Raw genomic sequence first — 57230 nt, 5'->3', positions numbered from 1 at the left:
CCAGTAATTGGGCCTGTGTCCCCATTTTTTTCCTCTTTATTTTTCGTTCAATGCGATTCGCGCGGCACTGCGGAGCCGCGGCAGCCGACGAGAAAGTCCAGGTCCGCGCCTTCGTCAGCCTGCGTCACGTGCTTAATGTACATCGACTGGTAGCCGCCTTTCATGGCCTGCTGCGGCGCCGTCCACTGCGCGCGGCGGCGCGCCAGTTCCGCCTCGTCGACGTCCAGGTGCAAACGCCGGCCTTCCACGTCCAGTTCGATCATGTCGCCGTCGCGCACCAGGGCCAGCGGCCCGCCCACGGCCGCTTCCGGCGCCACGTGCAGCACCACGGTGCCGTATGCCGTGCCGCTCATGCGCGCATCCGAGATGCGCACCATGTCGCGCACGCCCTGCTCCAGCAGTTTTTTCGGCAGTCCCATGTTGCCCACTTCCGCCATACCGGGATAACCTTGCGGGCCGCAGTTTTGCAGCACCATTACGCAGCTGGCGTCGATATCGAGCGCCGGATCGTCGATGCGTTTTTTATAGTGCTCGATGCTGTTGAAGACGACGGCGCGGCCCCGGTGCTGCATCAGGGCGGGCGTGGCGGCCGACGGCTTGATGACGGCGCCGCGCGGCGCCAGGTTGCCGTGCAGGACGGCGATGCCGCCCTCTTCCTTGAATGGCTGCGCCAGCGGCGTGATTACCTGCGGGTTGAAGTTTTCCGCTTCCGCCACGTTGACGGCCAGGGTGGCGCCCGTCACCGTCAAGGCCTCGCCATGCAGCTTGCCCAGCAAGTCGCGCAGGATGACGGGCAAGCCGCCCGCATAATAAAAGTCTTCCATCAGGTACTGCCCCGACGGCATCAGGTTCAGCAGGCACGGAATGTCGCGCCCCAGGCGGTCCCAGTCGCCCAGGCGCATGTCCACGCCGATGCGCCCGGCGATGGCCAGCAGGTGGATCACCGCATTGGTCGAGCCGCCGATGGCGCCATTGACCATGATGGCGTTTTCAAACGCTGCCCGGGTCAGTATCTGCGACAATTTCAGGTCTTCATGCACCATGCCGACGATGCGCCGGCCCGTCAATTGCGCCTGCAGCTTGCGGCGCGCATCGACGGCGGGAATGGCCGCGTTGCCTGGCAAGGTCACGCCCAGCGCTTCGACCATGCTGGCCATGGTGGACGCCGTGCCCATGGTCATGCAGTGGCCGGCGGAACGCGACATGCACGATTCGGCCTGCTTGAATTCGTTTGAGGTCATGCGGCCGGCACGCACGTCCTCGGAAAACTTCCACACATCCGTGCCCGAGCCGATGGGCTGGCCGCGGTAATTTCCATTCAGCATGGGGCCGCCGGACAGCACGATGGTGGGCAAGTCCACGCTGGCCGCGCCCATCAGCAGCGCCGGCGTCGTCTTGTCGCAACCCGTCAGCAGCACCACGCCGTCGATGGGGTTGGCGCGGATCGATTCTTCCACGTCCATGCTGGCCAGGTTACGGAAGAGCATGGCCGTGGGCCGCAGATTCGTTTCGCCCAGCGACATCACGGGAAACTCGACGGGAAAGCCGCCCGCTTCCAGCACGCCGCGCTTGACCATCTCGGCCAGGTCGCGGAAATGGCCATTGCAGGGCGTCAGCTCGGACCAGGTATTGCAGATGCCGATGACGGGACGGCCATCGAAGGCGTCGCTGGGATAACCCTGGTTTTTCATCCAGCTGCGGTGGATGAAACTGTCCTTGTCATCGCCGCCGAACCACGCCTGCGAGCGCAAGGGACGCTTAGCTTTCAATTCGCTCATGCTGCCTCCTGGCGGGGAATCAGGCCGCGTGCGGCGGCGATCAGCAGCGCGCCATGGCCCGCCAGATACTCCTGCTGGCGGTCGTCGACAACGATGCGCTTGCCGTAAAAGAAACCCTGCTCCTCGATCAGCAGCGACAGCGCCTGGCGCAGCATCGGCTTGCCGGCGATGACGAGCGGCGTATCGGGGCGCATCTGGATGGCCGTGCTGTTGCGCAGCGCCAGCAAGTCGCCACTGAGCACGGCGCCCATCAGGAAATTGGCCCGTTCATTGCAGTCGACGGCGCTGAACTGGCCTAGCGTGCGCACGCTGAAGCAGGCGCGCGCCAGTCCCGTTTTTTGCGCGGCGGCGGCGCCTGCCAGCAGCATTTTCGGCACCAGGGTCTGCGCAAAGCCGCCCTCGACCGATTGCTTGATCAGCGTATGCTGCGAAATCGCCTGCAGCAGTTCGCCGGCGATGGTGGTGCTGCAACCGAGGATGCGGCGCTGCTCGTCCACACTGATCAGTTTCGTGTGCGAACCGGGCACGATGATGGTGGCCGCACCATGCAGCTGCAGCCGCTCCAGCAAGCCGATGACTTCCGTCTCTTCGCCGCGCATCATGTCCATCGCTTCGACGTTATGCAGGCCGATGGCGCCGTGCTGGTTGCGCACGCCGGGAATCAGCCACAGGGGCTGCGCCAGCACATCGGGCATGACCACCGCCTGCATGCCTTGCGCCAGCTGCGCCAGGCCGGCCGGCGCCGGCAAATGCGGCACTTCCTGCAAGCCCATGGGTGAACTGATCATGCCCGACGCCAGCGCCAAGTGCACGTCCGCCGGCGCGATACCGGCATTGGCCAGCACGGCGGCGATGGTCTCGCGCAGCGCCTGTTTCAGCGCGCCGTTATGGCCATCGATGGCCGTATTGCGCACGCCCGTTTCCTGCTGCGCCTGGGCCAGCACGGCGCCGTCCCGCCATAAGAGGGTACGCGTGTTGGTGGTGCCGGCATCGATGGTGACTATATTCATGGGCAGGTTCGCAGCGTCGGTAAGAAAGAAAAAAAGGGGAAAAACTACCTCATGGTAGAACTGCCCCGCATATCTGACCAATCACTTATTTAACATCATTGATACCGGTTCGGATATGTCAAAATCATCGATATCCTGCACGCCCAAACGGTAGCTCAACGCCAGCCGCGCACACTGGCCGGGCAGCAGTTCCAGGGCCTGCGCGGCACAGCAAAAACCGCCCGCATCGGAGCGCAAGTGCAAGCCGTTCTGCGTGGTGGAAACACGCAAGACCCGGCCCGATGCCGGATCGGCGACGCGCGCCGCCTCCGTGCCTGCCTCGCGTGACGGACCGCCATCGGCGCAGTAAAAATCGTGGTCGAAACCGGCCGCCCCCGCCAGCGACGGCCATCCCAGACGGGTGCCCATGGGCGCGGGCTGGCGAAAATCCAGGGCGCTTCCCGCCACATCGCATGGCTCCTCCGTCAACCGCCCTGCGGGACGGCAGCGGCCGGCCACCAGACGCAGTACATGGTCGGCCACGTTCGTGTTCCGGCCGTGCAGATTGAACCACGGTGCGGGAAGCTGCAGCCGCGACACGGCATCGGCCGTGGCCTCGCAAGCGAGGTGCAGGCTGCCATCGTCGCCAAGGCGGTACAGCAGGCGCGCCGACAAGCCATCGCGCGACCAGTGCAGCAACAAGCTGCCTTCGTCCGGCATCTGCCCCTGCCAGCCCGCCAGCGATGGCGCGAGGGGTGCGGTGACTGCCAGCACGTCGGCCATGCGGCCATAGCGGTCGGGCGCCCACCAGGCTTGCAGGCTGGCGTCATGGCTATCGATCACCACGCGCATGCCGCGCGCGTTGTACAAGGTAAAAGTCGTCATGGGGGCGGGCGGCTGCGCTGCTGGAATTCGCGCGGCGTGCAACCGAGTTCGCGCTTGAAGACAGCATGCATGTACTGCACCGTCGTAAAGCCGCAGCGCACGGCCACGTCGGCCACCTGGCCCGGTTCGCGCACCAGCAGGGTCTTGGCCGCATCAAGCTTGAAATGCAGGATTTCGTCGTGCACGCTGCGTCCCAGTTCGTGGCGGAAGTGCGCTTCCAGCGAGGAGCGCGACACGCCCACGTAATCGGCCACCTGCTCCGTCTTGATGCCCTGGCAGGCGTACTGGCGGATGAAATGGCGCGCCTGCATCACCTGCGGATGCTGGAAGGGCTGGTGGCGCGTGGAGGCGAGCACGTTCAGGCCGGCCGGCGGCACGAGGATGCGCGTGCCGGACAGGCGCGCGCCATTGAGCATCTGGTGCAGCAGATGCGCCGCCGTGCGGCCCATTTCCTCCGTGCCCTGGATGACGGAACTCAGGGGTATGCGCGTGAGCATGCGCGCCAGCGGGTCGTTGTCGATGCCGATCAGGGCCACTTGCTCCGGCACGGCGATCCCCGCGTGCATGCAGGCCTGCAGCAGCTGACGCGCGCGCGCATCGCTGACGGCGATGATGCCGACGGGTTTTTCCAGGCTGTTGAGCCAGGCGATCTGCTGCTCCACCGCCTCGTCCCACGAGGGCGCGCTGGTGGCGACGCCGCGGTACACGTCGGCAGGCAGGTGGTCGCGCTGCATCAGCGCGCAAAACGCCGTTTCGCGCTCCTGCGCCCAGCGGTTGACATCCGCCTCGGGCAAGCTGAAACAGGCAAAGCGTGTCAGGCCCGCCTCCACCAGGTGGTCGTAGGCCAGCTTGACGATCTTGAAATTATCCGTGGCCACGTAGGGAATGCCGGCCGGGTAGGCGTCTTCGCGCGCATACGAGCCGCCCACGGCGACCACGGGCACGCGGCTGTGCGCCAGCGCCGCGCACACGGCGGGATCGTCGAAGTCGGCAATGATGCCGTCACCCTGCCAGCGCTCGATGCCGGGCAGGCGACAGCGAAAATCCTCTTCTAGGAACAGATCCCACGACACGCGCGTGGTGTTCAGGTAGGCGGCGACGCCCGCGATGATGTCGCGGTCATAGATCTTGTTCCCGTTGAACAGCAGCGCGATGCGATGCGCGGTCGGTAACTTCATGCTGGTGTCTCCTCCATGTGGCGGCCGGGACGTATATTCATCCCTGGCTGCCGGTCACGCATCGGTCTTACCTGCGTCCCGCTCTGGTGCTGACATCCACCCAGACGGCAAGGGTCAGAATACTGCCTTTCACGATCATCTGCCAGTAGGTATCCACGTCCAGCATGGACATGCCGTTATCCAGGCTGGCCATCACCAGCGCGCCGATCAGCGCCCCGTACACGGTGCCCGAGCCGCCGCGCATCGACGTGCCGCCGATGAAACAGGCGGCGATCGCATCGAGTTCGCTGAAGGTGCCGGCCGAGGGCGAACCGGCCGCCAGCCGGCCCGTGTTGATTAAGCCAGCCAGGGCGCACATCAGGCCCATGATGCCGAAGATCCACAGCTTGACGGCTTTCACGTTGATGCCGGACAGGCGCGTCGCCTCCATATTGCTGCCGACGGCGTAGATACGCCGGCCAAACACGGTCTGGCTGGTGATGTAGCTGAACAGGCCCAGCAACGCCAGCAACAGCAGCACGGGCAGCGGGATGCCTTCATAGCCGTTCAGGGTCTGCACGAAGGCATACAGCACGGCACCGATGACGATCACGCGCAGGCCATCGAGCCAAGCGGCCGTCTGCGGCAAGCCATGCTGCGCGCGGCTGGCGCGCGCGCGCCATGTGAGGAAGGCGGCCAGCAGGAACAGGCCGATGCCCAGCGCGATGCCGGGCAGCGCGGGCAGGTAACCCTGCCCCAGGTAGACCAGCGGCTCGGAGACGGGCGCGATGGTGATGCCGCCCGTGATGCCCAGCAAAATGCCCCGGTAGGCCAGCATGCCGCCCAGGCCGACGATGAAGGACGGAATGCCCCGGTACGCCGTCAGGTAGCCATTCAAGAGGCCGATCACCAGGCCGCAGCCCAGCACGGCCGCCAGGTTCAGCGCCAGCGGCCAGTGCTGCGTCACGTCCAGCACGGCGGCGATGCCGCCCAATAGCCCCAGCAGCGAGCCGATGGACAGGTCGATCTCGCCGGCGATAATCACCAGCACCATGCCGCAGGCGAGGATGCCCGTCACGGACATCTGGCGCAACAGATTCGACAGGTTGCGCGGCGTGAGGAAACTGCCCTCCGTCTTCCACGAAAAGAAGGCCCAGATCAGCGCCACGGCGATCAGGAGGGCCAGCATTTTATACTGGGTAAATAACTGTTTCACGCTAGGGGTGTTCATGCGACGGGTTCCTTGTGTGCGGTGGTGGCGGCAGGCACCGGATGCTGGGACAGCGCCGCCGCCAGCACGGTTTCCTGGCTCAGGCCATCGTTGATGAAGTCGCCGCGCAGCCGGCCTTCGCCCATCACCAGCACGCGGTCGGACACGCCCAGCACTTCGGCCAGTTCCGACGAGACCATGATGATGGCCACGCCCCGGTCGGCCAGCGCCAGCATCAATTTGTAGATTTCGTATTTGGCACCCACGTCCACGCCGCGCGTGGGTTCGTCGAGGATCAGCACGCGCGGGCGCGTCAGCAGCATCTTGGCCAGCACGGCCTTTTGCTGGTTGCCGCCCGACAGGCTCGTGATCGGCAGCGACGGGCTGGCCGTCTTCAGCTCCAGCTGGGCGATCTCGCCGCGCACGGCAGTCAATTCCGCTTCGCCATCGATGCGCGTGGCGCGCGCAAACTCCGCCAGCACGGCCAGGGTAATGTTCTGCCCCACATCCAAGTCGGGCACGATGCCGTGGTGCTTGCGGTCTTCCGGCACCATGGCCAGGCCCATGGCGATGGCCTTTTGCGGCGTGCCGGTATCGATGCGGCGGCCGTCGAGCCACACCTCGGCCTGGCACGGCCCCTGGTAGGCGCCGAACAGGGCGGAGACGAGCTCCGTGCGCCCCGCCCCCACCAGGCCGGCGATGCCGAGGATCTCCCCCTTGCGCAGGGTGAACGACACATCGTCGACCCGCTTGCGCTGCGGGTTGTCCGCGTCGATGCACGTCACGTGGCGCGCCTCGAACAGCACCTCGCCGATGGCCGCCGACGCATTGTTTCCCGCTGCGCGCTGCGGATACAGCTGGCTCATTTCGCGGCCCACCATCTGCGCGATGATGCGCTCCACGTTCATCTGCGCCATCGGCGTGGTGGCGATATGCTTGCCATCGCGGATGACGACGATGGTGTCGCAGATGGCGGCCACTTCATCGAGCTTGTGCGAAATGTAGATGCAGGTGACACCGCGCGCCTTCAGCGCGCGCAGGATGTCGAGCAGCACGGCGATTTCCGACGCCGTCAGGGACGACGAGGGTTCGTCGAGGATCAGCAGGCGCGCATTCTTGTTGAGCGCCTTGGCGATTTCCACCAGCTGCTGGTGGCCGCCGCCGTAATTCATCACGGGCAGCGCCACGTTCAGCTGCGGAATCTTCAATTCTCGCAGCAATTCGTCGGCGCGCTGGTACATGGCGGTATAGTGCATGCGCCCGCCGGGCAAGGTGATCTCGCGGCCCATGAAGATATTCTCGGCCACGGACAGCTGCGGCACCAGCATCAGTTCCTGGTGGATGATGATGATGCCCGCATCCTCCGTATCGCGGATGGACTGGGCGCGCAAGGGCTGGCCTTCCCACAAAATCTCGCCTTCCCAGCTGCCATGCGGGTAGACGCCGGACAGCACCTTCATCAGGGTCGATTTGCCGGCGCCATTTTCGCCGCACAGGCCGATGCACTCGCCGGCCCGCACCTGCAGGTCGATGCCATCGAGCGCGCGCACACCGCCAAACTGTTTGACGATGCCTTTCATTTCAAGCAGATAGTCGGACATTCTTGCTCTCGTTGCGGTAGTTGCTGATCAACAGAAATCAGGGGTCAGTCCCTGCGGGATCGGAGTACGTCCCATTGGGGCGTACTCCCCCGGCGGGTCTGACCCCAGCTCTTAATTGCCCAGCTGCGCCTTGGTATAGAAACCGTCATCGACGAGAATGTTGACATTCGCCTTGGTCAAGGGCGTTGGTTTGAGCAGCACGGTGCTGACCTTTTTCAGGCCGTTGTCATAGCTGGAGTTGTAGGCCGGCTTTTCATTGCGCGCCAGTTGCACCGCCAGCCTGGCCGCTTCGGCAGCGATGGTTTTCAGCGGCTTGTAGACGGTCATCGCCTGCGTGCCGGCGATCACGCGTTTCACTGCCGCCAGGTCGGCGTCCTGGCCCGAAACGGGCACCTTGCCCGCCAGCTTTTGCGCGGCCAGTGCCTGAATGGCGCCGCCGGCCGTGCCGTCGTTCGAGGCGACGATGGCGTCGATCTTGTTGTTATTCGCCGTCAGCGCATTTTCCACGATGGACAGGGCTTCCGTGGCGCTCCAGTCCTTCACCCACTGCTGGCCGACGACCTTGATGTCGCCCTTGTCGATGTACGGCTTCAATACCTTCATCTGGCCTTCGCGCAGCATCTTCGCGTTGTTGTCCGTCGGCGCGCCGCCCAGCAGGTAGTAATTGCCCTTCGGCTGCAGCTTGACGACGCCTTCGGCCTGCATCTCGCCCACTTTTTCGTTGTCGAACGAGATGTAGGCGTCGATATCGGCGCCCAGGATCAAACGGTCATACGACAGCACCTTGATGCCGGCCTTTTTCGCTTCCTTGATGGTGTTGTTGAGGACCGTCGCATTGAACGGCACGATCACCAGCACGTCCACGCCGCGCGAAATCAGGTTTTCGATCTGCGAAATCTGGCGCTGCTCGCTGGCGTCCGCCGATTGCACGAAGACCTTGGCGCCCTGCTTTTCGGCCGCGGCGATGAAGAAATCGCGGTCGCGCGTCCAGCGCTCCACGCGCAAATCGTCGATGGAAAAACCGATCTTCGGGTTCTTCGCGTCGGCCAGGGCGGCGCTGCTGGTCAGCGCCAGCATGGCGGTCATGATGGCTGCACTGATGATCTTGTTCATTACGTGTCTCCTTGTTGGATTTTATTAACGACGTTTTCTAACTGCGGGTACAACGGACAACAAATAAACTAGTGATTGTGGCGCGGCAGGGTCTGCCCCACGGCCCGGTATTTCAGCGCCAGCTCCATGCAGGCGCCCGTCTCCAGCTGGCCCACGCTGGCGCGGTAGATCTCCTGCCACGGCGTAGAACTCTCATTGACGGGGGGCGGCAGTTCCTGCGCGCGGCGCGCCAGCTCAACGCTGTCGACCAGCATGTCGCAGCGGCCGCCGTTCAAGTCCACGCGGATGATGTCGCCCGTGCGCAGCAGGGCCAGGCCGCCGCCGACGGCGCTTTCCGGCGACGCGTTCAGGATCGACGGGCTGTCCGAGGTGCCCGACTGGCGCCCGTCGCCCAGGGTGGGCAGGTTCAGGATGCCGGCCTTGAGCAAGGCGTCGGGTGGCTGCATGTTGACCACTTCGGCCGAGCCGGGCCAGCCCACGGGTCCCACGCCGCGCATCACCAGCATGCAGCCGTCGTCGATCTGCAGGGCGGGATCGTTGATGCGCGCGTGGTAGTCGGCCGAGCCATCGAACACAATGGCGCGCGCCTCGAACACGCCCTCATAGCCGGGACGCGACAGGTAGCGCTCGCGGAAGGCGGGCGAGATCACGCTGGTCTTCATGATGGCAAAGTCGAACAGATTGCCCTGCAGGGCCAGGAAACCCGCCTTGTCCTTCAATGGCGCGGCAAACGGAAGGATCATCTCGCGGTCCGCGCTTTCGCGGCCTTGCAGGTTGGCTGCCATGCTCAGTCCCGTGACTGTCAGGCGGTCCGTGTGCAGCAAGCCCGCTTCTTGTAGCTCCCACATGACGGCCGGCACACCGCCGGCGCGGTGGAAGCGCTCGCCCAGGTATTTCCCGGCCGGCTGCATGTTCAGCAGCAGCGGCACGTCGTAGCCATGTGCCATCCAGTCACTGGAGTGCAGGTCCACACCCGCGTGGCGCGCCATGGCCATCAGATGCGGCTGCGCATTGGTCGAGCCGCCGATGGCCGCGTTGACGATGATCGCGTCCAGAAACGCCTCGCGCGTGAGGATGCTGGACGGGCGCATATCCTCATGCGCCATGCCGACGATGCGCTGTCCCGTGGCGTAGGCGATCTGCCCACGTTCCCGGTAGGGTGCGGGAATCGCCGAGCAGCCCGTCAGGGACATGCCCAGCGCCTCGGCCAGCGCATTCATGGTCGACGCCGTGCCCATGGTGTTGCAGTGGCCGGCCGACGGCGCCGAGGCGGCGGCGATCTGCAGGAATTTATCGTTGTCGATGGCGCCGGCGGCCAGCTGGCGGCGGCCTTTCCAGATGGCCGCACCGGAACCCACCAGTTCGCCGTCCATCCAGCCGTCGAGCATGGGGCCGCCCGACAGCACGATGGCGGGAATGTCCACCGTGGCGGCGGCCATCAATTGGGCCGGCGTCGTCTTGTCACAGCCCGTCGTCAGCACCACGGCGTCGATCGGGTAGCCGTGCAGGATCTCCACCAGGCCCAAATAGGCCAGGTTGCGGTCCAGCGCGGCAGTGGGACGGCGACAGTTCTCGAAGATCGGATGCAGCGGGAATTCCATCGGGATGCCGCCCGCGTCGCGGATGCCGTCGCGCACGCGCTGGGCCAGTTCCAGGTGGATGCGGTTGCACGGGCTGATGTCGCTGCCGCTTTGCGCGATGCCGATGATGGGCCGGCCCGAACGCAGTTCCTCGGCCGTGATGCCGTAGTTCATGAAGCGCTCCAGGTACAGCGCCGTCATGTCGATGTGCTCAGGATTGTCGAACCAGTCCTGAGAGCGGAAACGCCGCGCCGGTGTCGTCGTGCCGCTCATGCGCCGTACCATCCCGCGTCGACGAAATATTCGCGGCCCGTGCACTTGGCCGCGTTGTCGGACGCCAGGAACAGCGCCAGCGCCGCCACGTCATCCGGTTCCACGCGCACCTGCAGGCACTGGCCCTGCAGGATGATGGCTTCCGCTTCCGGCGTATGCCACAGACGCTCCTGACGCGGCGTGCGCACGGCGCCGGGAATGATGCAATTGACGCGGATGCCATCGCCGCCCAAGTCGCGCGCCAGGCCATGCGTCAAACCTTCGATGCCCGCCTTGGCCGTCATGTAGATCGACAGGTTGGCCTGCGCCAGGTGCCAGGAAATCGAGCCCAGGTTGAGGATCACGCCGCTGCCCAGCGCGCGCATGGACGGCGCCACAGCCTGGGCGCAGAAATACTGGTGGCGCAGGTTGACGGCGATGCGTTCGTCCCAGTAGGCTGGCGTGACATCCTGCAGCTGGTGGCGGTCGTCGTTGGCCGCGTTGTTGACGAGGATATCGGTGGCGCCACCGCTGCTGCCGATGTCGGCAAAGGTGGCGGCCAGTGCATCGAGATCCGTCAGGTCGCAGTAGCGGAAAACGGGCGGCTGCGGCAGGTGCGCCAGCTTTTCCTGCAGCGCCAGCGACGCCTCGCGGGCGATGTCGAGAAAAGTGACGTGGGCGCCCTGGCGCGCGAATGCCTCGACGATGGCCACGCCGATGCCGGTGCCGCCGCCCGTGATGACGACGCGCTTGTTGGCCAGGCTGGGGTAAGTTGCATGCTGCATGGTGTCTCTCGTTATGGGAATGAGGAAATCAGATCAGGCCGCGCTGCGCCAGGTTCTGGTACAGGGCGCGCACGCCAAAGGTCCAGGGCGGGATCGCATCGCAGCGCTGCACTTCATTGACCAGCGCGCCCAGCGCGGCGCTGGCGATGGTGACGCGGTCGCCCAGGTGGTGCGTAAATCCGCCGCCCTGCGCGCCGCGGTCTTTCACGGGCGAGAACATGGTGCCGAGGAAGAGCATGAAGCCGTCCGGATACTGGTGGTATGCGCCGGCCGTCTGACGCACCAGATCCAGCGGATCGCGGCTGATCTCGCGCATGAAGCTGGCGCCTTCCAGTACAAAACCGTCGTCCGCGCCCTCGATCAGCAGCGATACTTCCGCCTGGCGCACGGTGTCGAGCGTGAAGCCCTCGTCAAACAGGCGGATGAAGGGGCCGATGGCGCAGGAACCGTTGTTGTCCTTGGCCTTGCCCAACAACAGCGCGCTGCGCCCTTCGATGTCGCGCAGGTTGACGTCGTTGCCCAGAGAAGCCCCCAGCACCTGCCCGCGGCTGTTGACGGCCAGGACGATCTCGGGCTCCGGGTTGTTCCAGGCGGACGACGGCAGCAGGCCCACCTGCGCACCGCAGCCGACGGAAGACATGGCTTGCGCCTTGGTGAACACTTCCGCATCGGGACCGATGCCCACCTCCATGTACTGCGACCAGGCGCCCCGCTGCTGCAACTGCTGCTTCAGGCGCTGCGCCGCCTCCGAGCCGGGACGCAGGGCCGACAGGTCGCTGCCCAAAGTATCTTGCAGCGCGCTGCGCAAGCTGGCGGCACGCGCCGCGTCGCCGCCCGCCTGCTCCTCGATCACGCGCTCGAGCAGGCTGACGGCAAACGTCACGCCGCAGGCCTTGATTGCCTGCAGATCGCATGGCGCCAGCAGCAGCGGCCGATCCGCCGGCGCCTTCAACGCTTGCGCCATCAGCGCCTGCACTGGACCGAGCGCGGTGCCCGGCGCATGGCGGGCGATGCCCAGCGCATCGTCGCTCTCGAACAGCTCGGCCACGGTGGCGACCGTTTCTGTGATGTCGACGACTTCACCGCCGCGCACGGCGGCGACGCAAGGGCCATCGCGCCAGATGCGGCCAATCAGGGTGGCCTGCGCCAGGTCGACGGGTAGCAGGGAAGCGGGAGAAATCGGCAACATGGCAGCTTTCAGAAAAATCGTCATCGGGTGGCTAACTTCAAGTCCGGACCGATTCTGCGCGCCGCCATGGGCCACCGCAATTACGAAAATCACCAAATTGCATGATGATTATTGGTATTGCAACGCACCAAAAAATGCCTGGACAAAGCCCTGTGCAGGCTTCCCTTCTCGCGCCTGGGGCGGGCCTTTTTGCGCATCGCATCAATCGCGCCAGCGATACCGTTTTGGATATCGACAATGCGAAAAAAGTGATTGGTGGGGCCGGTATGGACAAACTAGTATCAGCCGTGGCCCACATGCGGCCATCGGCACGGAGCCGGCCCACAGAGACCGCGACGCCGGCACATTCACACTCAAAAGACGGTGGAGACCTGAAATGAAAACAACAATGAAAATGCTGGCCGCAAGCCTGGTGCTGGCGACGTCCGGTATGGCAGTCACTCCCATGGCGAATGCCGCGGACAAGGGCGCCATCGGCATCTCGATGCCGACCAAATCCTCGATGCGCTGGATCGCCGACGGCGACAATATGGTCAAGGTATTCAAGGAGCGCGGCTACAAGACGGATCTGCAGTTTGCCGACGACGATATCCCCAACCAGCTGGCGCAGGTGGAAAACATGATCACCAAGGGCGCCAAGGTGCTGGTGATCGCCGCCATCGATGGCACCACCCTGTCGAACGTGCTGCAAAAGGCGGCCGACAAGGGCATCAAGGTCATCTCATATGACCGTCTGATCCGCGGCACGAAGAATATCGATTACTACGCCACCTTCGACAACTTCCAGGTGGGCGTGCTGCAGGCTGGCTATATCGAATCGGCGCTGAAGCTCAAGGAGGGCAAGGGGCCGTTCAATATCGAACTGTTCGGCGGCTCGGCCGACGACAACAACGCGCACTTCTTCTACAACGGCGCGCTGTCGGTGCTCAAACCCTACATCGACAGCGGCAAGCTGGTGGTGCGCTCGAAGCAGATGGGCATGGACAAGGTAGCCACCCTGCGCTGGGACGGCGCCGTGGCGCAGGCACGCATGGACAACCTGCTCAGCGCCTACTATGGCAATGCACGCGTCGATGCCGTGCTGTCGCCCTATGATGGCCTGAGCATCGGCATCCTGTCGTCGCTCAAAGGCGTCGGTTACGGCACGCCGAAGCAGCCCTTCCCCGTCGTCACGGGCCAGGATGCGGAAATCCCATCCGTCAAATCCATCATCCGCGGCGAGCAGTCATCGACCGTGTTCAAGGACACGCGCGAGCTGGCCAAGGTGACGGCCAATATGGTCGACGCGATGATGAGCGGCAAGACGCCGGCCGTCAACGATACCAAGACCTACAACAACGGCATCAAGGTGGTGCCGTCCTATCTGCTCAAGCCCGTCACCGTCGACAAGGCGAACTGGAAGCAGGTACTGGTCACGGGCAGCGGCTATTACACCGAAGCGCAAGTGAAGTAAGACGCACGCGGTACGCAAGGCCCGGCCTGGCCGGGCCCAGAGAGGCTATATGACGAACACGATCCTGGAAATGCGCGCGATACGCAAGACCTTCCCGGGCGTCGTTGCGCTCGACAATGTGAACCTGCGGGTGCGCAGCGGCGAGATCCACGCCATCGTGGGGGAAAACGGCGCCGGCAAATCCACCCTGATGAAGGTGCTGAGCGGCGTCTACGACCATGGCAGCTACACGGGCGATATCGATTACCAAGGCCAGACGCGGCATTTCCGCGGCATCAAGGACAGCGAGGAAATCGGCATCATCATCATTCACCAGGAACTGGCGCTGGTGCCGTTGCTGTCGATCGCCGAGAATATCTTCCTCGGCAACGAGCCGGCAAAAATGGGGGTCATCGACTGGGAATACGCGCAAGGCAGGACGCGCGAGCTGCTGCAGAAGGTCGGCCTGAAGGAGTCGCCCGATACCCTGGTCACCAACCTGGGCGTGGGCAAGCAGCAGCTGATCGAAATCGCCAAGGCGCTGTGCAAGGACGTCAAGCTCCTGATCCTCGACGAACCCACGGCCAGCCTGAACGAAAGCGACAGCGCGGCCCTGCTCGACCTGCTGCTGGAGCTGAAACGCCAGGGCATCGCCTCGATCCTGATCTCGCACAAGCTCAATGAAATCTCGCGCGTCGCCGATGCCATCACGGTGCTGCGCGACGGGAACACGGTCGGCAGCTTCGACTGCCGCGTGGAGCCCGTCAGCGAAGACCGCATCATCGAAAAAATGGTCGGGCGCGAGATGGCCGACCGCTATCCGCCGCGGCGGCCTTCCATCGGCGAAACCATCTTCGAGGTGCGCGACTGGCGCGTGTTCCACCCTGAGCATGCCGAGCGTCCCGTCATCAAGGGCATCAACCTGCACGCCAGGAAGGGCGAGATCATCGGCATCGCCGGCTTGATGGGTTCCGGACGCACGGAACTGGCGATGAGCATCTTTGGCCGCGCCTACGGCCAGCGCATCAGCGGCACGGTGCTCAAGAACGGCCGGGAGATCGACGTCAGCACCATCGGCAAGGCCATCGCCCATGGCCTGGCATATGTAACGGAAGACCGCAAGGGCCTGGGCCTGATCCTCGAGGAGGACATCAAGAAAAACACCAGCCTGGCCAACCTGGACGCCGTGGCGAAGCACATGGTGATCGACGAGGCACGCGAATTCGGCGTGGCCGACGATTTCCGCCGCAGGCTGAAGATCCGCTGTTCCAGCATCCTGCAAAAGGTGGTCAACCTGTCCGGCGGCAACCAGCAGAAAGTGGTGCTGGCGAAGTGGCTGTTTTCGCGTCCGGACATTCTGATCCTCGATGAACCGAGCCGGGGCATCGACGTGGGCGCCAAGTACGAGATCTACAGCATCATCAGCGAGCTGGCCGCCGAAGGCAAATGCATCATCATGATTTCCTCGGAAATGCCTGAATTGCTGGGCATGTGCGACCGGATCTACGTCATGAACGAAGGCCGCTTCGCGGCCGAATTAAGCGCAGCAGAGGCGTCGCAGGAGAGAATCATGCGCGCCATCGTCACACACGGAGACAAGCATGGAGAATAAACTGACTGCGGATGCGGCAGCGGCGACAGGCAGCCCCCCTGGCACGGTACCGGCCGCCAAAAGCTACGCCGGCTTCCTGAAAAATAATATGCGCGACTACGGCATGCTGCTGTCGCTGATCGTCATCATGGGCTTCTTCCAGTACATGACGGACGGCACCCTGATGCAGCCGCTGAACCTGACCAATCTGGTGCTGCAGAACAGTTACATCGTCATCATGGCGCTGGGCATGCTGATGGTGATCGTGGCCGGCCATATCGATTTATCCGTCGGCTCGGTGGTGGGCTTCGTCGGCGCGCTGGCGGCCGTCCTGATCGTCAATTACCACATGCACTTTATCGCTGCCAGCATCCTGTGCCTGATCGCCGGCGCCGTCATCGGCGGTGCCCAAGGCTATTTTGTCGCTTTTTTCAAGATCCCCTCCTTCATCGTCACCCTGGCCGGCATGCTGGTGTTCAAGGGCCTGACCCTGGCGCTGCTGGCGGGCCAGTCGGTCGGCCCCTTCCCCGAAGGCTTCCAGATGCTCAGCTCGGGCTTCCTGCCCGACCCATTTGGCGGCGAGAACCTGCGCGGCTTCTCGCTGCTGCTGGGGGTGATCGCTGCCGCCGCACTGATTGTCACCTCGCTGCGCAGCCGCGCCAGGCAGCTCAGGCACGGCATGGAAAACGAGCCGCGTACCTTCTTCCTGCTGAAAAACGGCATCTTTGCCGCCGTGATGGTGTATTTCAGCTATCTGCTGGCATCGTACCGCGGCTTTCCCAACGTGCTGGCCGTGATGTCGGTGCTGATCGTCGCCTACACCTTCATTACCAACCGCACCGTGCTGGGACGCCGCGTCTACGCCGTGGGCGGCAACGAAAAGGCGGCGCGCCTGTCCGGCATCAAGACGGAACGGGTCAGCTTCTACACCTTCGTCAACATGGGCATGCTGGCCGCGCTGGCGGGCTTGATCTTCGCGGCACGCCTGAACACGGCCACGCCAAAGGCGGGCACGGGCTTCGAACTGGACGTAATCGCCGCCTGCTTCATCGGCGGCGCCTCCGCCTCGGGTGGCGTGGGCAAGGTGATGGGCGCCGTCATCGGCGCCTTCATCATGGGTGTCATGAACAACGGCATGTCCATCATGGGCATCGGCATCGACTACCAGCAGGTGATTAAGGGACTGGTGCTGCTGGCGGCCGTGTTCATCGACGTGATCAACAAGAACAAGTAGACCGGTTCGAGCCTTAGGGGGCTCTGGCCGGCGTCCGCGCCGGCCTTTTTCATTGTATTGCCAGCCGCGCCGCCCGATCCCCCCACCACGCCGCTTCCTCGAACACGGAAAAGCCCGACAAATCGGCATGCGCGAACAGGATGGCACCGTCGTGCTCGCGCAGCGCTTTCAAGCCCGCATTGCTGCGAAATCCCGGCAAGGGAGCGGCCATGGCGTGGCCGCGCACGGTGATGTCGACACGTTCGACGCAGTTGGCAAAATCGCGCCCGTACGACGTTTTCAGGTCGACACTGGCCAGCGCCAGCAATTCCTCGGGCGTGGCCGTGTCAAGCCATTTGCGGGCCTGCTGTGGCGTGCGGTCGGACAGGGCCACGTAAGCGCTGAAGACGGTTTTTTCGGGTGGACGCACGCGGATATCCTGGTGCGTGGCGACGACATAACCGAGACCAGGCTCCTGGTACACCACGTTGTCCCAGCACAGGGGCGCGTGCGGCAGTTCGTCGGGAAAGCGCTTGAGCAGGAAGTTGGCTACCATCCAGGGCGCATACGCGGGCGTATCGCGTTTGAGGTCGAAACCATAGTCGGCGATATTGCTCACCACGCGCGCAGCCACATACAAGGGCATGGCACAGATGGCCTTGCGCGCCTTGACCAGGTAGGTACGCGGCTGACCATCGACCAGTTCCAGGCACAGCGCCTCGACGCCGTTGCTCGTCGTCGTGAGGGAAACCACCGTGCCCGCATGACGTTTGACACCTGAGGCTTGCTCCATGGCCGTGGCGACCGGTTGCATGCCGCCCGGCCAGGTCAGCCAGGCGCCATTGCCGGCATTCGCTGCCTGGCCCCAGCGGCTGCAGTAGTAATGCAGGCCGGCCCAGGCCGACACCTGATCGTAGCGCGTGCCGTAGTCGTCGCGGCAGCAGTAGTTCAAATACCAGTGCAGGGTGGGCGAGGTATAGCCTTCGCGCTCCAGCCACTGCTTCAAGGTGATGTCATCGAGCGCCTGCCAGGCCGGGTCCTGCGACGACTCCACGGTGGGGAAGACGAAGACGCGCTTGCCATCGTTGCCATGCGTCTGGCGCAGGCGCCGTACCTCGGCAAAGAAGCGCTCGTGCTGCGCCAGTTCCGCCGGCGGCACGCCCTCCGTGGGAATGAAGCCGTCCTGCCACTGGCCGTTGAACAGCAGGCGTTCCTCGGGCGCGTGCAGGATGTAGCGCTCGTCATAGGTCGGCTTTTCCGCCATCGGATCGCGTTGGATGATGCCCAGGTCAAACAGGATTTCGCGCACGTGCGTCGATTCGGGCGACGGCAGCGGCAGATAGTGGCCGCCCGTAGGATAGGCCAGGTCGCCGAACTGCCCGCCAGCAGCATTGCCATACGGCTGCGGCCCATCGATCATGAGGAAATCCCGGTGCCCCAGCTTGTTCAGGCGCCAGGCGGCCGTCAGGCCCGCGATGCCGGAACCGAAGATGGCCACGTCGGTACTGATGGTTTCCGCAGGCGGCGGCAAGGTCTTGTGCTCGCGCAGCAGCTCGCGCAAATAGTGGCCTTCCGTGCGGCCCGGATACAGCACCCTGGGCGTGATTTCCTGCCAGCGCAGATACGCGGCGATGCTGCCGGTGCCGGCCAACGCTGCCGCGGTCCCGCCGGCAGCCCACAGCATGAAGGAACGGCGCCGCATCAGCGGATCACCCGGTTCCAGTCCTGCTCGAATTCATGCACGAGTGACTGGGTATTCAGGCGGTTCGGCGCCATGGGCAGGGGCTGCATGTCGGGCGGGAAGAGGAACATCTCGCGCGTGGTGTCCGCATTCAGGTAGCGCATGGGCAGGCGGTATGTCGCCGGCGGCTGGTAGTCGAGCTGCGGCGAGGCGAGTATAAAACCCCATTCGCCGAACGAGGGCACGTAGGCATGGTAGGGCCAGGTGCGCATGCCCACTTCACGCAGGGTGGCATCGATGGTCCAGTAGGCGTGCGGTGCGAAGAACGGCGACGTCGACTGCACCACCATCAGGCCCTTGGCGGCCAGGTGCTTTTTCACCAGGTCGTAGAACGGCACGGAATACAGTTTGCCAAGCGCGAAACTGGACGGATCCGGGAAGTCGACGATGGCCGCGTCGAACATGTCGCCATTATTGCGCAGCCAGACGGCGGCATCGGCATTGACGACGGTGACGCGCTTGTCAGAGAACGAGCCGTTGTTCAACTTGGCCAGTTCCGGGCGCGTGGTAAACGCTGCCGTCATGGCGGGGTCCAGGTCCACCAGCGTGACGTGCTCGATATTCGGATAACGCAGGATTTCGCGCAGCGCCAGGCCGTCGCCGCCCCCCAGCACCAGCACGCGGCGCGCCCAGGGCAGCGCTTCCAGCACGGGATGCACGAGCGCTTCATGGTAGCGGTACTCGTCGCGTGAGGAAAATTGCAGGTTACCATTGATGTACAGGCGTGTATCGTCCTTCCAGCGGGTGATCACGAGGCGCTGGTAAGGCGTGGTAGTGGAATACACGATCTCGTCGCCGAACAGGCCGTGTTCGCCCCAGGCCACCATGCGATCGGACATGGCAAAGCCGGCGACGAGCAGCAGCATCACGGCACAGGCGCGCAGGAAACGTCCGGTCAGGTTCTTCAGCTCCGCGCGAAACACATGGATCGTCCACAGGCCCACGCCCACATTCAGCATGCCGAACAGGAAACCCGTGCGTACCAGGCCCAGGTAGGGCGACAGCACCAGCGGGAACAGCAGGGAGACGGCCAGTGCGCCCAGGTAGTCAAAGGTCAGCACGCGGCTGACCAACTCGGAAAATTCCGTCTGGCGCGAGTTCAGGGCGCGCATCACCAGCGGCACTTCCATGCCGACCAGTGCGCCGATGAGGAAAACCATCACATACAATAAGGCGCGGAATGGCGCCGCCATCCACGAGAATGTCATGAAGAGGATGGCGGCCGACAGGCCACCGATCAGGCCCACGGCCAGTTCGATGTCGACGAAGCGCGAGAGCACGTCGTCATCCCGCACATACTTGGAAAAGTGAGCACCCACACCCATGGCAAACAGGTAGCAGCCGATGATGGTGGAAAACTGCAGGATGGAGTCGCCGAGCAGGTAGCTGGACATGGCGCCGGCGATCAGCTCATAGGCGAGGCCGCAGGAGGCGACCACGAAGACGGACAAGATCAGAATCTTTTTGTTCATGGGGCTTTTTTTGTTCTAATATGCTGTGACGTTATTAACTTGATCATTCGTTGCTCATCTCGGCCTCGTCTTGCCGCGAGCCGGACGCGCGATCACTACGAGGAATGCCGTGCCCGACATCCTAAACTATCTGATCCATCTTTTACTGGCCGCCGCGCTGCTGATTGTATTTTTTATCATCTATACGCGCGTCACGCCCTACGACGAAGTGCTGCTGATCCGCCAGGGCAACCAGGCGGCGGCCCTGTCGCTGGGCGGCGCCATGCTGGGCTTTTCCGCCACCGTTGCCTCGTCGCTGATGCACACGGCCGACTATCAGCAGTTCTTCGCCTGGGCCTTCGGCGCCATGCTGGTGCAACTGCTGGCGTACGTGGTCACCACGCGCCTGCTGCGCATGTCGAAGGACCAGATCGAATCGAACAACAGCGCTTTCGGCGGCCTGCTGGCCGCCATTTCCCTGTCGATCGGCGCCATCAACGCCGCCTGCATTTCCTGACACCGCTTCATCTTATTCAAGGATATCCATCATGAGCCTCGGCAGCTTCATCAAGAAACAGTTTATCGACGTACTGCAGTGGAACGAAGAGACGGACGGCGTGCTGGCCTGGCGCTTCCCCATGCAGGATTTCGAGATCCAGAACGGCGCCATCCTGAATGTGCGCGAATCGCAGGTGGCCGTCTTCGTCAACGAAGGCAAGATCGCCGACGTCTTCGGTCCCGGCACGCACAAGCTGACGACGCAAACCCTGCCGCTGCTGACCAACCTGAAAAACTGGGACAAGCTGTTCGATTCACCGTTCAAGTCGGACGTGTATTACTTCAGCACGCGCGTACAGACGGGCCGCAAGTGGGGCACGCCGCAGCCGATCACCATCCGCGACAAGGATTTCGACATGATCCGCGTGCGCGCCTTCGGCATGTACTCGTACCGCATCGCCGACGCCCGTACCTTCTTCACCGAAATCAGCGGCACGCGCGAGGTCTACACGCGCGACGAGGTGGAAGATCAACTGCGCGGCATTTTGATGTCGAGCATGGCCAGCTCGCTGGGCGGCGCCAACGTGCCCTTCCTCGACATGGCGGCCAACCAGGCGCTGATGGCGCAGGAAGTCAAGGATGGCCTGGCGCAGGCTTTCGCCCGCTATGGCGTGGGCCTCAATGAATTCAACGTGGCCAGCATCAGCCTGCCCGAGGAATTGCAGGCGGCGCTGGACGAGCGCATCTCGGCCGGCATGAAGGGCGGCCTGGGCGCCGACAAGATGAGCGGCTACACCAAATTCCAGGTGGCCAATGCGATCCCGCTGGCGGCGCAGAACGAGGGCGGCATGGCCGGCATCGGCGCGGGCCTCGGTGCCGGGCTGTCGATCGGCCAGGTGATGGCGCAAAGCATGGGCGGCGCGCTGCAGCAACCCGCTCTGGCACCTGCGGCGCCACCGGCGCCCGCGGAAGAGCCGATCGAGGCGCGCCTGGAAAAGCTCAAGGGCCTGCTCGACAAGGGTCTCATCTCGCCAGCCGACTACGACGGCGCCAAGGCTGAACTGCTGAAAAAACTGATCGGCTAAGCGCGACTGCATGCAAACTGTTTCCTGTCCCAGCTGCGGCGCGGAAGTTCACTTCCGCTCGCATGCTTCCGTGCTCGCCGTGTGCGAGTACTGCCACAGCACCATTCTGAAGGACGCCGATTCCGTCAAGGACGTGGGCAAGATGTCGGCCGTCCTGGAAGACTATTCACCGATCCAGATCGGCACGGCCGGCGTCTACGATGGCCGACACTTCACAGTCGTCGGGCGCATCCAGCAGCGCTATAGCGCCGGCACGTGGAATGAGTGGTATGTGCTGTTCGACGACACGAGCACGGCCTGGCTGGGCGACTCGTCCGGCCTGTACACCATGACGCGCGAACGCGCCACGCAAGACGCCCTGCCCGCCTTTGGCGAGCTGGCACCGGGCAAACGCTATACGATCTGCGGTGAACCCTACACGGCTGCCGAGATCCGCAACGCCGAATGCATCGCCGGCCAGGGAGAATTGCCGTTCAAGGTGGGCGCCGGCTGGCGCATCCAGGTGGCGGACTTCCGCAACTACGCCAGTTTTGTCACGCTCGACTACACGGATGGACCGCACCCCGTCGTCTACCAGGGCGTGGCCGTCACGCTGGCAGGCCTGCAGTGCCAGCTGCTGCGCGACGACGATACCATCGCCAAAAGCGCCGGCAAGTACCGTGGCAAGCTCGATGCGCTCGACTGCCCTTCCTGCGGCAGCGGCATCAAGTACATCCCGGGCGCGGCGGCGCAGCTGGTCTGCCCCGCCTGCCACGCCCAGCTTGACGCCAGCGGTCCGGAAGCACAGGTGCTGGCCATCGCCAAGCAGGTGCACGACAACGTCGACATCACCCTGGAGCTGGGCGCCAGCGCGAAGATCAACAATGCCGACTTCACCGTCATTGGCATGATGCGCCGCGCGGACGATGAGGGCAGCGAGTGGAATGAATACCTGCTGTACGGCGCGCGCGCCGGCTTCTTCTGGCTGGTGGAGACGGACGACGGCTGGTCGCGCTCCAACGTGCTGCCGAACTGGCCCACCTGGCCGTCCATGGATGCCGACCGGTGCGCGCTCGACGGCACCACCTATGCCAAGCTGTATGACTACGGTTCGCAGGTGGTGTATGCGGCGGGCGCCTTCAACTGGAAGGTGACGGTCGGCGACAGCACACGCGTCTATGAATTCGAACAGGGGCAGACCAAACTGGCGGCGGAAATCACCGAAGAGGAGATGACCTGGTCACGCTCCGTGCCCGTCGCCTACGACCAGATGAGCGCCTGGTTCGGCGCCGCCTTCCATGGCGTGGCCGCTGGCCGCAACATCAAGCTCAGTCATACGCAAACCGCCAGGATCTTCATCGCCATCGTGCTGGTCCTGAACGCGATCCCGATGTTTGTCTCGTTTTCCAGCACCCTGCTATGGAGTGTGCTGGGCTGCCTGGCGCTGTTCCTGCCGGCCGTTTTCCTCGACAAGAATGCAAAGAATTCCCCATGAGTAAATATGTGATCTACGCGCTGATGGTGACCTTCACCGTCACGACCACCAACTGGGTGCGCATGTTCATGCTGACCAGCAGCACCATGCGCAGTACCAGCACGAACACTGGCGGCAGCAGCTGGAGTTCGCGCACGGGCACGGGCGGCGGCAGCTACGGTGGCGGCTACGGCGGAGGCTCGGGCGGCGGCGGCGGGAGCCACAAATAAGCATGGCATCCATAGCGCATCTGCCCCTGGGCACCCATCTTCTGGCCGACCTGTCTGGCATTCTTGCTGAGCGCCTGCGCGACTGCGACGCACTCGAACGCCTGCTGCGCGAAGCCGCCGTCGCGGCTGGCGCACAGGTGCTGCACGGCCATTTCCACAGCTTTGGGCCGGGCCAGGGCATCACGGGCGTGCTGCTGCTGGCCGAATCGCACATTTCCATCCACACCTGGCCGGAATGCAACTTTGCCGCCGTGGATATCTTCATGTGCGGTGCGGCCCAGCCGCAACGGGCGCTGGACATCGTCAAGGATGCGCTGCAGGCGACCCAGTGCCAGTTGCAATCCGTGCGGCGCGCACCGCCCTCATCGCCTTCCCCCAACTGAAAGCCCCCATGCAAGACGCCTTGATCACCACCGCCTTCACCCTGCCCGGCCAGCGCATCGTCAGCAACCTTGGTGTCGTGCGCGGCATTACCGTGCGCTCACGCTCCATCGTCGGCAATTTCTTTGGCGGCATCCAGTCTCTGTTCGGCGGCAATATCACCATCTATACAAGCTTGTGCGAACGGGCGCGCGCCGACGCGTATCAGCTCATGTGCGACCACGCGCGCGCCATGGGAGCCAACGCCATCATCGGCATGCGCTACGACGCCACGGACGTCATGGCCGGCATCACCGAAGTGTTGTGCTATGGCACGGCCGTCATCGTCGAAGCGGAAGCCTGAGGTCACTGGTGGATCAGGTGGGGATCGCTTACACTGTCGGCTCATTCTCCAACCGTGATTCCCATGCGCCGCTCCGCCCTTCTTGCCCTGCCCCTGCTGCTGCTGGTCTCCGCCTGCAATGACTACACGGCACCCAGCCTGTACCAGGCGACCACGCCCGAGTGCAAGACGTGGACGGAAGGTTCGCGCTTCGAGCTGCCGCGCGGCATCAGCGTATATGCCACGCCCCCCGTCACCCTGAAGGAAGGCGGCACGGAACTGGCGCTGATCTTCACCTTGCCTATCGGTACCCAGGCCAGCTTCACGCGCCTGTCCTTCCTGCTGGAAGAACCGCACAAGGAACCGTTCGCCGAGGCCAAGGTGCTGACCATCTATCAACGCGGCATGAACCGCAAGGCGGAAATCGTCGACGTCATCGAAACGTTGCCCATCATGTTTTCCGCCGTGGGTTCCAGCGCCGAGACCCAGTGGCGGCTGCGCCTGCAACTGCCGCGCCAGTTGCCGCAGCGCTTTGATTTGTCGATGCCCGACATGCTCATCGGCGGCAAGCGCTACCCCGTACGCACGTTTACCTACCGCTATTTCCCCGAGCGCAGCGCGTACGGCATGTGCAGCTGATGTTGACGGCGGCGCACGCCGCTGGCACACTGGCGCTTTCCATCACACAACAGGAGTAGACAACATGCGCCATTCGGATACTGCCGTGCTGTCGGCTGCCTGATCACTACCGTTCCAGTCTGCATTCATATTGCATTGATCCTGTTGTTCCCTTGCGCGTGATCGCGTAGCCGACTTCCCCTTCTTTCGTGCCAGTCATGCCGATTGGCGGTGCCTGCACGCGCAGGCGACATGTCCGCACGCGGACGACAGAATACGGAATCACGCTACCATGATCGCATTCGATTTTGCGCAACTACGCCCCATCGGACTGCAGCAGGCCACCGCCAGCGCAGCCGCCCAACTCGACTTCCCTTGTTCCACCGCACAGCTGATGCGCGTGAGCGCCGTGCACCGCGACAGCATCGTCGTGCACGACGGCAGCCAGGAACACCCGGCGCATATCCTGCCGCGCCTGCTGCATGACTTGCAGGCACAGGACACCGTGCTTGCCGTCGGCGACTGGGTCGCCACCGAAGCCGATGCGCACGGCGCGCTGTGGATAACGGCGCATTTATCCCCATTCACGCAAATCGCCCGGCGCGGCAATGACGGCCGGCGCCAGGTGCTCGCGAACAATGTCGACACCGCCCTGCTGGTGATGGGGCTGGACGCGGACTTCAACCCGCGCCGGCTGGAACGCTATCTGGCCATCGTGCTGGCTGCCCGGGTCAGCCCCGTGGTGGTACTCAGCAAGGCCGACGTGGCCGACGACGTGGCGGGCAAGCTCAGCCTGCTCAAACAGCGCCTGCCATCCCACGTGCCCCTGTTTGCCGTCGATACGCGCCATGCGTATGACGTGGCCATCCTGGAACCCTGGCTGGATGCGGGCCAGACCCTGGTGCTGCTCGGTTCATCGGGCGCCGGCAAATCCAGCCTGACCAATACCCTGTGCGCAGCGGGGCAATCGACGCAGGGCGTGCGCCACGGCGATGGCCGCGGCCGCCACACGACGACGGCCCGCTCACTGCACCTGTGTGCGGGCGGCGCTTGCATCATCGATACGCCGGGCTTGCGCAGCTGGCAGGCCGACGCCGGTGCCGAGACCGTGGCCGCCACCTTCGACGACATCGCGGCACTCGCTGCCACGTGCCAGTTCCGCGATTGCCGGCATGCGAGCGAACCCGGTTGCGCCGTGCGCGGCGCCGTCGATGCGGACCGCCTGTGCAATTATCACAAGCTGCTGCGCGACGCCCGGCGCAGCGAAGCAACGCCGCTCGAGCGCATCAGCGCGCGCGCCAGGTGGAAGACGATATTGAAGGCGGGGCAGGAAAGGAGCAGGCAGAAGCGCCAGGAATAGTCGTCCAAAGCAGGCATAAAAAAAGGCAGCCCGAAGGCTGCCTTTCTGTGCGGCGCAAAGAACTAAATCTTGCGCAGCTTCTGGATCGCTGCCAGCTGCGCAATTGCGCTGGCCAGCTCGGCTTGCGCTTGCGCGTAGTCGATGCCCGAATCCTTGTTGTGGATATTTTCTTCCGCCAACTTCTTCGCTTCCAGCGCTTTCGCTTCGTCGAGGTCGTGACCGCGGATCGCGGTATCGGCCAGGACGGTCACGGTATCCGGTTGCACTTCCAGCAGGCCGCCGGCAACGAAGACGAACTCTTCTTCAGCCTGGCCGACTACCTTGATGCGGACCGCGCCCGGACGGATGCGGGTAATCAAAGGCGTGTGGCGTGGGTAGATACCCAGCTCGCCCTGTTCACCCGGCAACGCGACGAATTCTGCTTCGCCTGAAAAAATCAGTTCTTCAGCGGAAACCACGTCAACGTGAATTGTGTGTGCCATGTGTGTCCTATCGGGTTGAAGAACCCCGCCGTGTAACGGGCGGGGTTAGGCCCAGACTTAACTTAGTTAAGTTTCTTGGCTTTTTCGATTGCTTCTTCGATCGTGCCGACCATGTAGAACGCTTGTTCCGGCAGGTGATCGAGTTCGCCCGAAGCGATCATTTTGAAGCCCTTGATCGTGTCTTTGAGCGAAACGTATTTACCAGGCGCGCCGGTAAAGACTTCAGCGACGTGGAAAGGCTGCGACAGGAAACGCTGCATCTTACGTGCGCGGGCAACCAGCAGTTTGTCTTCCGGTGCCAGCTCGTCCATACCCAGAATCGCGATAATGTCGCGCAATTCCTTGTAGCGTTGCAGGGTCGTTTGCACGGCACGCGCGGTGTCGTAGTGCTCTTGACCAACGATCAACGGATCCAGCTGACGCGAGGTCGAATCCAGTGGATCCACGGCTGGGTAGATACCCAGGGAAGCGATGTCACGCGACAGCGCAACGGTCGAATCCAAGTGAGCAAACGTGGTAGCAGGCGACGGATCGGTGTAATCATCGGCTGGAACGTAGACGGCCTGGATCGAGGTGATCGAACCGGTCTTGGTCGACGTGATACGCTCTTGCAGACGGCCCATTTCTTCGGCCAGGGTCGGTTGGTAACCCACGGCCGACGGCATACGGCCCAGCAGTGCCGACACTTCGGTACCGGCCAGCGTGAAGCGGTAGATGTTGTCGACGAAGAACAGAACGTCCTTGCCTTCATCACGGAACGATTCAGCGATCGTCAGGCCGGTCAGCGCGACGCGCAGACGGTTACCTGGCGGTTCATTCATCTGACCGTAAACCATCGCTACTTTGGAGTTCTCCGGATTTTCCAGATCGACCACTTTCGCGTCAGCCATCTCGTGGTAGAAGTCGTTACCTTCACGGGTACGCTCACCCACACCGGCGAACACGGACACGCCGCTGTGCGCCTTGGCGATGTTGTTAATCAGTTCCATCATGTTCACGGTCTTGCCTACGCCAGCGCCGCCGAACAGACCAACTTTACCGCCTTTTGCAAACGGGCAAACCAGGTCGATCACCTTGATGCCGGTTTCCAGCAGTTCTTGCGATGGCGACAGTTCGTCGTATGCAGGAGCGGTGCGGTGGATCGACGCGATCTGCTCATGCGACACGGGGCCGCATTCGTCGATCGGGTTGCCCAGCACGTCCATGATGCGACCCAGGGTTGCTTTACCGACTGGCACCATGATAGGTTTGCCGGTGTTCTGGATCATCATGCCGCGACGCAGGCCATCGGACGAGCCGAGTGCAATGGTACGGACAATGCCGTCGCCCAACTGCTGTTGTACTTCCAGGGTCAGTTCCGAGCCTGCCATCTTCAAGGCATCAAATACCTTAGGCATCGCGTTGCGGGGAAACTCAACGTCCACCACAGCGCCGATACACTGAACGATTTTGCCATCAGCCATGTTCGTTCCTTCAATATAGTTAAATTCGTTTAAACCGCAGCCGCACCGGCGACGATTTCGGAGAGTTCTTTGGTAATCGCAGCTTGACGGGTCTTGTTGTAGATCAGCTTCAATTCGCCGATCACACTACCCGCGTTGTCGCTTGCAGCTTTCATCGCGACCATCCGTGCCGATTGCTCGGACGCCAGATTCTCCGCGACTGCCTGGTACACCAGCGCTTCTACATAGCGCTCCAGCAATTCGTCGATGATGCTTTGTGCATCCGGCTCGTAGATGTAATCCCACGAGTGTGCGCTCTTGTCGGCGACCATCTTGTCGGCCGTCAATGGCAGCAACTGTTCGACCACTGGTTCCTGCTTCATCGTGTTGATGAATTTGGTGTAGCACAGGTACACTGCGTCGAGCTTGCCAGCCTGGAACTCTTCGAGCATGACCTTGACAGGTCCGATCAATTTATCCAGGTGGGGCGTATCACCAGTTTGAATGGCAGAGGCGACGATCTTGACGCCGATGCGATTCAAAAAACCCAAACCCTTGTTACCGATGGCAACTGCTTCAACCCGGTTGCCAGCTGCTTCCAGCTCGCGCGACTTCGACGTCACCTGACGCAGGATGTTGGTATTCATGCCGCCGCACAGACCCTTGTCGGTCGTGACAACGATGAAACCCACTGCCTTCGCTTGCGTACCCTGGGCAGCTGCCAGGAACGGGTGCGTGTATTCCGGATTGGCGGTCGCCAGATTGGCGGCGATATTCCGAATCTTGTCACTGTAGGGACGGGCGGCCCGCATCCGGTCTTGCGCCTTGCGCATTTTGGACGCGGCGACCATTTCCATCGCCTTGGTGATCTTCTTCGTATTCTCTACGCTCTTGATCTTGCCTCGTATCTCTTTGCTTGATGCCATGAGTCCTTACTCCTTCTGCGCGTAGGGCGGCACCTCACTCAAGGTGGGCGCCGCCTGGCCGCTTAATATGCGCCGGATTTCTTGAAATCAGCAATGGCCGCCGACAGAGTTGCTTCGCTGTCTTTGTCGAGTTGCTTGGTTTCTTCGATCTTGGCCAGCAGAGCAGCTTGCTTGGTCTTCATGTAAGCGTGGACACCAGCTTCGAACGACAGCACTTGCTTGACTGGCACGTCGTCCATGAAGCCTTTGTTCACCGAGAACAGCGATACGGCCATCAGCGAGATCGACAGTGGCGAGTACTGGGCTTGCTTCAGCAATTCCGTTACGCGGGCACCGCGGTCCAGCTGCTTGCGGGTCGATTCGTCCAGGTCCGAAGCGAACTGCGCAAACGCGGCCAGTTCACGGTACTGCGCCAAGTCGGTACGGATACCGCCGGACAGGTTTTTGATGACCTTGGTCTGGGCGGCGCCACCGACGCGCGATACGGAAATACCGGCGTTAATTGCAGGACGGATACCGGCGTTGAACAGCGAGGTTTCCAGGAAGATCTGACCGTCGGTAATCGAAATCACGTTGGTTGGAACGAATGCGGACACGTCGCCAGCTTGCGTTTCAATGATCGGCAGTGCCGTCAGGGAACCGGTCTTGCCTTTGACGGCGCCGTCGGTGAACTTCTCGACGTAGTCGGCGTTCACGCGTGCTGCGCGTTCCAGCAGGCGGCTGTGCAGGTAGAACACGTCGCCTGGGTACGCTTCGCGACCTGGTGGACGGCGCAGCAGCAGCGAGATTTGACGGTATGCAACAGCTTGTTTGGACAGATCATCGTAGACGATCAGTGCATCTTCACCGCGGTCACGGAAGTATTCGCCCATGGCGCAACCGGAGTACGGCGAGATGTATTGCATGGCGGCCGATTCCGAAGCGGAAGCGGCGACAACGATGGTGTATTCCATCGCGCCGTGCTGTTCCAGCGAGCGCACGATGTTCTTGATCGACGAGGCTTTTTGGCCAATCGCGACGTAGATACATTTCATGCCCTGGCCTTTTTGATTGATGATCGCATCAATCGCCACGGCCGACTTGCCGGTTTGACGGTCGCCGATGATCAGTTCACGCTGGCCGCGGCCAACTGGAACCATCGCATCGATCGACTTCAGGCCGGTTTGCATCGGTTGCGACACGGACTCACGGGCGATCACGCCCGGGGCGATTTTTTCAATCGCGGCCGTCATTTTGGTTTCGATGGCGCCTTTGCCGTCGATCGGCTGGCCCAGCGCGTTGACTACGCGGCCGAGCAGCTCAGGACCGACTGGCACTTCCAGAATGCGTCCGGTGCATTTCACCGTGTCGCCTTCGGAGATGTGCTCGTAGGCACCCAGAATCACGGAACCGACGGAGTCGCGTTCCAGATTCATTGCCAGGCCAAACGTGTTGCCTGGGAATTCCAGCATCTCGCCTTGCATCACGTCCGACAAACCGTGGATGCGGCAGATACCGTCGGCGACGGAAATAACCGTGCCTTGATTACGCACTTCAGCGCCGCCGTCAAGACCTTGGATCCGGCTCTTGATCAACTCGCTGATTTCAGATGGGTTGAGTTGCATACTAACTCCTAAAAGTGTTTCTCTCAGCTTGCGCGAGGGGTAAGGGTCTGTCTAAGCTGGCCTGCCGAAGCGCGTGTCTTACGACACCAGTGCAGCGTGCAGTTGCTGCAGCTTGGCGCGCACCGAGGTATCGAGCACTTGGTCGCCAACAACCACGCGCACGCCGCCGAGCAGCGATGGATCCACTGTGACGGCAGGGTTGAGCTTACGACTGAATTTCTTTTCCAGCGTTGCGACCAGCTCGGCCGTTTGGCCTTCGCTCAGATCGAAAGCGCTCGTGATCTCGGCGTCAGCCGCACCTTCCAGGCCATTTTTCAAGGCATGGAATTGCGCGCCGATTTCCGGCAGCAGGCTGATGCGGCCATTTTCGATCAACATGGTGACGAAGTTTTTCACTTCCTCATTGAGCGGCGATTTCAACAACGACAGGATGGTGGCGGCGACGTCGCTTTCCGAAACTTTCGGATTGCGCGCGTACGCCTGTACCTCGGGGTGGCTACCGATCTGTGCCAGTTCGGACACCAGTTCGGACCACGCCGCGAGGTTGCTTGACTCCTTACCAGCTTGGGCTACGCGGAACAAAGCTTCCGCGTAGGGACGGGCGACGGTTGCGAGTTCTGCCATGATTACAGCTCGACAGCAAGACGCTGCAACATTTCGGCGTGAGCCGTTGGGTTTACTTCACGCTTCAAGATCTGCTCGGCACCCTTGACAGCCAGGTCAGCCACCTGAGCGCGCAATTGTTCGCGTGCTTTCGACAGTTGCTGTTCGGCGTCCGACTGGGCTTGCGCAATGATACGCGCAGCTTCAGCTTGAGCATTTTGCTTGATCTCTTCAGCAACCAGCTGCGCGCGCTTTTCAGCGTCCGCAACGCGTTGCGAAGCTTCTTCACGTGCACTGTTCAATGCCTCTTGCGCACGCTTTTCAGCGACAGCCATCGAAGCTTGACCTTGATCGGCCGCAGCCAATCCATCCGCGATTCGTTTGGCACGCTCATCCAGCGCATTGTTCAACGCTGGAAATACGAACTTCATCGAGAACCAGACCAACACCGCGAAGGTGATCATCTGGCCGATGAGCGACATATTGATGTCCATACCTTTGCTCCTAACTAAAAGTTTCTCCTAGGGTTGGAGCGAATTACTGAGCAACAGCCGTCAGAGCGGACAGGAACGGGTTAGCGAACGTGTACAGCAGAGCAACACCAACGCCGATCATCGAGATAGCATCCAGCAGACCAGCGATAACGAACAGTTTGGTTTGCAGTTGTGGCATCAGTTCTGGTTGACGTGCCGACGCTTCCAGGAATTTGCCACCCAAGATAGCGAAGCCCAGAGCGGTGCCGATTGCGGCCAGGCCGATGATGATTGCTGCTGCCAGAACGGTCATGCTTTGTACTTGTGCGATCAGAGCTTGCATAAAATTCTCCTAAATTTAAAAACGAAAGATACTAAAAAAACAAAATATAAAGTCGATGATTAATGTTTCTCAACCGCAAGGCTCAGATACACAACCGTCAACGCCATAAACACAAAAGCTTGCAAAGTTACAATCAAGATATGGAAAATTGCCCATGGACCACCCAACGCCCACTGTGCCCACCAAGGCAACAACGCGATCAAGATGAAAATCAGTTCGCCGGCATACATATTGCCGAACAGTCGCAGCGACAGGGAGATCAGTTTGGCAACCAACTCAACCATTTGCAGCAGGAAATTGACAGGTGCCAGGGCGATCGTGCCGATCAGGCCGCTCGCATGGAACGGTGCCGTGAACAGTTCCTTGATCCAGCCGCCCAGGCCCTTGGCCTTGATCGAGAAGGCGATCACGCACAGCACGACCGACAGCGACATGGCGAAGGTGTGGTTGACGTCGGCGGTCGGCACGGCACGCAGTTTATGCACGCCAAACCAGCTCAGAATCTTCGGCAACAGGTCAACCGGCAGGAAGTCCATCGCGTTCAGCAACCAGACCCACACAAAAATAGTGATGGCCAGCGGCGCGATGACCTTGCTTTTCGCGTGGAAGGCCCCATTAATAGTGTCATTGACGATTTCCATGACCATTTCGACGAAGTTTTGCAACTTGCCAGGCACGCCGGCAGTGGCACGACGCGACGCCATGTAGAAAACAGCCAGGAAAACAAAGCCCAGAATGGCCGAAATCCAGAACGTGTCCAGATTGATGGTACCTTCGGCATTGCGGAGGTGAGCCAGATGGTGGCTGATGTATTCTGTGGCGTTGGCCGGGGCAGCATGGCCCGCTTCAATAGCGTGTTCTGTGGTCATAATGAATTTAGATTTGTCGTTTCAGAGCACAACAGGCCCCAAAACCAATGATTAAACAGCGAGCAATGAAAACCAGTATGCTAAGGTTGCCACCGCGAAACCCAAGATCAGCCATAACCAGGCGGCCGACTGAAACAACACCAGTGCCAAGATAAAGAGCACCGCTGTGATAAATATTTTCACCACTTCTGCGCGCAAATGCGCCCGGAATGCCTTGTTGGCGTCGCTAGAACCGCGAACCACCAACATGGCATACACCAGGCTACCGATGACTGCGATAGCGCCGCCGTATGCGGCGGACCAGCCTCTCACACTGCCACCGAAAAACAGGGTGACCGTGGCAAAACTGATAGCGATAGCTAGCTGCAAAGCAACTACTTTGTAGACTGGTTTGGCAATATTTTGTTGTGAATCACTCAATTGCCAGCTTCCCAGAAAAATCTACACACGCAAAGACACGGGATTATAGTTGGCTTTGATCTATAGAGTCAAACGTTGCTGCACCGCAGCAGGGCGATTGCTGCGCGAAACTGACGCTTTACCGACTATTCGCCGCCATTTGCACCACTATATGGCAAAGTCGCTTGCCGGGCCGCTTCCAGCCGTGTTATCAAGGAATTATGCAGTGCGCCTGGAAAGCATGGTCAGCTTGTCCAGAGCGCTGGTGACGGCCGGCGCTCCCGTCTTTGCCAACTTGCTATTTAACCACGCAAACGGGTCAGCAATCCATCCAGCACGTCAAGATCGGCAAAATCGATCACCAGTTGACCACGGCCTTTGTTGCCCATCTTGAACACCACGGGCGTGGCCAGGGCATCGGACAGCTCTTCTTCCAGGCGCGCGATATCGCCGGACTTTTCCTTGTGCCGCGGTTCGACCGGGTTGGCCGCTTCCTCCACCGTGCGGGTGACGAGCTTTTCCGTCTCGCGCACGGACAGGCGCTTGGCCACCACCTGGTTGGCCAGGGTGATCTGGCTGGCCGCATCGACGGCCAGCAGCGCGCGCGCATGGCCCATGTCGATATCGCCGGCCATCAGCATGGTCTGCACGGGACTGGCCAGGTTCATCAGGCGCAGCAGGTTGGAGACAGCGCTGCGCGAGCGTCCCAGCGCAGTGGCCGCTTGCTCATGCGTGAAACTGAAGTCGGCGATCAGGCGGTGGATGCCCTGCGCCTCTTCCAGGGGATTCAAGTCTTCGCGCTGGATGTTCTCGATCAGCGCCATGGCGGCGGCGGCCAGGTCATCCACGTCGCGCACGAGGACCGGCACTTCCGTCAGGCCGGCCAGCTGCGAGGCGCGGAAGCGGCGTTCGCCGGCGATGATTTCATATTTGACAAGTCCGCTCAAGGTGTCCTGCCCGATCGGGCGCACCAGGATCGGCTGCATCAGTCCCTGCGCCTTGATCGAGGCGGCCAGTTCATTCAGGGCCCCTTCGTCCATGCGCGTGCGCGGCTGGTATTTGCCGGCTTGCATTTGTGACACGGGCAAGTTCGACGGTTGATGCGTTTCCGCACTGGCGAAGTCGCCCCCGCCGCCCAGGAGGGCGTCGAGTCCGCGACCCAGTCCTTTTAATTTTTTCGTAGCCATGCTGTCCTAATCGTGTTTTCAGAGTAAGCGCTTACATCATATTCTGCAGACGCTCGCCCCTTGTTTACATATGTTTGATGCGTTCGACCATCTCGGCGCCGAAGGCGATATAGGCCTGGGCCCCTTTCGAGCTGGGGTCGAAGGTGACGCCGGGCAAGCCGTACGATGGCGCTTCGGCCAGGCGCACGTTGCGCGGGATGATGGTATTGAAGACCTTGTCGCCGAAGTGCTGCTCCAGCTGCGCCGACACTTGTTGCGATAATGTCATGCGTGGATCGAACATCACGCGCAACAGGCCGATGATCTTCAGATCCGGGTTCAGGTTGGCGTGCACCTTCTTGATGGTGTTGACCAGGTCGGACAAGCCTTCCAGCGCGTAGTACTCGCACTGCATCGGGATGATCACGCCATGCGCGGCGCACAGGCCGTTCAGGGTCAGCATCGATAATGCCGGCGGGCAATCAACCAGGATGAAGTCATATTCCGCGTCCACTTCGGCCAGCGCATCCTTCAGGCGGCGTTCGCGGTTGTCCAGTTCGACCATCTCCACTTCCGCGCCGGCCAGCTCGCGGTTCGACGGCAAGACATCGAAGCGCCCCGCTTCCGAACGCTGGCGTGCCGTTTTGACATCGGACTCGCCCAGCATCACTTCATAGGTCGACGCCTTCAGGCCGGCCTTGTTGATGCCGGCGCCCATGGTCGCATTGCCCTGCGGGTCGAGGTCGACCAGCAGCACGCGCTGGTTCAACTTGGCCAGACCGGCGGAGAGGTTGACACTTGTTGTGGTTTTACCAACACCACCCTTTTGATTTGCTACACAAAAAATTTTGGCCATGTATCTTCTAGTTGTAAAGAGATGCAAACTTCATCGTGCGCCCCGGCATTTATCCGAAACGATTTATACTGTTTATTTCATTTATACGATATAAATCGTTTATACGGTTTATATAATTTATACCGTATAAACTGTTTATACTATTTATACCGTTTAATTTTCAGGTCTTTAAATTCTTGCTATAAAGACCAGATGACGCTCTGCATTTAGCCCTGGCACCTGGATCGGCCGCAATTCCCTCACTTGCCAGTCTGCCGGCAGTCTCTCCCGCTCGTCCGGTGGCGCCACCCCTTTCAAGGCGATGAATTGCCCGCCCTCGGCCAGCACGTGGTTCGACCAGTTGACGAAGTCGGACAGGTCGGCAAAGGCGCGCGAGGTGATGACGTCGAATTTTTGCGCCACTTCCAGCTGTTCCACCCGTTTCGTGTACACGGTGACGTTGGAAAGTCCCAGTTCCGCCTTCACCTGCGTCAAAAAGGCCGTCTTTTTATGCACGGTGTCGATCATCGACACCTTGATATCGGGCCGCGCGATGGCCAGGACCATGCCCGGCAAGCCGCCGCCGGCACCCACGTCGAGCACGTTTTTCGCTTCAGCGAAGGCCGGCACGGCCGCCAGCGAATCGAGCACGTGCAGGGTCAGCATCTGCAGGGGATCGCGCACCGACGTCAGGTTGTACACGCTGTTCCATTTGGCCAGCAAGGCCAGGTAATCGAGCAGTTTTTCCGTCTGATCCGCGCTCAGCTCCAGGCCCAGCGCGGCGATGCCTTCATTCAAAATGGGGGCCAGTAGCGCCCGGTCAAACTGCTTCATTCAACAACCTCGTCCTTTAAAGTGGTGGTCTGCGCGGCACCGAAGCCGCGCTTTTTCAGGTGGACCAACAGCAGCGAAATCGCCGCCGGCGTCACGCCGGAAATGCGCGATGCCTGGCCCAGGGTTTCCGGGCGCTGCTTGTCGAGTTTTTGCCGCACTTCGACCGACAGCGCACCGATGTCCAGGTAGTTAAAACCTTCCGGCAAGGCCAGGTTCTCATAGTGTTCGTGGCGCTCGATTTCCTTGCTCTGGCGCTCGATGTAGCCCGCGTATTTGAGCTGGATTTCCACCTGTTCGCGCACGGCCGCGTCTTCCACGCCGGGGCCGGCCAGGGCCTGGCCTTCCATGCCCGTCATGCTCATCAGGGTGTCGTAGGCGACGTTCGGACGGCGCAGCAGGTCCGCCAGCGAGTATTCGCGCTCGATGGCCTGGCCGACGATGCGCTCCGACTCGGCGGCCGCCAGGATGCGCGGGTTGACCCACGTGGAACGCAGGCGCTCCAGTTCCAGCGCCACCGCTTCGCGCTTGGTCTCGAACGCTTGCCACTGGGCGTCGCCGACGCAACCCAGGGCGCGGCCGATTTCCGTCAGGCGCATGTCGGCATTGTCTTCGCGCAGGCTCAGACGGTACTCGGCGCGGCTGGTAAACATGCGGTACGGCTCCTGCACGCCCTGCGTGATCAGGTCGTCGACCAGCACGCCCAGATAGGCCTCGGAGCGGCCCGGCACCCAGGCGTCCTTGTCCTGCGTCAGCAAGGCCGCATTCAGGCCCGCCAGCATGCCTTGCGCGGCCGCTTCCTCGTAGCCCGTGGTGCCGTTGATCTGGCCGGCAAAGAACAGGCCGGCCACGGCCTTCGTTTCCAGCGAGGCTTTCAAGCCGCGCGGGTCGAAATAGTCGTATTCGATGGCATAGCCGGGACGCAGGATGTGGGCGTTTTCCATACCCTTCATCGACTGCACCAGGGCGATCTGCACGTCGAACGGCAGGCTCGTCGAGATGCCGTTCGGGTAGAACTCGTGCGTCGTCAAGCCTTCCGGCTCGAGGAAGATCTGGTGCGATTCCTTGCCCGAGAAACGGTGGATCTTGTCCTCGATCGAGGGGCAGTAACGGGGGCCGACGCCTTCGATGACGCCCGTGTACATGGGGCTGCGGTCGAGGCCGGCGCGGATGATGTCGTGCGTCTGGCTATTCGTGTGCGTGACCCAGCACGGCACCTGGCGCGGGTGCATGGCCGTGTTGCCCATGACGGAAAACACGGGCACGGGATCGAGGTCGCCCGGCTGTTCCTGCATCACGGAAAAGTCGATGCTGCGGCCGTCGATGCGCGGCGGCGTGCCCGTTTTCAGGCGGCCCTGCGGCAGTTTCAGCTCTTTCAGGCGGGCCGACAGGGAGATGGCGGGCGGGTCGCCGGCGCGGCCGGCCGAGTAATTGTTCAGGCCCACGTGGATCTTGCCGTCGAGGAAAGTCCCCGCCGTCAGCACCACGGCGCGCGCCAGGAACTTCAGGCCGATCTGCGTCACGGCGCCGACGACGCGGTCGCCTTCGACGATCAAGTCATCGACGGCTTGCTGGAACAGCCACAGGTTCGGCTGGTTTTCCAGGCGCGTACGGATGGCGGCCTTGTACAAAATACGGTCGGCCTGGGCGCGCGTGGCGCGCACTGCCGGGCCTTTCGAGGAATTCAGGATGCGGAACTGAATGCCGGACTCGTCGGTGGCGATGGCCATCGCGCCGCCCATGGCATCGACTTCCTTGACCAGGTGGCCCTTGCCGATGCCGCCGATGGAAGGATTGCACGACATCTGGCCCAGTGTCTCGATATTATGCGTGAGCAAAAGCGTCTTCTGTCCCATGCGGGCGGAAGCGAGGGCCGCCTCGGTACCGGCGTGACCACCACCGACAACGATGACGTCGAATTCTGTAGGAAATAACATGATAAATAGGTAACAGTGCAAGTAAAAATGCGAGGAGAGAGCTCCGATTATAGAGTCTTTTTGCAAGCGCAACCTTCCAGGGGCCAATTTTTGCTTAATTTTTACTCAGCAAGAGCATGGCGAGCGCCGTTTCTGTTTCACGTGGAACACGCTGCCTGGCCAGGCAGAGGGCTGCGGTCCCGTGAAATGTTTGCTACAATTGCCGCATTGTCCGTATGCGTGGCCACGCCAGTGGCCGTCGGGACGATCATCCAGGAGGACGGCCTCCCCCATCATGGGAACACACCGGGACGGCCCGCTCTGTATAAGGAGCCGCCATGGCCTGGATACTCTTACTCATTGCCGGCATGCTGGAAGTCGTGTGGGCATACTCGATGAAACTCTCCGAGGGTTTCACCCGCCTCACCCCCTCCATCGTTACCGTGGTCATGATGATCGCCAGCTTCGGCTTGCTGTCGCTGGCCATGCGCACCCTGCCCCTGGGCACGGCGTACACCATCTGGACGGGCATCGGCGCCGTCGGCGCCTTCATCGTCGGCGTTGTCTTTCTGGGCGAGCAGCTCAACGCCATGCGCGTGTGCGCCGCCGTCCTCATCGTCAGCGGCATCGTGCTGATGAAATTATCTTCCAGCCACTGAGGAGTAGCACCATGTTCCTCGAAAGCTACTTCCCCGTGCTGCTGTTCATCCTGATCGGCATCCTGGTCGGCATCGTGCCCATGCTGCTGGGACGCGTGCTGGGTCCGCACAAACCCGACCCGGAAAAACTGTCCCCATATGAATGCGGCTTCGAAGCCTTTGGCGATGCGCGCATGAAATTCGACATCCGCTTCTACCTGGTCGCCATCCTGTTCATCCTCTTCGATATCGAAGTCATCTTCCTGATGCCGTGGGCGGCGAATGTGAACGCGTTGGGACTGCCCGGCTTCTGGGCCGTCATGGGCTTCCTGAGTCTCCTGACCATCGGGCTGGCGTATGAATGGAAACGCGGCGCGCTGGACTGGGAATGAACCAGCTCCTGTTCCTGAACCTGCTGATGGGGGTGGCCCTGGCCTATGCCGCCAAGCGGGAATACCCCAGGCGGCAGCATGCCCCCACCTTCCGCGTGCTGGCCGGCACGGCCAGCGTGTCCGTCGTGGCCAGCCTGGCGCTGCTGCTGCATGGCCTGCGGCACGGCGGCTGACGCTCGCACCGGCCCGTCGCTACGTTCCACGTGAAACCTGCGTGTCAGCGGAAAGCGGAGTAAGCTTGCTGCTGGCCTAACTTCCAGGAGCATGCATGTCCGCCTTCCAGTTCCGCACCGTGCCGCATGTGATCGTCGAGGCAGGTGCCGCCGCCCAGTTGGGTACGCACATCGGCCACCACTTCCCCGCCGTGCGCCGTGCCCTGCTCGTTACCGACGCGGGCTTCCTGCGCACGGGCCTGGCCGAGGCTCCCTTGCGCAGCCTGCAGGCAGCAGGGATCGAGGTCCACGTCTTTTCCGAGGTACAAGCCGATCCCCCCGAAGCCATTGTGCTGGCCGGCGTGCGCCAGGCGCAGATGTTTCACGTGGAACTGATTATCGGCCTGGGCGGCGGCAGTTCGCTGGACGTCGCCAAACTGATCGCCGTGCTGGCGCCCGGCCGCCAGGAACTGACGCAACTGTACGGTATCGGCAATGCCCACGGCCAGCGCCTGCCCCTCGTGCAATTACCGACCACGGCGGGCACGGGCTCCGAAGTGACGAATATCGCCATCGTCACCACGGGCGCCACGACCAAGATGGGCGTGGCGGCACCACAGCTGTACGCGGACCTGGCTATCCTCGATGCCAGCCTGACCCTGGGCTTGCCGCCCGCCATCACGGCCGCCACCGGCATCGATGCCATGGTGCATGCGATCGAAGCGTACACCAGCCGCTTGCTGAAAAATCCCCTGTCCGACATGCTGGCAAGACAGGCGCTGTCGCTGCTGCATGCGCACCTCGTGACGGCGTGTCGCGATGGGCAGAACCTGGCCGCGCGCGAAGCGATGCTGCTGGGCGCCATGCTGGCTGGCCAGGCCTTTGCCAATGCGCCCGTGGCCGCCGTGCACGCCCTCGCCTATCCCATCGGCGGCCTGTTCCACGTGCCGCACGGGCTGTCGAATGCGCTCGTGCTGCCACACGTGCTGCACTTCAACCTGCCCCATGCGGCGCCCCTGTATGCGCAGCTGGCCACCCTGCTCCAGCCCGGCATCACGGGCAGCGACGAGGCACGGGCGCACACCCTGATCGACGCCATGCAGGACCTTGCCCACGCCACCGGCATCGCGCGCACCCTGCGCGCAGTGGGCATCGCGGCCGGCGACCTGGACCGGCTGGCCGACGAAGCCATGCTGCAGACTCGCCTGCTGGGCAACAATCCCCGCCCGCTCACGCGCCTCGACGCCCGCGCCATCTACGCGGCGGCCTTGTAAGGACGTAAAAAAGCCACGTACAGCACGTGGCTTTCCTGCAACGGCCAAGCCGCCAGTAATCCTCAGGAAATTCTTGGGACGTTATGACGAACAGAAGCGAATGCGATGCCAGCCGCCCGCTGCGACGCTGTACGCGCACGGCCAGCAGTGGGCAACGCCGTAGTGCGCCGGTTATGGACGTCAGACATCACCATCATTTATTGGGCCTTGCTTAGTTGGGGATATCCACCACCGTGCCCGCCACGTTGATCACATTGCCGGCCGCCGGCGCCGCCGCGATGGCCGGCACGTTGACATTCGTGATCAGGGTCGATGCATCGGCCCGCGTTACCGTGCGCACCACCTGCGATGGCGGCAGCGCCTGCTTGGCGGTCAGGTGCGCATACATGGCATCGAGCGCCCGGTTCAGGTACACATGCAAGGGCACGATCAGGGTCGGCAAGGCACTGCTGAAGGAATCGAAGTGGTTGGCGTGCGTCACCTCGATATAGCGCAACTTGCTGTTCGCGCCTTCCACGGCAGCATTCAGACCCAGGTAGGCACGCGAAGCATGATTGACGGGAATCAAGGTATCGCTGCGGCCATGCACGAGGATGGCCGGTTTGCCGTTGAGTTTGGCGCTCGCCTGCACTTCGGTCATGCCGGCGCGCACGCGCGCGCTTTGCGTGGCCAGCGTGCCGCGCAGGCCGGCGCCATTGACGGCATCCAGTCCCGTCGCCAGGCTGCGCAGGCACAGGAAGCCGTCGAGCGACTGGTCCGCCAGGCTGGTCGACGGCGACACGCCCGCCGTGTACACCCTGGCGCCGCCGACGCTGTCCTCATACAGCACATTGCCGAGGATGCCGTTTTGCGCGGCAAAGCTGGCCGCCTTCTGCGCCGACGTGAACGCGACCGGATTGCCGCTGCCATCCGTCTGCGCAAAGGTAAAGCCGCACACCTTGTCCGTCACGGAGAATTTCCCGTAAGCATAGGCATACGTGACGGCCACGAGGATATTCGTGCCCGCATGCGCCGCCTGCAGCGGATCGGAGTCAGGCAGCCAGCCATACGCCTGCAGGCGCAGTTTTGCGTCCGCCTGCTGCGATGCCAGGTCGGCGCCGTTGAGCAAACCCTTGGCGGCCAGCGCCGTGCAGCGTCCCGCGCTGCCAGCCACGGAAGCGATGCATGGCTGGTACAGGGCGGCATACGTGGCATAGTCGAACAGGGCGCGCCCCGGCGCATTCACCACCACGCCGCCCTGGCGCACGGTGTACGCGTTCGATGGCTGGGGCTGTATTTGCGGCTCGCTGGCGGCCACGCCGCTGATCAATCCCTTGGTATCCTGTTCCGCCGCCAGCAGGGCCGAGCCGGCGCCGTTGGAAATGCTCGACGCTATCGTGACGGTGTTCTTCGGCGTCAGGCGCACGATGTGCGAACTGCCGTCGCGGGCCAGTACGCCGTAGCGCTCGTTCAACACGTAATACGCCATCTCGACGGCCTGCAAGGTGACCTTGCCCCAGTCCTTCTCCGGATTCTGCTGCGAGTGCGCGTGCTTGAAGGCGACGCGGTTCGGGTAGGCGCCAGCCCAGGCCAGCCGGTCGGCGTCGCCCAGGTCCGGCGCGAAGAGCGCGTTCTTGCCGGCGGCCACCCTGCCCGTGCGCACGCCGTTCTGCAGGTTGACGCTGTCGTCCTCGAACACGTACAGGCCCGTGCCGGAACCCTTGTCCGCATACGCGACGGCGCAGCCCTTTTTCAGGCCCCATTCGCCGGAACTGCCGATGGCGCCGTAGATGCCGCGCGAGCCGCTCGACGTGCCCGTGACGATGCAGGCGCGGTCCGGGTCGAAGCTGGCCGGCACCTGCACCATCAAGGTGACGTTCTTCTTGCCCGTGCCATCGTCCGCATAGGCGATGTATTCGCTGCCCGCCACCAGGCCCTCCCCCGTGCCGACATTGCCGGCCGCATCCACGTTGGGGCCGTACAGGGTGCCGTAGCCGCTGTTGGCGGCGATGTCGAGCACGGCGCGGTAATTGGCGTGGATGGCGTTGCGACGCAGCTCGGCCGGCGTCGGCTGCTCTCCATTCGCATACGCGGGCGTAGCGCCCGCCAGCCCCGTCTTGCCCAGGCCGGCCGTCAGCAGGTCATTGCTCTTGCCGTCGTAGTCGGCCCGCGAAATGGTGCCCAGGTAGTTGGGCAGCTGGTTCAATTCTTCCGGCGCATGGTTGCTGCCGCAGCCGGCCAGCAGCAGCAAGGTGCACAGGCCCGTGCCGTTGGCCGCGCGCAAGATCGTCGTTTGCATGGTGGTTCTCTCCGTTGAGGACACAGTGGACGCACAATGAAAAACGCCGGACGATCCGTCCGGCGTTGCTGGAAAATCAGACAGCGGCCTTGGCGGCCCTGCCGCCGAAGCGCGCGATGGCCTCGCCGACGATGCCGCGCCGGAACAGCAGCACGCAGATGACGAAGATCACGCCGGTGACCATGCCCACCGATTCGCCCAACGTCCCGAACCACTCGACGCCCGTGTGCGCGGCCAGGTAGGTGCCGAAATCGCCCAGCTTGTTTTCCAGGGCAATGATGAGCACGGCGCCGAGGATGGGACCGGCCAGGGTACCCATGCCTCCTACCAGTGTCATCAGCACGACCAGGCCCGACATACCCCAGTACACATCGGTCAAAGTCTCAAAGCCCAGCACCAGGGTCTTGGTGGCGCCGGCCAGGGCGGCGAGCGACGCGGACAGCACGATGGCCATCAGCTTGTACTTGTTGACGTCGTAGCCCAGCGAAATGGCGCGCGGCTCGTTTTCCTTGATGGCCTTGAGCACCTGACCGAACGGCGAATGGATGGTGCGCACGATCAGGGCGAAGCCGGCGACAAAGATGGCCAGCACGACGTAGTACAGCACCGTGTCGTTGCCCAGGTCTATGGTGCCCAGCAAGGTTCCACGTGGAACACCCTGCAAGCCATCCTCGCCGCCCGTAAACGGCAGGCGCAAGGCCAGGAAGTACACCATCTGCGCCAGCGCCAGGGTAATCATCGTAAAGTAGATGCCCTGGCGGCGGATGGCCAGGCCGCCCATCACCAGGCCCAGGAGCGCTCCCGTGGCGACCCCCGCCAGCAAGCCCAGTTCCGTCGGCCAGCCCCACGTGCGCAAGGCATAGCCGGTGACATAGCCGGCGCCGCCAAAAAACGCCGCATGGCCGAAGGACAGCAGGCCCGTATAGCCGATCAGCAAATTGAAGGCGCAGGCAAACAGGGCAAAGCACAGCAACTTCATCAGGAAGACGGGATAGCCGTAAAACGGGGCCGCCAGTGCCAGCAGCAGGGCAATGGCGTAGCCTACATTCTTATTCATCGTGGTAGCTCCAATACATGACTGATGAGGATTACTTTTCTTTGCCGAACAGGCCGGCGGGACGCAGCAGCAGCACGATGACCATCACCACGAAGACCACGGTGGCCGAGCCTTCCGGGTAGAACACGCGGGTCAGGCCCTCGATCACGCCCAGGCCCAGGCCCGTGAGGATGGAGCCCATGATGGAGCCCATGCCGCCGATGACCACGACGGCGAAGACGACGATGATCAGGTTCGAGCCCATCAGCGGTGAGACCTGGATGATGGGCGCGGCCAGCACGCCGGCAAACCCCGCCAGCGCCACGCCGAAGCCGAAGGTCAGCGTGACCATCAGCGGCACGTTGATGCCGAACGCTTCCACCAGTTTCGGGTTTTCCGTACCCGCCCGCAGGTAGGCGCCCAGCTTGGTTTTCTCGATGACGAACCAGGTGGCCAGGCAGACGGAGAGCGAAGCGATGACGACCCAGGCGCGGTAGTTCGGCAGGATCATGAAGCCCAGGTCCGTCGCGCCGGCCAGCGCTTCAGGCACGGCATACGGCTGGCCCGAGACGCCGTAGAAGGAGCGAAACACGCCTTCCATGATCAGGGTGATGCCAAAGGTCAGCAGCAAGCCATACAGGTGGTCGAGTTTATACAGCCAGCGCAGCATGGTCTTTTCGATGAGGATGCCGACCAGGCCCACGAGGATGGGGGCGATGACCAGCATGGCCCAGTAATTGATGTCGAAATAGCTGAGGCCCATCCAGGCCAGGAAGGCGCCCATCATGTACATGGCGCCGTGCGAGAAATTAATGACGTTAAGCAAGCCGAAGATGACGGCCAGACCGAGAGACAACATGGCATAGAACGAGCCGTTGACGAGGCCCAGCAGCAGCTGGCTCATCATCGCTTGTAATGGAACGCCGAAAATTTCCATGGCATCACAGTATAAAAAGCACCGCCGGACGACGGTGTGGCATCAAGGGAAACACGCCACCGCAGACGGGCGCGGCGGCGCAAGGCTCACCCCGCGCACCGGCAGGTGGCGCGCAGGAAAACAGACTGCCCGCGCGCGGCGGGCAATCCGCAAGGTTTGCTACCGCGTTACTTCCACAGCGAACACTTCGACTCAGCCTTCGTCACGTACGCCTGCGCGCCGGGCACGGTGGCCACCACCTTGTAGTAATCCCATGGATATTTGGACTCGGACGGCTTCTTCACTTCCATCAGGTACATATCGTGCACCATGCGGCCGTCGGGACGCACTTCGCCGTTCTTGGTGAACATGTCGTTGATCTTGGTCTTTTTCAGGTAGGCCATGACTTTGTCCGTATCGTCCGAGCCCACCGCCTTGACGGCCTTCAGGTAATTGGCCGCCGCCGAATAATCGGCCGCCTGCAGCATCGACGGTTCCTTCTTCATCTTGTCGAAGTAACGCTTCGACCAGGCGCGCGTTTCCGGATTCAGGTCCCAGTACCAGCCATCGGTGAGGTACATGCCCTGCGTCAGGTTCAAGCCCAGCGAATGGATGTCATTGATAAAGATCAGCAAGCCGGCCAGCTTCATGGATTTCGTCAGGCCGAACTCGTTGGCCGCCTTGATGCTGTTGATGGCGTCGCCTCCCGCATTGGCCAGGCCGAGAATTTGCGGTTTGGCTGCCTGTGCCTGCAACAGGAAGGACGAGAAGTCCGAGGCGCCCAGCGGATGCTTGACGCTGCCCAGCACCTTGCCGCCGGCCGCCTTGACGACCTCGGCCGTGTCTTTTTCCAGCGAGTGGCCGAACGCATAGTCGGCCGTCATGAAATACCAGTTCTTGCCGCCCTGCTTGACGATGGTGCCGCCCGTGCCGCGCGCCAGTGCCACCGTGTCGTAAGCGTAATGTACGGTGTAGGGCGTGCACTCTTCATTCGTCAGGCGCGAGGAGCCGGCGCCGATGGCGATGAAGATTTTTTTCTTTTCCGCCGCCACCTTGGCCATGGCCAGGCTGGCGCCGGAATTGGTGCCGCCGATCAGCATGTCGACGCCCTGCTGGTCAAACCATTCGCGCGCCTTCGAGGCGGCGATGTCGGCCTTGTTCTGGTGGTCGGCGGAAATGAATTCCACTTTCTTGCCGGCGATGACCACGCCGGCATCGGCAATCGCCATCTTGATGGCTTCGGCGCCGCCCAGGCCGTCGACGTCGGAATACACGCCGGACATGTCGGAAATAAAGCCGATCTTGATGGTGTCGCCCGATACCTGGGCGTGCGCGGCGCAGGACAAGCCCAGGGCGCACAGGGTGGCGGTGGCAATGGCGATAGCGTTACGTTTCATAGTGTCTCCGTTGGGGATTATTGTTTGCTATTCAGTCGATTGCTGGACGATGACGGGTAAAACGGACTGGGACTACACGCCGAGCAGCTCGGTCAGGACCGGCATCTTGGCCTCCAGTTCGGATGCAGCAAAAGTCTCGACGATCTGACCGTGCTCCATCACATAAAACCGGTCCGCCAGCGGCGCGGCAAACCGGAAATTCTGTTCCACCATGACGATGGTGTAGCCCTTCGCTTTCAGGGTGGTGATCATGCGCGCCAGGCCCTGCACGATGACGGGCGCCAGGCCTTCGGAAATTTCATCGAGCAGCAGCAGCCGCGCGCCCGTGCGCAGGATGCGCGCCACGGCCAGCATCTGCTGTTCGCCGCCCGACAGGCGCGTGCCCTGGCTGTGGCGGCGCTCCTGCAGGTTGGGAAACATGGCGTAGATTTCCTCGACCGACATGCCCTTCTCGCCGCTGGCCAGGGTGGGCGGCAGCAGCAGGTTTTCCTCCGTCGACAGCGAGGAAAAAATGCCGCGCTCTTCGGGACAATACCCGATGCCCAGGTGGGCGATCTTGTGCGTGGCCAAACCGATGGCTTCGGCGCCGTTGACCTTGATGGACCCCGTGCGGGCGCCCGTCAGTCCCATGATGGCGCGCAAGGTCGTCGTGCGGCCGGCGCCGTTGCGGCCCAGCAAAGTCACCACTTCGCCCTGCTCCACTTTCAGGTTCACGTCGTGCAGGATGTGCGATTCGCCATACCAGGTATGCAGTTGTGCAATTTCCAGCGCCGGTGCCTTGTTGCTAGCGGTCATCAATGTGCCCCTTCCAGTTCCGCGTGGGTGGTGCCCATGTACGCTTCCATCACTTGCGGATTGCGCGACACTTCCGCGTAGCTGCCTTCGGCCAGCATGGCGCCGCGCTGCAAGACGGAAATCTTGTCGCAGATGCCGGAGACCACGTTCATATTGTGTTCCACCATCAGGATGGTGCGCCCGGCCGAAACCTTCTTGATCAGTTCCGTAACGCGGTGCACGTCTTCGTGGCCCATGCCCTGCGTCGGTTCGTCGAGCAGCATCATTTCCGGTTCCATCGCCAGGGTGGTGGCAATTTCCAGCGCCCGCTTGCGCCCGTAGGGCATGTCGACCGTGATGGTGTCGGCGAACTCCGTCAGGTCCACCTCGGCCAGCAAGGCCATGGCGCGGTCGTTGAGCTGGCTCAATGAACGTTCGCTTTTCCAGAAGTGGAACGAGGTGCCCAGCTGGCGCTGCAAGCCGATGCGCACATTCTGCAGCACGGATAAATGGGGGAAGACGGCGGAAATCTGGAACGAGCGGATCACGCCCATGCGGGCGATCTGGGCCGGCTTGGCGGCCGTGATGTCTTTGCCATTGAACAGGATCTGTCCGGCGGTGGGAACCAGGAATTTGGTGAGCAGGTTGAAACACGTGGTCTTGCCGGCGCCGTTCGGACCGATCAAGGCGTGGATATGGCCCCGCTCTACCTTCAGGTTCACCTCGCTGACGGCGGTGAAACCCTTGAATTCCTTGGTCAAATTTCTTGTTTCCAAGATTACGTTTGACATCGTGTCTCCTAGTTGTACTTTTTGTACTACTTAGTCATTTTTATAATACACAACTTAAATTTAACGCACAATACAGTATAACTACGGGGATTTTTGGCCAGGCCGAATGGCGCAAACTCGCGCTTTTCACCCGTTATTTCCAGGCCGCGTGTATCATTTGCGCCGCTTTTTCCGCGATCATCACGGTGGGCGAGTTGGTATTGCCCGACGTGATGTACGGCATGATGGACGCATCGACGACGCGCAGACCCGCCACGCCGAGCACGCGCAGGGTGCTGTCGACAACGCTCGACGGATCGCTGGCCACGCCCATGCGGCACGTGCCCACCGGGTGGAAGATGGTGGTGCCGATCTGGCTGGCCGCCTGCGCCAGTTCTTCCTGGCTCTGGAATTGCACGCCCGGCTTGTATTCCTGCGGCGCAAACCGCTTGAGCGCCGGCGCGGCGGCGATGGCCCGCGTCAGGCGCAAGGCATCGGCCGCCACGGCGCGGTCCTGCTCGGTACTCAGGTAATTGGGCACGATCTTCGGCGCCGCGTAGCTGTCGGCCGAGGCGAGGTGCACATGGCCGCGCGAGGTGGGACGCAGATTGCAGACGCTGGCTGTAAACGCGGGAAACGCATGCAGCGGCTCGCCGAATTTATCCAGCGACAGCGGCTGCACGTGGTATTGCAGGTTCGGCGTGGCTTGCTGCGGGTCGGACTTGGCGAACGCCCCCAGCTGCGACGGCGCCATCGACATGGGCCCGCTCTGGAACAGCGCATACTGCAAGCCGATCTGCATCTTGCCGACGAGATTGCTGGCCATCACGTTCAAGGTCTTGACGCCCTGTACCTTAAACACCATGCGCAGCTGCAGATGGTCCTGCAGATTGCCGCCCACGCCAGCGGAATCCAGTACGGGAACGATGCCGTGCTGCTGCAGCAAGGCGGCCGGACCGATGCCGGACAGTTGCAGCAACTGGGGCGAGCCGATGGCGCCCGCCGTCAGCAGGGTTTCCCGCCGCGCCGTCGCCTGCCACTGCGTGCCGCCGCCCGTAAACACGACGCCCGTGCAGCGCGGGCCCGATTCTGTCGTTTCCAGCAACAGGCGTTCCACGTGGCAACCCGTCATGATGGTCAGGTTCGGCCGCCGGGCCGCCGGTTTCAAGAACGCTTTCGAGGTATTCCAGCGGATGCCACGGCGCTGGTTGACGTCGAAATACGCGCTGCCGCTATTGTCGCCGCCATTGAAATCGCTGGTTTTCGGGATGCCGACCTGCTGCGCCGCATCGCGGAACGCATTCAGGATATCCCACGACAGGCGCTGTTTTTCCACGCGCCATTCACCGCCCACGCCATGGTTTTCCGAGGCGCCGCCGTAATAATCCTCGCTTTGCTTAAATAGCGGCAAGACTTTGTCCCAGCGCCAGGAAGCGTCGTCCGTCAGGTCGGCCCAGTGATCGTAATCGCCGGCCTGGCCGCGCATGTAGATCATGCCGTTGATGGAAGAACTGCCGCCCAGTACTTTTCCGCGGGGATACATCAGGCTGCGTCCGCCCAGGCCCGCGTCCGCCTGCGTGGAATACAGCCAGTCCGTGCGGGGATTGCCGATGCAATGCAGATAGCCGACGGGGATATGTATCCACACATAGTCATCCTTGCCACCCGCTTCCACGAGTAACACGTTGGCATCCTTGTCGCGCGTGAGCCGGTTGGCCAGCACGCAACCTGCCGTACCGCCGCCCACGATGATGTAGTCGTATTCGCCTGCCGATTCCAATGAAGCTCCTTTCGGTATGCCATCAAGCTGTCGCGCAGCGTGTCTCCCCGCCGCGTCCCGTTACCAGAGTCTGTCTTTCTTCATGCATGCATGGCTGCTGAGCCGCAGTGAGATTACCACCAGTGCCGGCCCAGGGCGACATTAATCGTCGGGCTTCCATGATCCGCGCAGCAACGCGCCGTTTCGGCAGCCAAAAATCGTCCCCGCACAGGGGCTGCAAGCTGTGGATAAGCGTATGGATATCCACAGGTACGATATGTGAGTAAACGAAAATTTTTTTCAGCGGCTATTTTTTATCCCAAAACCATCCCGGCCACATACAACGCTTACTCAGCGCTTATCCGTACGCCAAGCGATTGTTTACAAGGATAAATCAGGACTTATCCACAGAAGTTGCCGCCGTTAACTACTATTACTATTCTTGTATACGATCTTGTTAAGGTAAACCCGACAAGACACGTTTTGCCTGCCCTTCTCCGTCAAGCAGCTTCGCCCGCTTGTCGTCAAAAAAAAAGCCGACGAACGGCGTTCACTGACAAAAAAAAATCGAGCCAACAACTGAGCGACGAAAACCGGCACGGCCGACATCACGCCAACAGCACTGCCAAACCGTTTCGCAAAATAGAATTGTCAACCGGCCTGGCCAGGCATCTTGCCAGCCAGCCATTCGACGTCGAAAAGAGGGGGAATTTGAAGCGATTGTGGATAAGTCACTTGATATCCACAGGATGACTTGTGAGTAAACACGAAGTTATGCGCAGGCCCGCATTTTATACAATTTTGCTCCTCGCGCGATACAGCGATTATGCACGCTTTATTTTTCACGTAAACGCTTGATCCTGTTGAAAAAAGGCGACTTATCCACAGAAAAAAACGCGTTTACTATTACTACTATTTTTATATATAGATCTATTGTAAACCGACAAAAAAAACGGAAGTCCGGGGATATTTCCAAAAAACAAGCAAAAACGACCAAAAAAAAAAGCCAACGGCGACACTCAGACCCACTGCCAAACCGTCTTCCAGGAATCACCTGGATGCCAAGGTCCGTGCAAGAACAGCGCTCGTGTTCGTTCAAGGTGGATTGCCCGACAAGCATGGGGGACAGTGAAGCGCGTCAAACATGCCACGACAGCAAGAAAATCCGTGATTTTTGCTTGCCGGTGTGGATAAGTGCCTGCATATCCACAGGATGAGATGTGGGAAAAGTCGTTCTTTGTCCACAAGCCGATTTTTATCCCAAACAAGTCCTCCGTAGATACAATGCTTGTGCGCCTACTTTTTTGTACGCCAAGTCGATGATTTTTATACGGTATACCGACTTATCCACAGAAAAATGGCCGTTTACTATCACTACTATTTTTATGTATACATCTTTATTTAAAACACAGAGACAAACGCGCACGGTAGAAAAGTCACCGGAATAGCTGTTTTCGCCATGAAAACCGTTTGGCAATCCTGAAAACCTGTAAAAACAGCATGAATTCACCTAAAAAAATGCGTTTAGGCATCATCAGTGCCTTGCACGAAGAACAGCAGGGGCTGGTAGAAGCCATGCAAGGCCCCCAGAGGCGTTCACACGGCATGCGCGACTACACCCTGGGGACCCTGTGGAATATCGACGCTGTGTGCGTCCTGTCGCGTCTGGGCAAGGTTGCCGCCGCCATGACGGCTTCCATCCTTGTGGAAAAGTACGGAGTTACCCACATCGTCTTCACGGGCGTGGCCGGCAGCGGGGATAAACACGTGAAAGTGGGCGATATCGTCGTGGCCGAAGCGCTGTTGCAGCACGATATGGATGCCCGCCCTCTGTTTCCCCGCTTCGAAGTGCCGCTGACGGGACTGCAGCGTTTTGCCACGGACCGGGAATTGAGCACGCAGCTGGCTGGCGCCGCCGCCGATTTCCTGCGTGACGATGTTTCCAGCGTGCTCAAGCCAGCCGAGGTCGTGGAATTTGGCTTGCAGCACGCGCAAGTGCACCGCGGCATGATCGCCAGCGGCGACCAGTTCATCAGCAGCGCCGCGCAGGTGCGGCAATTGAAGGCGGATTTGCCCGATTTGCTGGCCCTCGAGATGGAAGGCGCGGCCGTGGCGCAAGTGTGTTTTGAGCTGGGCGTGCCGTTTACGGTCATGCGCACCGTTTCCGACAATGCCAACGAAGAGGCGGCCGTCGACTTCATGCGTTTCGTGCAGACGGTCGCGTCGCCGTACGCGTTTGCCGTGATTCAACAGCTGTGCCGGCGCCTGGCTGGCTGATTTTTTGGGTCAATGCATAAAAAAAGGGCAGAACCACTGGTTCTGCCCTTTTTACTTAACAACAAAGGAGCCTGAAAAATGTTCAGGGCCAGGCGCCTTGCCGCAGGCAGTACGAATGTACGGCCAGGCAAGGCAATAACGCCATGGACTTTTTCTCAGCTTCCTTTAGACACTCAGCATCATCAGACTGGCGTTACCGCCTGCCGCCGTCGTGTTCACGCACAGGGCCCGCTCGGCGACCAGGCGCCACAGGGGGATGACACCTTCCTGCGTGGTGGCGATGGTGCCCACCAGGGCGCCTTCCCGGGCCGCCAGCGGCGCTTTGAGCTGGCCATCGAGGCTGGGCTCGATCATGGCGATCTGGAAATCCTGTTGAATGGACGCAAGATCATGGATGACCTGGATGCGGTCCTTCAGCGCGGCCGGCAGGTCGCCGGGAATCAGGCCAGCCGATTGCGCCATCACGAGGGCCTGGTTGCCTGTCGCCAGCACGGCTGCCAGCTGGTTCATCAAGGTGCCGGAAGTGGCTGCCGCGCACAAGATCGTGCCGCGCGGGGCAAAGCTCAGGGTATTGCGTTCGCCCGTCGGGCCCGGCAAGACGGTGGTGCTGCCCAGCAAGGTCGTACGCGCGTATTCCTGCGCCAGCTGCTGCACCTGGTCGTGGCCATGCATCTTGGCCCACACGGTCAGCGCGTCGAGGGCTGGCGGCGCCTGGCGCTGGTGCTGCGCGCCGGCCGGCGCGTTGCGCTGCAGGCGCTTCAGGTACAGGGGGCCGCCCGCTTTCGGACCCGTCCCCGATTTGCCCTCGCCGCCGAAGGGCTGCACGCCGACGACGGCGCCGACGATGTTGCGGTTCACGTAGATATTGCCCACGTGCGCGCGCTTGGTGATGAAGTCGATGGTTTCATCGATGCGCGTATGGATGCCCAGGGTCAGACCGTAGCCGCTGTCATTGATCGATTGCACCAGTTGCGGCAGTTCGGCCCGCTTGTAGCGGATCACGTGCAGCACGGGGCCGAAGACTTCGTGCGTCAGTTGCTCCAGCGACTTGATTTCCAGCACGGTCGGCGCGACAAACGTGCCTTTCACGGTCGGCAGGTCGAGCGAATAGTGGTCGAGGGCCACGGTTTTCATCTTGTTGATGTGCGCCAGCAGATTGCCTTGCGCTTCCGCATCGATGACGGGGCCGATATCCGTGGCCAGGCGGTCAGGATTGCCAACGCGCAACTCCTGCATGGCGCCTTTCAGCATGTGGATGGTCTTGTCGGCGATTTCCGCTTGCAGGAACAGCACGCGCAAGGCCGAGCAGCGCTGGCCGGCGCTGTCGAAGGCGGACGACATCACGTCCTGCACCACCTGCTCCGGCAAGGCGGAGGAATCGACGATCAGGGCATTCTGTCCGCCCGTCTCGGCGATCAGGGGCAGGTCGATGCCTTCGGCGACGGCGCGCGCGGCCAGGTTGCGGTTGATCAATTGCGCCACTTCCGTCGAACCCGTGAAAATCACGCCTTTGACACGCGCGTCATTGCACAGGCCGGCACCGACCACTTCTCCGCTGCCGGGCAAGAATTGCAGCGCGCCCCGCGGCACGCCCGCCGCGTGCAGCAATTGCACGGCGCGGTGGGCGATCAGCGGCGTTTGCTCGGCCGGCTTGGCCAGTACCACGTTGCCGGCCGCCAGGGCGGCGGCCAGCTGGCCCGTGAAGATGGCCAATGGGAAATTCCACGGGCTGATGCAGGTCACGGGACCGAGCGCCAGGCTGTTCGGCGCATGTTCCACCTGCGCCGCGTAGTAGCGCAGGAAGTCGACGGCTTCGCGGATTTCCGCGATGGCGTTCGGCAAGGACTTGCCCGCTTCGCGCACCGCCAGGGCCATCAGCTCGATATGGTGTTCCTCGAACAGGTCGGCGGCGCGCTGCAGGGCTTGCGCGCGCAGCGACGGTTCCGTCGTTTGCCAGTCCATGGCGTAGGCGCTGGCGCTGGCCAGGGCCGTTTCCACGTCCGCCGGGCCCGCTTCCATGACCTTGCCGACGAGATCGTCGTGCTGCGCCGGATTGTGGATGGCATGTGTGGGCGCATTCAGGCTGACGGCGCCGTCGATCAGGGGACCCGCCTGCCATTGCTGCTGCTGCGCCAGGCCGGCGGCCAGGGTGCGCAAGGTGTCCTCGTTCGACAGGTCCAGGCCGGCCGAGTTCTTGCGTTCGCTGCCAAACATGTCCAGCGGCAAGGGAATCGACGGGTGCGGCAAGCCGCCCTGCAGGCGCGCCTGTTCCAGCGGATCGCGGATCAGGCTATCGATGGCCACGCTCTCGTCGACGATCTGGTTGACGAAGGACGAGTTGGCGCCGTTTTCCAGCAGGCGGCGCACCAGGTAGGCCAGCAGGGTTTCGTGCGAGCCGACGGGGGCGTAGATGCGGCAGGGCTTGTCCAGGTTGGCCGGGCCGACGACCTGGTCGTACAGGGTCTCGCCCATGCCGTGCAGGCACTGGAATTCGTAGTCGGTGATGCCGTCGCGTTTCGCCCAGGTAAAGATGGTCGACAGGGTTTGCGCGTTGTGCGTGGCAAATTGCGGGTAGATCAGGCCGCTGGCGCCCAGCAGTTTCTGCGCGCACACGAGGTAGGACACGTCCGTGTAGACCTTGCGCGTGTAGACGGGATAGCCTTCCTGGCCGTCGACTTGCGCGCGCTTGATTTCCGCGTCCCAATACGCGCCCTTCACCAGGCGCACCATGAACTTGCGGCCGCTGCGCTTGGCCAGGTCGATCAGGTAATCGATGGCAAACGGGCAGCGCTTCTGGTAGGCCTGCACCACGTAGCCGATGCCGTCAAAGCCGGCCAGATCGGTATCAAAGGCAAGTGCTTCCATCAGGTCCAGCGACAGTTCCAGGCGGTCCGTTTCTTCCGCATCGATGTTGAAGCCGATGTTGTACTGTTTTGCCAGCAAGAGCAGGGCTTTGACCTTGGGCAGCAATTCCTGCATGACGCGGGCGTGCTGGGCGCGGCTGTAGCGCGCGTGCAGGGCCGACAGTTTGACGGAAATGCCGGGGCCGTTCTTGATGCCGCGGCCGTTCGACGCCTTGCCGATGGCGTGGATCGCCGTTTCATACGAGGCATAGTAGCTGGCCGCGTCTTTTTCCGTCAGGGCCGCCTCGCCCAGCATGTCGTAGGAATAGCGGTAGCCGCGCGTTTCGTTGTCGCGGCTGTTTTTCAAGGCTTCCTCGATGGTCTGGCCCGTCACGAACTGGTTGCCCAGCATGCGCATGGCCAGGTCGACGCCTTTGCGGATCAGCGGCTCGCCGCCCTTGGCGATGAGCTTGGTCATGGCCGAACCGAGGCCCGATTCGCTGCTGGTACTGACCAATTTTCCCGTAATCAGCAAGCCCCACGTGGCCGCATTGACGAACAGCGACGGCGATTCGCCCAGGTGCTTGCGCCAGTCGCCTTTGCTGATCTTGTCGGCGATCAGGCGGTCGGCCGTTTGACTGTCGGGTATACGCAACAGCGCTTCAGCCAGACACATCAATGCAACACCCTCTTCCGAGGACAGCGAGAACTCATGCATCAGTGCATCGACACCGGACGCGCGTGTGCGTTTTTGGCGCACGTTCGAGACAAGGCGGTGCGCCAGGGCCTGGCCTTCGGCCGTCGTTTCGGTGCTGCTGGCGCGCACTTGTTGCAATAGCCACTGCACGGCGGAAACCTCGTCGCGCCTATAGGCGGCAGTGATGGCGGCGCGGTGTGGCGTCGCTTCGGGCAGGATTTCCGCCTGGAGCGCAGCAAAGGGAATCGGGGTAAAAGCCGAAGGGCCAGCAGGGTGCATAGGGACTCTTTACAAGGAAAAATGGGACGAAACCTGCGGTAATTTTTGCTCTTTTTTGGTGCAAAAAAATACAGAAAGTCGAACGTTAAGATGATTCGATTGTAAAGGGGATTCTTATGGATTAATTCTGGTAATACAGAGGACTAGCAATAGATAGTTTTTGATGCGACAATTTAACCAAATAATATTTATATGGGGGTGATTCGCATGCTGGACAAGATCAGTAAGAAAATCTTGATGGAATTGCAGAGTGATGGACGCATCAGCAACGTGGAACTGGCCGCGCGCGTGAACCTGTCGCCGGCCGCCTGCCTGGAGCGCGTGCGCAAGCTGCACGAATCGGGCTACATCATGGGCTATACGGCCCAGTTGAACCCGCAGCTGCTCGACGTCTCGTTGCTGGTGTTTATCGAAGTCGTGCTCGATCGCACGACACCGGAAGTGTTCGACGCCTTCAAGCATAGCGTACAAATCATTCCAGAGGTACTGGAATGTCACATGGTGGCCGGCGGTTTCGATTACCTGGTCAAGGCGCGCGTCAAGGATATGGCCGCTTACCGCGAATTCCTGGGCAAGACGCTGTTGCAAAAAGGTGTGCGGGAAACCCACACTTATGCCGTCATGGAAGAGGTCAAAAACACCACCAAATTGCCGATTAAGTGACCCCGGTGTAGTGCTGCCGTTTTTCTGATTGAGCTATCGGAACAAATGTTGTAGGGTAGAACCACAATTCTGCCATCCGGTAGCCGCCTGAAACGACGCGCAGACGCCAGTTCAGGGTGCAAGGCGGGCAATCGTGCCCATCCGCATACGGTTACACCCCCTTCTCCACGGGAGGGGGACGGGTTCTCGCAGCGGGGGACAAATGAAGCAGTTGCAGCATCAGCTGGTGCGTTTCTTTGTATTCACGATCCTGGCCATGGCCGTCGCCTGTTGCCTGGTTTATCTGCTGCTGGCGCTGGGCGGCGGCGCCTCTCCCTATCTGATTGCCTGCGTGGCCGCCTGCACGGGCGCCGCGCTGCTGGCGCTGGCCAGCCGCCCCCGCGGCGACACGGGCTTGCAGCAGTTCACCGACACGGTGGGCAAGGCCATCGACGCCATCATGATCGGGGCGGCGGAAACGTCGTATTTTGTCGACTCCGTCAAACAGAAGGTGGAACTGGACGTGCAGACGGCCAGCGACATCGCCGACAGTTCCGGACAAAATGCGGTCATGACGGAAAAGATCGCCGCCAATGCGGAACGGGCCGCCAAAGTGGCGGCCGGCGTGCGGCAGGAAAGCGTGGCGGCGCGGGCCGAAGTGGACCAGGGCTTGCGGCGCATCAATAGCGCCCGCGAAGAGGCGCAAGGCGCGTCCAGCACCATGCTGAGCCTGCAGGAAAAATCCAAACGCATCACGGGCTTCACGGAAGCCATTTCCGATATTTCCGCGCGCACCAATCTGCTGGCGCTGAATGCCGCCATCGAGGCGGCCCGCGCCGGGGAACACGGGCGCGGCTTTGCCGTGGTGGCCGGGGAAGTGCGGCAACTGGCGCAGCGCACCAAGGAAGCGTCCGATGAAATCAGCGTGATGGTGCGCGAAATCAATGAACAGGCGGAAAAAGCCGCGCGCGGCATGCGCTCGCTGGCGGCCGGCGTGACGGAAGCGGCGCGCAATGTGGAAAGCGTGCATGCCTCGCTCAGCCATATCGAGGAATCGTCGGGCGTGTCCGAGGACGAGATCGGGCAGATTGCCCGCGCCTCGCGCGAGCACGTCGACACGACGCAGGTGATCGCCGATGCCATCGGGCAAATCCGCGACAGCATGCTGTCGACCAACGCGGAATTGCCGCGCGCCACGCAGTCGGCGATGGCCCTGGCCGAGCGGGCCGAAGTGATCGCCGGCGCTCTCGGCGAAGCGAGCGTGGCCACGCCCCACGATGAAATCCGCGAGGCCGCCCAGCGC

General features: G+C 62.0%; 53 protein-coding genes (2 of these 53 cut by a window edge). 19 read left to right on the top strand and 34 right to left on the bottom strand.

Features of this window, described 5'->3' with window-relative positions; all coding sequences use genetic code 11:
- From EBS11_RS08390 to EBS11_RS08340, 11 genes are all read right to left on the bottom strand, one after another.
- Window positions 1–25 carry the beginning of an SMP-30/gluconolactonase/LRE family protein gene (locus EBS11_RS08390; protein WP_290601989.1) on the bottom strand. 869 nt of this gene lie to the left of the window's left edge, so only the first 25 of its 894 coding nucleotides appear in the window; the start codon lies at window positions 23–25; the stop codon falls past the left edge of the window.
- Between the two features lie 22 nt (window positions 26–47).
- A complete protein-coding gene (araD, locus tag EBS11_RS08385) occupies window positions 48–1778 on the bottom strand; it encodes an L-arabinonate dehydratase (RefSeq protein ID WP_290601987.1) in 1731 nt (576 codons plus the stop codon).
- Window positions 1775–2788: a 2-dehydro-3-deoxygalactonokinase gene (locus tag EBS11_RS08380; protein ID WP_290601986.1), complete on the bottom strand. Its 1014-nt coding sequence runs from the start codon at window positions 2786–2788 to the stop codon at window positions 1775–1777. Before EBS11_RS08380 ends, araD begins: the two co-directional genes overlap by 4 nt.
- Before the next feature lie 81 nt (window positions 2789–2869).
- On the bottom strand, window positions 2870–3652 hold the full coding sequence (locus tag EBS11_RS08375) for a hypothetical protein (RefSeq protein WP_290601985.1): 783 nt from the start codon (window positions 3650–3652) through the stop codon (window positions 2870–2872).
- Complete coding sequence (locus EBS11_RS08370) at window positions 3649–4830, bottom strand: DNA-binding transcriptional regulator (protein WP_290601983.1); 1182 nt, start codon at window positions 4828–4830, stop codon at window positions 3649–3651. The genes EBS11_RS08375 and EBS11_RS08370 overlap by 4 nt, the downstream gene beginning before the upstream one ends.
- Window positions 4831–4897: 67 nt before the next feature.
- On the bottom strand, window positions 4898–6040 hold the full coding sequence (locus EBS11_RS08365; RefSeq protein WP_290601981.1) for a sugar ABC transporter permease: 1143 nt from the start codon (window positions 6038–6040) through the stop codon (window positions 4898–4900).
- Complete coding sequence (gene xylG, locus EBS11_RS08360) at window positions 6037–7620, bottom strand: D-xylose ABC transporter ATP-binding protein (RefSeq protein ID WP_290601979.1); 1584 nt, start codon at window positions 7618–7620, stop codon at window positions 6037–6039. Before xylG ends, EBS11_RS08365 begins: the two co-directional genes overlap by 4 nt.
- A gap of 111 nt (window positions 7621–7731) precedes the next feature.
- Window positions 7732–8733, bottom strand: a complete 1002-nt coding sequence (gene xylF, locus EBS11_RS08355) for a D-xylose ABC transporter substrate-binding protein (protein WP_290601978.1) — start codon at window positions 8731–8733, stop codon at window positions 7732–7734.
- Between the two features lie 68 nt (window positions 8734–8801).
- Window positions 8802–10586 carry an IlvD/Edd family dehydratase gene (locus tag EBS11_RS08350; RefSeq protein WP_290601976.1) on the bottom strand — a complete coding sequence of 595 codons (1785 nt, stop codon included), beginning with the start codon at window positions 10584–10586 and terminating at the stop codon, window positions 8802–8804.
- Window positions 10583–11350, bottom strand: coding sequence for an SDR family oxidoreductase (locus EBS11_RS08345; protein WP_290601975.1), 768 nt, complete (start codon window positions 11348–11350; stop codon window positions 10583–10585). Before EBS11_RS08345 ends, EBS11_RS08350 begins: the two co-directional genes overlap by 4 nt.
- 28 nt (window positions 11351–11378) lie before the next feature.
- Window positions 11379–12539 carry a fumarylacetoacetate hydrolase family protein gene (locus EBS11_RS08340; protein ID WP_290601973.1) on the bottom strand — a complete coding sequence of 387 codons (1161 nt, stop codon included), beginning with the start codon at window positions 12537–12539 and terminating at the stop codon, window positions 11379–11381.
- A 101-nt stretch (window positions 12540–12640) separates the two neighbouring features.
- Between EBS11_RS08340 and EBS11_RS08335 the strand changes: the two genes are divergently transcribed.
- The 4 genes from EBS11_RS08335 to mmsB are packed head-to-tail and all read left to right on the top strand — an operon-like array spanning window position 12641 to window position 16796.
- Window positions 12641–12919: a hypothetical protein gene (locus EBS11_RS08335; protein WP_290601972.1), complete on the top strand. Its 279-nt coding sequence runs from the start codon at window positions 12641–12643 to the stop codon at window positions 12917–12919.
- A complete protein-coding gene (chvE, locus tag EBS11_RS08330) occupies window positions 12916–13992 on the top strand; it encodes a multiple monosaccharide ABC transporter substrate-binding protein (protein ID WP_290601971.1) in 1077 nt (358 codons plus the stop codon). The genes EBS11_RS08335 and chvE overlap by 4 nt, the downstream gene beginning before the upstream one ends.
- A gap of 49 nt (window positions 13993–14041) precedes the next feature.
- Entirely contained in the window at window positions 14042–15583 is a 1542-nt protein-coding gene (mmsA, locus tag EBS11_RS08325) for a multiple monosaccharide ABC transporter ATP-binding protein (RefSeq protein ID WP_290601969.1), read from the top strand.
- A complete protein-coding gene (mmsB, locus tag EBS11_RS08320; RefSeq protein WP_290601967.1) occupies window positions 15573–16796 on the top strand; it encodes a multiple monosaccharide ABC transporter permease in 1224 nt (407 codons plus the stop codon). The genes mmsA and mmsB overlap by 11 nt, the downstream gene beginning before the upstream one ends.
- A gap of 49 nt (window positions 16797–16845) precedes the next feature.
- On the opposite strand, the gene EBS11_RS08315 is transcribed toward mmsB, so the two are convergent.
- Both EBS11_RS08315 and EBS11_RS08310 read right to left on the bottom strand, forming a co-directional pair.
- On the bottom strand, window positions 16846–18477 hold the full coding sequence (locus tag EBS11_RS08315) for an NAD(P)/FAD-dependent oxidoreductase (protein ID WP_290601965.1): 1632 nt from the start codon (window positions 18475–18477) through the stop codon (window positions 16846–16848).
- The gene (locus EBS11_RS08310; protein WP_290601964.1) at window positions 18477–19988 is read right to left on the bottom strand and encodes a polyamine aminopropyltransferase; all 1512 of its coding nucleotides are present in this window, start codon (window positions 19986–19988) and stop codon (window positions 18477–18479) included. The genes EBS11_RS08315 and EBS11_RS08310 overlap by 1 nt, the downstream gene beginning before the upstream one ends.
- Before the next feature lie 109 nt (window positions 19989–20097).
- Between EBS11_RS08310 and EBS11_RS08305 the strand changes: the two genes are divergently transcribed.
- The 8 genes from EBS11_RS08305 (at window position 20098) to rsgA (ending at window position 25914) form a co-directional block, all read left to right on the top strand.
- Window positions 20098–20484, top strand: coding sequence for a DUF350 domain-containing protein (locus EBS11_RS08305; protein WP_290601963.1), 387 nt, complete (start codon window positions 20098–20100; stop codon window positions 20482–20484).
- A gap of 31 nt (window positions 20485–20515) precedes the next feature.
- Complete coding sequence (locus EBS11_RS08300) at window positions 20516–21550, top strand: SPFH domain-containing protein (protein WP_290601962.1); 1035 nt, start codon at window positions 20516–20518, stop codon at window positions 21548–21550.
- A 10-nt stretch (window positions 21551–21560) separates the two neighbouring features.
- Window positions 21561–23024, top strand: coding sequence for a DUF4178 domain-containing protein (locus tag EBS11_RS08295; RefSeq protein ID WP_290601961.1), 1464 nt, complete (start codon window positions 21561–21563; stop codon window positions 23022–23024).
- Window positions 23021–23233, top strand: a complete 213-nt coding sequence (locus EBS11_RS08290) for a hypothetical protein (protein WP_290601960.1) — start codon at window positions 23021–23023, stop codon at window positions 23231–23233. Before EBS11_RS08295 ends, EBS11_RS08290 begins: the two co-directional genes overlap by 4 nt.
- A gap of 2 nt (window positions 23234–23235) precedes the next feature.
- Window positions 23236–23616, top strand: coding sequence for an adenosylmethionine decarboxylase (gene speD, locus EBS11_RS08285; protein ID WP_290601959.1), 381 nt, complete (start codon window positions 23236–23238; stop codon window positions 23614–23616).
- 8 nt (window positions 23617–23624) lie between these two features.
- Window positions 23625–23957 (top strand): YbjQ family protein, encoded by a 333-nt coding sequence (locus EBS11_RS08280; RefSeq protein ID WP_290601958.1) that lies wholly within the window; start codon window positions 23625–23627, stop codon window positions 23955–23957.
- Window positions 23958–24020: 63 nt separating this feature from the next.
- Window positions 24021–24575 carry a hypothetical protein gene (locus EBS11_RS08275; RefSeq protein ID WP_290601952.1) on the top strand — a complete coding sequence of 185 codons (555 nt, stop codon included), beginning with the start codon at window positions 24021–24023 and terminating at the stop codon, window positions 24573–24575.
- A 271-nt stretch (window positions 24576–24846) separates the two neighbouring features.
- On the top strand, window positions 24847–25914 hold the full coding sequence (rsgA, locus tag EBS11_RS08270; RefSeq protein ID WP_290601951.1) for a ribosome small subunit-dependent GTPase A: 1068 nt from the start codon (window positions 24847–24849) through the stop codon (window positions 25912–25914).
- A gap of 62 nt (window positions 25915–25976) precedes the next feature.
- On the opposite strand, the gene EBS11_RS08265 is transcribed toward rsgA, so the two are convergent.
- The 13 genes from EBS11_RS08265 to mnmG all read right to left on the bottom strand — a co-directional run bounded on the left by EBS11_RS08265 (window position 25977) and on the right by mnmG (window position 37824).
- A complete protein-coding gene (locus EBS11_RS08265; protein WP_058050961.1) occupies window positions 25977–26396 on the bottom strand; it encodes a F0F1 ATP synthase subunit epsilon in 420 nt (139 codons plus the stop codon).
- 62 nt (window positions 26397–26458) lie between these two features.
- Window positions 26459–27859: a F0F1 ATP synthase subunit beta gene (atpD, locus tag EBS11_RS08260; RefSeq protein WP_034752705.1), complete on the bottom strand. Its 1401-nt coding sequence runs from the start codon at window positions 27857–27859 to the stop codon at window positions 26459–26461.
- Between the two features lie 29 nt (window positions 27860–27888).
- A complete protein-coding gene (gene atpG / locus EBS11_RS08255) occupies window positions 27889–28764 on the bottom strand; it encodes a F0F1 ATP synthase subunit gamma (RefSeq protein WP_071325905.1) in 876 nt (291 codons plus the stop codon).
- A 62-nt stretch (window positions 28765–28826) separates the two neighbouring features.
- Window positions 28827–30368, bottom strand: a complete 1542-nt coding sequence (gene atpA / locus EBS11_RS08250; RefSeq protein ID WP_086137325.1) for a F0F1 ATP synthase subunit alpha — start codon at window positions 30366–30368, stop codon at window positions 28827–28829.
- Window positions 30369–30446: 78 nt separating this feature from the next.
- Window positions 30447–30992, bottom strand: coding sequence for a F0F1 ATP synthase subunit delta (locus EBS11_RS08245; RefSeq protein ID WP_034752699.1), 546 nt, complete (start codon window positions 30990–30992; stop codon window positions 30447–30449).
- A 2-nt stretch (window positions 30993–30994) separates the two neighbouring features.
- A complete protein-coding gene (locus tag EBS11_RS08240; RefSeq protein ID WP_071325906.1) occupies window positions 30995–31465 on the bottom strand; it encodes a F0F1 ATP synthase subunit B in 471 nt (156 codons plus the stop codon).
- A 43-nt stretch (window positions 31466–31508) separates the two neighbouring features.
- Window positions 31509–31787: a F0F1 ATP synthase subunit C gene (gene atpE, locus EBS11_RS08235; RefSeq protein WP_034752695.1), complete on the bottom strand. Its 279-nt coding sequence runs from the start codon at window positions 31785–31787 to the stop codon at window positions 31509–31511.
- 59 nt (window positions 31788–31846) lie between these two features.
- Window positions 31847–32656: a F0F1 ATP synthase subunit A gene (gene atpB, locus EBS11_RS08230; RefSeq protein ID WP_290601946.1), complete on the bottom strand. Its 810-nt coding sequence runs from the start codon at window positions 32654–32656 to the stop codon at window positions 31847–31849.
- Between the two features lie 51 nt (window positions 32657–32707).
- Entirely contained in the window at window positions 32708–33076 is a 369-nt protein-coding gene (locus EBS11_RS08225) for an ATP synthase subunit I (protein ID WP_289887969.1), read from the bottom strand.
- A gap of 281 nt (window positions 33077–33357) precedes the next feature.
- Complete coding sequence (locus EBS11_RS08220) at window positions 33358–34242, bottom strand: ParB/RepB/Spo0J family partition protein (protein WP_290601944.1); 885 nt, start codon at window positions 34240–34242, stop codon at window positions 33358–33360.
- Window positions 34243–34306: 64 nt separating this feature from the next.
- Window positions 34307–35077 carry an AAA family ATPase gene (locus tag EBS11_RS08215; protein WP_131374824.1) on the bottom strand — a complete coding sequence of 257 codons (771 nt, stop codon included), beginning with the start codon at window positions 35075–35077 and terminating at the stop codon, window positions 34307–34309.
- A gap of 168 nt (window positions 35078–35245) precedes the next feature.
- On the bottom strand, window positions 35246–35890 hold the full coding sequence (gene rsmG, locus EBS11_RS08210; RefSeq protein ID WP_290601942.1) for a 16S rRNA (guanine(527)-N(7))-methyltransferase RsmG: 645 nt from the start codon (window positions 35888–35890) through the stop codon (window positions 35246–35248).
- The gene (gene mnmG / locus EBS11_RS08205) at window positions 35887–37824 is read right to left on the bottom strand and encodes a tRNA uridine-5-carboxymethylaminomethyl(34) synthesis enzyme MnmG (protein WP_290601941.1); all 1938 of its coding nucleotides are present in this window, start codon (window positions 37822–37824) and stop codon (window positions 35887–35889) included. The genes rsmG and mnmG overlap by 4 nt, the downstream gene beginning before the upstream one ends.
- A gap of 317 nt (window positions 37825–38141) precedes the next feature.
- On the opposite strand from mnmG, the gene sugE reads away from it, so the two are divergent.
- The 4 genes from sugE (at window position 38142) to EBS11_RS08185 (ending at window position 40259) form a co-directional block, all read left to right on the top strand.
- Entirely contained in the window at window positions 38142–38462 is a 321-nt protein-coding gene (gene sugE, locus EBS11_RS08200; RefSeq protein WP_290601940.1) for a quaternary ammonium compound efflux SMR transporter SugE, read from the top strand.
- 11 nt (window positions 38463–38473) lie between these two features.
- Window positions 38474–38833, top strand: a complete 360-nt coding sequence (locus tag EBS11_RS08195) for an NADH-quinone oxidoreductase subunit A (protein WP_290601939.1) — start codon at window positions 38474–38476, stop codon at window positions 38831–38833.
- A complete protein-coding gene (locus EBS11_RS08190) occupies window positions 38830–39006 on the top strand; it encodes a hypothetical protein (RefSeq protein WP_290601938.1) in 177 nt (58 codons plus the stop codon). The genes EBS11_RS08195 and EBS11_RS08190 overlap by 4 nt, the downstream gene beginning before the upstream one ends.
- A gap of 95 nt (window positions 39007–39101) precedes the next feature.
- A complete protein-coding gene (locus EBS11_RS08185) occupies window positions 39102–40259 on the top strand; it encodes an iron-containing alcohol dehydrogenase (protein ID WP_290601937.1) in 1158 nt (385 codons plus the stop codon).
- A gap of 211 nt (window positions 40260–40470) precedes the next feature.
- On the opposite strand, the gene EBS11_RS08180 is transcribed toward EBS11_RS08185, so the two are convergent.
- From EBS11_RS08180 to EBS11_RS08150, 7 genes are all read right to left on the bottom strand, one after another.
- Window positions 40471–42537, bottom strand: a complete 2067-nt coding sequence (locus EBS11_RS08180) for a 3-hydroxybutyrate oligomer hydrolase family protein (protein WP_290601936.1) — start codon at window positions 42535–42537, stop codon at window positions 40471–40473.
- A gap of 76 nt (window positions 42538–42613) precedes the next feature.
- Window positions 42614–43594: a branched-chain amino acid ABC transporter permease gene (locus tag EBS11_RS08175; protein ID WP_290601935.1), complete on the bottom strand. Its 981-nt coding sequence runs from the start codon at window positions 43592–43594 to the stop codon at window positions 42614–42616.
- 31 nt (window positions 43595–43625) lie between these two features.
- A complete protein-coding gene (locus EBS11_RS08170; protein WP_070288905.1) occupies window positions 43626–44510 on the bottom strand; it encodes a branched-chain amino acid ABC transporter permease in 885 nt (294 codons plus the stop codon).
- Window positions 44511–44677: 167 nt separating this feature from the next.
- Window positions 44678–45886: an ABC transporter substrate-binding protein gene (locus EBS11_RS08165; RefSeq protein ID WP_290601932.1), complete on the bottom strand. Its 1209-nt coding sequence runs from the start codon at window positions 45884–45886 to the stop codon at window positions 44678–44680.
- 72 nt (window positions 45887–45958) lie between these two features.
- Complete coding sequence (locus EBS11_RS08160; RefSeq protein ID WP_290601930.1) at window positions 45959–46681, bottom strand: ABC transporter ATP-binding protein; 723 nt, start codon at window positions 46679–46681, stop codon at window positions 45959–45961.
- Window positions 46681–47451: an ABC transporter ATP-binding protein gene (locus tag EBS11_RS08155; protein WP_290601928.1), complete on the bottom strand. Its 771-nt coding sequence runs from the start codon at window positions 47449–47451 to the stop codon at window positions 46681–46683. The genes EBS11_RS08160 and EBS11_RS08155 overlap by 1 nt, the downstream gene beginning before the upstream one ends.
- A 133-nt stretch (window positions 47452–47584) precedes the next feature.
- The gene (locus tag EBS11_RS08150) at window positions 47585–49210 is read right to left on the bottom strand and encodes a GMC family oxidoreductase N-terminal domain-containing protein (RefSeq protein ID WP_290601927.1); all 1626 of its coding nucleotides are present in this window, start codon (window positions 49208–49210) and stop codon (window positions 47585–47587) included.
- Window positions 49211–50689: 1479 nt separating this feature from the next.
- Here EBS11_RS08150 and EBS11_RS08145 point away from each other — a divergent pair.
- Window positions 50690–51466, top strand: coding sequence for a 5'-methylthioadenosine/adenosylhomocysteine nucleosidase (locus EBS11_RS08145; protein ID WP_290601925.1), 777 nt, complete (start codon window positions 50690–50692; stop codon window positions 51464–51466).
- 165 nt (window positions 51467–51631) lie between these two features.
- Here EBS11_RS08145 and putA read toward each other — a convergent pair whose 3' ends face one another.
- Window positions 51632–55285: a trifunctional transcriptional regulator/proline dehydrogenase/L-glutamate gamma-semialdehyde dehydrogenase gene (gene putA, locus EBS11_RS08140; RefSeq protein ID WP_290601924.1), complete on the bottom strand. Its 3654-nt coding sequence runs from the start codon at window positions 55283–55285 to the stop codon at window positions 51632–51634.
- Between the two features lie 207 nt (window positions 55286–55492).
- On the opposite strand from putA, the gene EBS11_RS08135 reads away from it, so the two are divergent.
- Complete coding sequence (locus tag EBS11_RS08135) at window positions 55493–55948, top strand: Lrp/AsnC ligand binding domain-containing protein (RefSeq protein ID WP_010393827.1); 456 nt, start codon at window positions 55493–55495, stop codon at window positions 55946–55948.
- Between the two features lie 202 nt (window positions 55949–56150).
- Window positions 56151–57230, top strand: partial view of a methyl-accepting chemotaxis protein gene (locus EBS11_RS08130; RefSeq protein WP_290601921.1) — the 5' portion only. The gene runs 483 nt beyond the window's last position; the window shows 1080 of its 1563 coding nt (coding positions 1–1080); its start codon is at window positions 56151–56153; its stop codon lies off the right edge, out of view.

This window comes from Janthinobacterium sp., assembly GCF_009923995.1.
Taxonomy (GTDB): Bacteria; Pseudomonadota; Gammaproteobacteria; order Burkholderiales; family Burkholderiaceae_D; genus Janthinobacterium.
Note: the sequence above shows the minus strand (reverse complement) of the source record. Positions and strands in the feature narration are given on the sequence as shown.

Excerpts from the sequence above, each read along its gene's own strand:
- araD (WP_290601987.1), bottom strand. The coding sequence starts at position 1,778 with ATGAGCGAATTGAAAGCTAAGCGTCCCTTGCGCTCGCAGGCGTGGTTC.
- EBS11_RS08380 (WP_290601986.1), bottom strand. The coding sequence starts at position 2,788 with ATGAATATAGTCACCATCGATGCCGGCACCACCAACACGCGTACCCTC.
- EBS11_RS08375 (WP_290601985.1), bottom strand. The coding sequence starts at position 3,652 with ATGACGACTTTTACCTTGTACAACGCGCGCGGCATGCGCGTGGTGATC.
- EBS11_RS08370 (WP_290601983.1), bottom strand. The coding sequence starts at position 4,830 with ATGAAGTTACCGACCGCGCATCGCATCGCGCTGCTGTTCAACGGGAAC.
- EBS11_RS08365 (WP_290601981.1), bottom strand. The coding sequence starts at position 6,040 with ATGAACACCCCTAGCGTGAAACAGTTATTTACCCAGTATAAAATGCTG.
- xylG (WP_290601979.1), bottom strand. The coding sequence starts at position 7,620 with ATGTCCGACTATCTGCTTGAAATGAAAGGCATCGTCAAACAGTTTGGC.
- xylF (WP_290601978.1), bottom strand. The coding sequence starts at position 8,733 with ATGAACAAGATCATCAGTGCAGCCATCATGACCGCCATGCTGGCGCTG.
- EBS11_RS08350 (WP_290601976.1), bottom strand. The coding sequence starts at position 10,586 with ATGAGCGGCACGACGACACCGGCGCGGCGTTTCCGCTCTCAGGACTGG.
- EBS11_RS08345 (WP_290601975.1), bottom strand. The coding sequence starts at position 11,350 with ATGCAGCATGCAACTTACCCCAGCCTGGCCAACAAGCGCGTCGTCATC.
- EBS11_RS08340 (WP_290601973.1), bottom strand. The coding sequence starts at position 12,539 with ATGTTGCCGATTTCTCCCGCTTCCCTGCTACCCGTCGACCTGGCGCAG.
- EBS11_RS08335 (WP_290601972.1), top strand. The coding sequence starts at position 12,641 with ATGATGATTATTGGTATTGCAACGCACCAAAAAATGCCTGGACAAAGC.
- chvE (WP_290601971.1), top strand. The coding sequence starts at position 12,916 with ATGAAAACAACAATGAAAATGCTGGCCGCAAGCCTGGTGCTGGCGACG.
- mmsA (WP_290601969.1), top strand. The coding sequence starts at position 14,042 with ATGACGAACACGATCCTGGAAATGCGCGCGATACGCAAGACCTTCCCG.
- mmsB (WP_290601967.1), top strand. The coding sequence starts at position 15,573 with ATGGAGAATAAACTGACTGCGGATGCGGCAGCGGCGACAGGCAGCCCC.
- EBS11_RS08315 (WP_290601965.1), bottom strand. The coding sequence starts at position 18,477 with ATGCGGCGCCGTTCCTTCATGCTGTGGGCTGCCGGCGGGACCGCGGCA.
- EBS11_RS08310 (WP_290601964.1), bottom strand. The coding sequence starts at position 19,988 with ATGAACAAAAAGATTCTGATCTTGTCCGTCTTCGTGGTCGCCTCCTGC.
- EBS11_RS08300 (WP_290601962.1), top strand. The coding sequence starts at position 20,516 with ATGAGCCTCGGCAGCTTCATCAAGAAACAGTTTATCGACGTACTGCAG.
- EBS11_RS08295 (WP_290601961.1), top strand. The coding sequence starts at position 21,561 with ATGCAAACTGTTTCCTGTCCCAGCTGCGGCGCGGAAGTTCACTTCCGC.
- EBS11_RS08290 (WP_290601960.1), top strand. The coding sequence starts at position 23,021 with ATGAGTAAATATGTGATCTACGCGCTGATGGTGACCTTCACCGTCACG.
- speD (WP_290601959.1), top strand. The coding sequence starts at position 23,236 with ATGGCATCCATAGCGCATCTGCCCCTGGGCACCCATCTTCTGGCCGAC.
- EBS11_RS08280 (WP_290601958.1), top strand. The coding sequence starts at position 23,625 with ATGCAAGACGCCTTGATCACCACCGCCTTCACCCTGCCCGGCCAGCGC.
- EBS11_RS08275 (WP_290601952.1), top strand. The coding sequence starts at position 24,021 with ATGCGCCGCTCCGCCCTTCTTGCCCTGCCCCTGCTGCTGCTGGTCTCC.
- rsgA (WP_290601951.1), top strand. The coding sequence starts at position 24,847 with ATGATCGCATTCGATTTTGCGCAACTACGCCCCATCGGACTGCAGCAG.
- EBS11_RS08265 (WP_058050961.1), bottom strand. The coding sequence starts at position 26,396 with ATGGCACACACAATTCACGTTGACGTGGTTTCCGCTGAAGAACTGATT.
- atpD (WP_034752705.1), bottom strand. The coding sequence starts at position 27,859 with ATGGCTGATGGCAAAATCGTTCAGTGTATCGGCGCTGTGGTGGACGTT.
- atpG (WP_071325905.1), bottom strand. The coding sequence starts at position 28,764 with ATGGCATCAAGCAAAGAGATACGAGGCAAGATCAAGAGCGTAGAGAAT.
- atpA (WP_086137325.1), bottom strand. The coding sequence starts at position 30,368 with ATGCAACTCAACCCATCTGAAATCAGCGAGTTGATCAAGAGCCGGATC.
- EBS11_RS08245 (WP_034752699.1), bottom strand. The coding sequence starts at position 30,992 with ATGGCAGAACTCGCAACCGTCGCCCGTCCCTACGCGGAAGCTTTGTTC.
- EBS11_RS08240 (WP_071325906.1), bottom strand. The coding sequence starts at position 31,465 with ATGGACATCAATATGTCGCTCATCGGCCAGATGATCACCTTCGCGGTG.
- atpE (WP_034752695.1), bottom strand. The coding sequence starts at position 31,787 with ATGCAAGCTCTGATCGCACAAGTACAAAGCATGACCGTTCTGGCAGCA.
- atpB (WP_290601946.1), bottom strand. The coding sequence starts at position 32,656 with ATGACCACAGAACACGCTATTGAAGCGGGCCATGCTGCCCCGGCCAAC.
- EBS11_RS08220 (WP_290601944.1), bottom strand. The coding sequence starts at position 34,242 with ATGGCTACGAAAAAATTAAAAGGACTGGGTCGCGGACTCGACGCCCTC.
- EBS11_RS08215 (WP_131374824.1), bottom strand. The coding sequence starts at position 35,077 with ATGGCCAAAATTTTTTGTGTAGCAAATCAAAAGGGTGGTGTTGGTAAA.
- rsmG (WP_290601942.1), bottom strand. The coding sequence starts at position 35,890 with ATGAAGCAGTTTGACCGGGCGCTACTGGCCCCCATTTTGAATGAAGGC.
- mnmG (WP_290601941.1), bottom strand. The coding sequence starts at position 37,824 with ATGTTATTTCCTACAGAATTCGACGTCATCGTTGTCGGTGGTGGTCAC.
- sugE (WP_290601940.1), top strand. The coding sequence starts at position 38,142 with ATGGCCTGGATACTCTTACTCATTGCCGGCATGCTGGAAGTCGTGTGG.
- EBS11_RS08195 (WP_290601939.1), top strand. The coding sequence starts at position 38,474 with ATGTTCCTCGAAAGCTACTTCCCCGTGCTGCTGTTCATCCTGATCGGC.
- EBS11_RS08190 (WP_290601938.1), top strand. The coding sequence starts at position 38,830 with ATGAACCAGCTCCTGTTCCTGAACCTGCTGATGGGGGTGGCCCTGGCC.
- EBS11_RS08185 (WP_290601937.1), top strand. The coding sequence starts at position 39,102 with ATGTCCGCCTTCCAGTTCCGCACCGTGCCGCATGTGATCGTCGAGGCA.
- EBS11_RS08180 (WP_290601936.1), bottom strand. The coding sequence starts at position 42,537 with ATGCAAACGACGATCTTGCGCGCGGCCAACGGCACGGGCCTGTGCACC.
- EBS11_RS08175 (WP_290601935.1), bottom strand. The coding sequence starts at position 43,594 with ATGAATAAGAATGTAGGCTACGCCATTGCCCTGCTGCTGGCACTGGCG.
- EBS11_RS08170 (WP_070288905.1), bottom strand. The coding sequence starts at position 44,510 with ATGGAAATTTTCGGCGTTCCATTACAAGCGATGATGAGCCAGCTGCTG.
- EBS11_RS08165 (WP_290601932.1), bottom strand. The coding sequence starts at position 45,886 with ATGAAACGTAACGCTATCGCCATTGCCACCGCCACCCTGTGCGCCCTG.
- EBS11_RS08160 (WP_290601930.1), bottom strand. The coding sequence starts at position 46,681 with ATGACCGCTAGCAACAAGGCACCGGCGCTGGAAATTGCACAACTGCAT.
- EBS11_RS08155 (WP_290601928.1), bottom strand. The coding sequence starts at position 47,451 with ATGTCAAACGTAATCTTGGAAACAAGAAATTTGACCAAGGAATTCAAG.
- EBS11_RS08145 (WP_290601925.1), top strand. The coding sequence starts at position 50,690 with ATGAATTCACCTAAAAAAATGCGTTTAGGCATCATCAGTGCCTTGCAC.
- putA (WP_290601924.1), bottom strand. The coding sequence starts at position 55,285 with ATGCACCCTGCTGGCCCTTCGGCTTTTACCCCGATTCCCTTTGCTGCG.
- EBS11_RS08135 (WP_010393827.1), top strand. The coding sequence starts at position 55,493 with ATGCTGGACAAGATCAGTAAGAAAATCTTGATGGAATTGCAGAGTGAT.